The 57503-nt window shown below is 61.7% G+C and carries 43 protein-coding genes (1 of these 43 only partly in view); 27 read left to right on the top strand and 16 right to left on the bottom strand.

The features are described 5' to 3' along the window. The 3 genes from AC09SL_RS24750 to AC09SL_RS24740 all read left to right on the top strand — a co-directional run. Positions 1-2425, top strand: a 2425-nt coding sequence (locus AC09SL_RS24750) for a thioesterase domain-containing protein (protein WP_479571961.1), incomplete at its 5' end; no start/stop codon positions are given. 78 nt (positions 2426-2503) lie between these two features. Then, complete coding sequence (macA, locus tag AC09SL_RS24745; RefSeq protein WP_058544860.1) at positions 2504-3655, top strand: macrolide transporter subunit MacA; 1152 nt, start codon at positions 2504-2506, stop codon at positions 3653-3655. A gap of 2 nt (positions 3656-3657) precedes the next feature. Next, positions 3658-5619 carry a MacB family efflux pump subunit gene (locus tag AC09SL_RS24740; protein ID WP_058544861.1) on the top strand — a complete coding sequence of 654 codons (1962 nt, stop codon included), beginning with the start codon at positions 3658-3660 and terminating at the stop codon, positions 5617-5619. 185 nt (positions 5620-5804) lie between these two features. Here AC09SL_RS24740 and AC09SL_RS24735 read toward each other — a convergent pair whose 3' ends face one another. Further along, positions 5805-7145: a diaminobutyrate--2-oxoglutarate transaminase family protein gene (locus AC09SL_RS24735; RefSeq protein WP_058544862.1), complete on the bottom strand. Its 1341-nt coding sequence runs from the start codon at positions 7143-7145 to the stop codon at positions 5805-5807. A gap of 293 nt (positions 7146-7438) precedes the next feature. Between AC09SL_RS24735 and AC09SL_RS24730 the strand changes: the two genes are divergently transcribed. From AC09SL_RS24730 to AC09SL_RS24720, 3 genes are read left to right on the top strand one after another with little or no spacing between them, the layout of a single operon-like run. Beyond that, the gene (locus tag AC09SL_RS24730) at positions 7439-8869 is read left to right on the top strand and encodes an efflux transporter outer membrane subunit (RefSeq protein WP_058544863.1); all 1431 of its coding nucleotides are present in this window, start codon (positions 7439-7441) and stop codon (positions 8867-8869) included. After that, positions 8866-9969 carry an efflux RND transporter periplasmic adaptor subunit gene (locus AC09SL_RS24725; RefSeq protein WP_058544864.1) on the top strand — a complete coding sequence of 368 codons (1104 nt, stop codon included), beginning with the start codon at positions 8866-8868 and terminating at the stop codon, positions 9967-9969. The genes AC09SL_RS24730 and AC09SL_RS24725 overlap by 4 nt, the downstream gene beginning before the upstream one ends. Further along, positions 9966-13040: an efflux RND transporter permease subunit gene (locus AC09SL_RS24720; protein WP_058544865.1), complete on the top strand. Its 3075-nt coding sequence runs from the start codon at positions 9966-9968 to the stop codon at positions 13038-13040. Before AC09SL_RS24725 ends, AC09SL_RS24720 begins: the two co-directional genes overlap by 4 nt. A gap of 68 nt (positions 13041-13108) precedes the next feature. On the opposite strand, the gene AC09SL_RS24715 is transcribed toward AC09SL_RS24720, so the two are convergent. Both AC09SL_RS24715 and AC09SL_RS24710 read right to left on the bottom strand, forming a co-directional pair. Next, entirely contained in the window at positions 13109-13975 is an 867-nt protein-coding gene (locus AC09SL_RS24715) for a helix-turn-helix transcriptional regulator (protein WP_058544866.1), read from the bottom strand. 29 nt (positions 13976-14004) lie between these two features. Beyond that, complete coding sequence (locus tag AC09SL_RS24710; protein WP_058544867.1) at positions 14005-14778, bottom strand: acyl-homoserine-lactone synthase; 774 nt, start codon at positions 14776-14778, stop codon at positions 14005-14007. A gap of 625 nt (positions 14779-15403) precedes the next feature. Between AC09SL_RS24710 and AC09SL_RS24705 the strand changes: the two genes are divergently transcribed. Beyond that, a complete protein-coding gene (locus tag AC09SL_RS24705; protein ID WP_058544868.1) occupies positions 15404-16003 on the top strand; it encodes a LysE family translocator in 600 nt (199 codons plus the stop codon). Positions 16004-16098: 95 nt separating this feature from the next. On the opposite strand, the gene AC09SL_RS24700 is transcribed toward AC09SL_RS24705, so the two are convergent. Both AC09SL_RS24700 and AC09SL_RS24695 read right to left on the bottom strand, forming a co-directional pair. Next, positions 16099-16827 carry a LuxR family transcriptional regulator gene (locus AC09SL_RS24700; protein WP_058544869.1) on the bottom strand — a complete coding sequence of 243 codons (729 nt, stop codon included), beginning with the start codon at positions 16825-16827 and terminating at the stop codon, positions 16099-16101. A 387-nt stretch (positions 16828-17214) separates the two neighbouring features. After that, the gene (locus AC09SL_RS24695) at positions 17215-19872 is read right to left on the bottom strand and encodes an excinuclease ABC subunit UvrA (RefSeq protein ID WP_058544870.1); all 2658 of its coding nucleotides are present in this window, start codon (positions 19870-19872) and stop codon (positions 17215-17217) included. A 562-nt stretch (positions 19873-20434) separates the two neighbouring features. Between AC09SL_RS24695 and nosR the strand changes: the two genes are divergently transcribed. The 8 genes from nosR to nahK all read left to right on the top strand — a co-directional run bounded on the left by nosR (position 20435) and on the right by nahK (position 32264). Then, positions 20435-22603, top strand: coding sequence for a transcriptional regulator NosR (nosR, locus tag AC09SL_RS24690; protein ID WP_231139269.1), 2169 nt, complete (start codon positions 20435-20437; stop codon positions 22601-22603). A 53-nt stretch (positions 22604-22656) separates the two neighbouring features. Then, on the top strand, positions 22657-24576 hold the full coding sequence (gene nosZ, locus AC09SL_RS24685) for a TAT-dependent nitrous-oxide reductase (RefSeq protein WP_058544872.1): 1920 nt from the start codon (positions 22657-22659) through the stop codon (positions 24574-24576). Between the two features lie 26 nt (positions 24577-24602). Beyond that, positions 24603-25922 carry a nitrous oxide reductase family maturation protein NosD gene (locus AC09SL_RS24680; RefSeq protein ID WP_058544873.1) on the top strand — a complete coding sequence of 440 codons (1320 nt, stop codon included), beginning with the start codon at positions 24603-24605 and terminating at the stop codon, positions 25920-25922. Continuing rightward, entirely contained in the window at positions 25919-26836 is a 918-nt protein-coding gene (locus AC09SL_RS24675; protein WP_058544874.1) for an ABC transporter ATP-binding protein, read from the top strand. Before AC09SL_RS24680 ends, AC09SL_RS24675 begins: the two co-directional genes overlap by 4 nt. Further along, positions 26833-27663 (top strand): ABC transporter permease, encoded by an 831-nt coding sequence (locus AC09SL_RS24670; RefSeq protein ID WP_046062341.1) that lies wholly within the window; start codon positions 26833-26835, stop codon positions 27661-27663. The genes AC09SL_RS24675 and AC09SL_RS24670 overlap by 4 nt, the downstream gene beginning before the upstream one ends. Before the next feature lie 30 nt (positions 27664-27693). Next, entirely contained in the window at positions 27694-28221 is a 528-nt protein-coding gene (locus tag AC09SL_RS24665; protein ID WP_058544875.1) for a nitrous oxide reductase accessory protein NosL, read from the top strand. A gap of 307 nt (positions 28222-28528) precedes the next feature. Further along, entirely contained in the window at positions 28529-29692 is a 1164-nt protein-coding gene (gene nosP / locus AC09SL_RS24660) for a nitric oxide-sensing protein NosP (RefSeq protein WP_058544876.1), read from the top strand. Then, a complete protein-coding gene (nahK, locus tag AC09SL_RS24655) occupies positions 29622-32264 on the top strand; it encodes a hybrid sensor histidine kinase/response regulator NahK/ErcS' (RefSeq protein ID WP_081264523.1) in 2643 nt (880 codons plus the stop codon). Before nosP ends, nahK begins: the two co-directional genes overlap by 71 nt. A 273-nt stretch (positions 32265-32537) precedes the next feature. Here nahK and AC09SL_RS24650 read toward each other — a convergent pair whose 3' ends face one another. From AC09SL_RS24650 to AC09SL_RS24625, 6 genes are all read right to left on the bottom strand, one after another. Beyond that, positions 32538-33203: a response regulator transcription factor gene (locus AC09SL_RS24650; RefSeq protein ID WP_053122521.1), complete on the bottom strand. Its 666-nt coding sequence runs from the start codon at positions 33201-33203 to the stop codon at positions 32538-32540. A 59-nt stretch (positions 33204-33262) separates the two neighbouring features. Further along, complete coding sequence (locus AC09SL_RS24645) at positions 33263-33796, bottom strand: PQQ-dependent catabolism-associated CXXCW motif protein (protein WP_058544878.1); 534 nt, start codon at positions 33794-33796, stop codon at positions 33263-33265. Positions 33797-34049: 253 nt separating this feature from the next. Further along, positions 34050-34844 carry an ABC transporter permease gene (locus AC09SL_RS24640; RefSeq protein WP_058544879.1) on the bottom strand — a complete coding sequence of 265 codons (795 nt, stop codon included), beginning with the start codon at positions 34842-34844 and terminating at the stop codon, positions 34050-34052. After that, positions 34841-35572 (bottom strand): ABC transporter ATP-binding protein, encoded by a 732-nt coding sequence (locus tag AC09SL_RS24635; RefSeq protein ID WP_058544880.1) that lies wholly within the window; start codon positions 35570-35572, stop codon positions 34841-34843. The genes AC09SL_RS24640 and AC09SL_RS24635 overlap by 4 nt, the downstream gene beginning before the upstream one ends. Then, positions 35569-36576, bottom strand: a complete 1008-nt coding sequence (locus tag AC09SL_RS24630; protein WP_058544881.1) for a YVTN family beta-propeller repeat protein — start codon at positions 36574-36576, stop codon at positions 35569-35571. The genes AC09SL_RS24635 and AC09SL_RS24630 overlap by 4 nt, the downstream gene beginning before the upstream one ends. Before the next feature lie 26 nt (positions 36577-36602). Beyond that, on the bottom strand, positions 36603-37769 hold the full coding sequence (locus AC09SL_RS24625) for an ABC transporter substrate-binding protein (protein WP_058544882.1): 1167 nt from the start codon (positions 37767-37769) through the stop codon (positions 36603-36605). 410 nt (positions 37770-38179) lie between these two features. On the opposite strand from AC09SL_RS24625, the gene AC09SL_RS24620 reads away from it, so the two are divergent. Continuing rightward, positions 38180-39433 carry a HAMP domain-containing sensor histidine kinase gene (locus AC09SL_RS24620; RefSeq protein ID WP_058543950.1) on the top strand — a complete coding sequence of 418 codons (1254 nt, stop codon included), beginning with the start codon at positions 38180-38182 and terminating at the stop codon, positions 39431-39433. Beyond that, the gene (locus AC09SL_RS24615) at positions 39433-40071 is read left to right on the top strand and encodes a response regulator (RefSeq protein WP_058543949.1); all 639 of its coding nucleotides are present in this window, start codon (positions 39433-39435) and stop codon (positions 40069-40071) included. Before AC09SL_RS24620 ends, AC09SL_RS24615 begins: the two co-directional genes overlap by 1 nt. 161 nt (positions 40072-40232) lie before the next feature. Here AC09SL_RS24615 and AC09SL_RS24610 read toward each other — a convergent pair whose 3' ends face one another. Together AC09SL_RS24610 and exaA are read right to left on the bottom strand one after the other, a co-directional pair. Next, positions 40233-40877: a pentapeptide repeat-containing protein gene (locus tag AC09SL_RS24610; RefSeq protein WP_058543948.1), complete on the bottom strand. Its 645-nt coding sequence runs from the start codon at positions 40875-40877 to the stop codon at positions 40233-40235. 135 nt (positions 40878-41012) lie between these two features. Then, positions 41013-42869, bottom strand: a complete 1857-nt coding sequence (gene exaA / locus AC09SL_RS24605; protein WP_064107085.1) for a quinoprotein ethanol dehydrogenase — start codon at positions 42867-42869, stop codon at positions 41013-41015. A gap of 254 nt (positions 42870-43123) precedes the next feature. On the opposite strand from exaA, the gene pedF reads away from it, so the two are divergent. From pedF to mqo, 10 genes are all read left to right on the top strand, one after another. Next, positions 43124-43585, top strand: a complete 462-nt coding sequence (pedF, locus tag AC09SL_RS24600) for a cytochrome c-550 PedF (protein WP_064107086.1) — start codon at positions 43124-43126, stop codon at positions 43583-43585. 5 nt (positions 43586-43590) lie between these two features. Continuing rightward, a complete protein-coding gene (locus tag AC09SL_RS24595) occupies positions 43591-44466 on the top strand; it encodes a substrate-binding periplasmic protein (protein WP_058546843.1) in 876 nt (291 codons plus the stop codon). Positions 44467-44476: 10 nt separating this feature from the next. Further along, the gene (locus AC09SL_RS24590; RefSeq protein WP_058546844.1) at positions 44477-45232 is read left to right on the top strand and encodes a quinoprotein dehydrogenase-associated SoxYZ-like carrier; all 756 of its coding nucleotides are present in this window, start codon (positions 44477-44479) and stop codon (positions 45230-45232) included. An 18-nt stretch (positions 45233-45250) separates the two neighbouring features. Then, positions 45251-46180 carry a quinoprotein relay system zinc metallohydrolase 1 gene (locus AC09SL_RS24585; RefSeq protein ID WP_058546845.1) on the top strand — a complete coding sequence of 310 codons (930 nt, stop codon included), beginning with the start codon at positions 45251-45253 and terminating at the stop codon, positions 46178-46180. Between the two features lie 313 nt (positions 46181-46493). Continuing rightward, the gene (locus AC09SL_RS24580) at positions 46494-48269 is read left to right on the top strand and encodes a PQQ-dependent methanol/ethanol family dehydrogenase (protein ID WP_058546846.1); all 1776 of its coding nucleotides are present in this window, start codon (positions 46494-46496) and stop codon (positions 48267-48269) included. A 284-nt stretch (positions 48270-48553) separates the two neighbouring features. After that, positions 48554-50074 carry an acetaldehyde dehydrogenase ExaC gene (exaC, locus tag AC09SL_RS24575; RefSeq protein ID WP_064107087.1) on the top strand — a complete coding sequence of 507 codons (1521 nt, stop codon included), beginning with the start codon at positions 48554-48556 and terminating at the stop codon, positions 50072-50074. A gap of 297 nt (positions 50075-50371) precedes the next feature. Further along, positions 50372-50443, top strand: a complete 72-nt coding sequence (gene pqqA, locus AC09SL_RS24570) for a pyrroloquinoline quinone precursor peptide PqqA (RefSeq protein WP_003243383.1) — start codon at positions 50372-50374, stop codon at positions 50441-50443. 132 nt (positions 50444-50575) lie between these two features. Continuing rightward, positions 50576-51733: an alcohol dehydrogenase-like regulatory protein ErcA gene (ercA, locus tag AC09SL_RS24565; protein WP_116643763.1), complete on the top strand. Its 1158-nt coding sequence runs from the start codon at positions 50576-50578 to the stop codon at positions 51731-51733. Continuing rightward, the gene (locus AC09SL_RS24560) at positions 51717-53087 is read left to right on the top strand and encodes a hybrid sensor histidine kinase/response regulator (RefSeq protein ID WP_058546848.1); all 1371 of its coding nucleotides are present in this window, start codon (positions 51717-51719) and stop codon (positions 53085-53087) included. Before ercA ends, AC09SL_RS24560 begins: the two co-directional genes overlap by 17 nt. A gap of 360 nt (positions 53088-53447) precedes the next feature. Then, a complete protein-coding gene (gene mqo / locus AC09SL_RS24555; protein WP_058546849.1) occupies positions 53448-55091 on the top strand; it encodes a malate dehydrogenase (quinone) in 1644 nt (547 codons plus the stop codon). A 243-nt stretch (positions 55092-55334) separates the two neighbouring features. Here mqo and AC09SL_RS24550 read toward each other — a convergent pair whose 3' ends face one another. The 3 genes in view from AC09SL_RS24550 to AC09SL_RS24540 are tightly spaced (at most 52 nt apart) and all read right to left on the bottom strand, a layout consistent with a single transcriptional unit that may run on beyond the window. After that, positions 55335-56642, bottom strand: a complete 1308-nt coding sequence (locus tag AC09SL_RS24550) for a CitMHS family transporter (protein WP_058546850.1) — start codon at positions 56640-56642, stop codon at positions 55335-55337. 52 nt (positions 56643-56694) lie between these two features. Beyond that, positions 56695-57018, bottom strand: a complete 324-nt coding sequence (locus tag AC09SL_RS24545; RefSeq protein WP_081264524.1) for an AtuA-related protein — start codon at positions 57016-57018, stop codon at positions 56695-56697. Then, positions 57018-57503 carry the final stretch of an acyclic terpene utilization AtuA family protein gene (locus AC09SL_RS24540; protein WP_064107088.1) on the bottom strand. Its footprint extends 864 nt past the window's final position, so 486 of the gene's 1350 nt are visible here — the last part of the coding sequence; its start codon lies off the right edge, out of view; its stop codon occupies positions 57018-57020. The genes AC09SL_RS24545 and AC09SL_RS24540 overlap by 1 nt, the downstream gene beginning before the upstream one ends.

The raw sequence follows: 57503 nt of genomic DNA, 5'->3' as shown, positions 1-57503 counted from the left end.
TGTTGCAGACCCGTTCAATGCCGATCCCGGTGCCTTGCTGTATCGCACCGGCGACCTGGCCCGCTGGCGCGCGGACGGCACGGTGGATTACCTGGGCCGCAACGACGACCAGGTGAAGATCCGCGGTTTCCGTATCGAACTGGGCGAGATCGAAGCCCGGCTCGGCCAGCATGACGCGGTCAAGGACGCCGTGGTGCTGGTGCGCGAAGACGTCCCGGGCGAGAAGCGCCTGGTGGCGTACTTCACGCCACGGGATCTGGACGTTGCGCCACACATCGAGACGCTGCGTACTCATTTGCAGGGGCAATTGCCGGATTACATGGTGCCGGCGGCCTACGTGCGGCTCGATGCCTTGCCGTTGACCGTCAACGGCAAGCTCGACCGCAAGGCCTTGCCAACACCGGACCAGGCCTCTGTCTTCAGCCGTGTCTACGAGGCTCCGCAAGGTGAGCTCGAAACCGTGCTCGCGCAGATCTGGCAAGACGTGCTGGGCCTGCAGCAGGTTGGTCGTCACGACAATTTCTTCGAATTGGGCGGGCATTCGTTGCTGGCGGTCCGTTTGCTGGGGTTGCTGGCCCAAGCCAACCTGACGGTGTCGCTGGCCGAGTTGTTCCAGCACGAAAGCGTCGCCTCCATGGCATTGTTGCTGCAGATCCGCAGCACCGAAGTCCAGGTGCAGGAGGCTTTTATACCGGTGCGCACCACCGGCCAGCAGAACCCGCTGTTCCTGGTGCATGAGTTCAGCGGCCTGGATCTTTACTTCCCGATGCTGGGCAAGCACATCGATCCGGATATTCCAGTCTATGGCCTGCCTGCCATCCCGTGGGGCGAACCGCAGTTGCTGACGATGGAGTGCCTGGCCTCACGGTTGGTGGGCGTCATCCGCTCGGTACAGCCACAGGGCCCTTATCGCTTGGCCGGCTGGTCGTTCGGCGGCGTGCTGGCCTACGAGATCGCCATCCAGCTCGTTGGCCTGGACGAAGAGGTCGAGTTCCTCGGCCTGATCGACAGCTACCTGCCACGGCTGGTGGACCAGGGCAGGGAACGCTGGTCACCGGCTGAAGCCCACGCACGGCATTTGCTGGACCGCTGCGAGGTGTTCTGGAACGCCGGTGTCCTGAAGGAGGCGGAGCTCGCCTTGGTGCTCGAAAAACTGGCCCGCCTGCAGACTCGACTGAACGACTTCGCGTTCGAAGGCCTGGTGCAACACTGTTACGACGAAGGCCTTCTCCCGCCTGAGCTGGCGGAGTACAGCGTGGCCCAGCTCTGGCAGTACCTGGATCGCGAGGTCGCCCACGGTCATGCGTTGGCCCATTACTCGGTCTATCCGATCTCCGTGCCGGTCCACCTGCTGATTGCCGAGGAGCGCAAAGACGACGCGCCTGAACATTCCGGCTACCTGGGTTGGGACGCGGTCCTGCCTAAGGCGCAGATGCACGGCGTCACGGTCCCGGGCAACCACCAGACGATGATGCAGGCGCCACAGGTCAAGGCACTGGGCCAAGCCATCAGTGATGCGCTGGGTAGCGTTGCGACACGTCCGGCACCTTCGCCAAAGAGCCGCTACCAACCGCTGCTGACAATCCAGGGCGGACGTGCCGACCGGGCGCCGATCTTCTGCGTGCCGGGGGCTGGCGACAGCGTGACCGGTTTTATCGGGCTGACCGACGCCTTCGGTCCGGAATGGCCTATCCATGGGTTGCAACACCGTGGACTGGACGGCAGCACCGAGCCTTTCAGTCTCGTGGAAACCGCCGCCCAGGCGTATCTCGACGCAATCGACAAGGTACAACCGGAGGGGGCGGTGCATCTGCTCGGCCATTCCTTCGGTGGTTGGATCGTGTTCGAGATGGCGGCCCGCCTGCATGCCCGGGGTCGCAAGGTGGCCTCGTTGACGCTGATCGACAGTGAGTCGCCGGGAGGCAACGGCGTGGTGGGCAAGCCCTATACCGCGACGGGGGTGCTGAATCGGCTGATCGAGGCGATGCAGTTGGCTTCCGGCAAGTCCTTGGGCATCGATGCCACGGTCTTCGGTACCCAGGACGATACCGCGCAGATGCGCTTGCTGCATGCCGGCATGGTTCGGGCCGGCATGCTGCCGCAACGCTCGGCGGTGGATGCCATGCGCGGTCCGGCGCGGGCCTTCGGTACGGCCCTGCGCACGGTCTATCAACCGCAACACCGCTACACCGGGCCGGTGCGGTTGGTGCTGGCCAATGACCCAACCCTGGACACGGCTGGCAACAAACGCGAACAGGAACAAATGATCGAAGGATGGCGCAAGCATATCCCTGACCTCAGTATCTGGTACGGTCCGGGCAACCACTTCACGATCCTCAAGGCCCCCCACGTACACAACCTGGCAGCCTGGTGGCAGGACGGCCTTCCCATGCTCGACGAGGAGGCCGCCAGTGATTGCGTATGACTGTCCTTCCTTGACACGCATCCATGGAACCCGGTGCCACGCTGGCCGGGTCTGAAATCAACGCACTCATGGTTATTTATGGAAAAGTCGAAGTTTCGCAAAATCGCTATCGTGCTCGTACTGGTCGTGGTGGCCGGTCTGATTTTCTACAGCGCGCAATCGCCGGGCAAACCGCCGGAGTACCTGACCGCCATGGTCGAGCGCACGGACATCGAGAACGCGGTGCTGGCGTCCGGCACGCTCCAGGGCGTCAAGCAGGTCGACGTCGGTGCCCAGGTGTCGGGCCAATTGAAATCGCTCAAGGTCAAACTGGGCGACAAGGTCAAGAAGGGCCAGTGGCTGGCGGAAATCGACCCGATGCTGGCGCAGAATTCCTTGCGCCAGGCCCTGGTCAACGAAGAGAACCTGATGGCCAAGCGGCAGGCCACGGCGGCGCAACTCAAGGACGCCAAGGCCACCTATGATCGTTACAAGAAACTGCAGCCGGACGATGCGATTTCCAAGCAGGAGTACGAGACCGCGGAGTCCAACTACAGGGTGGAAGAGGCGAACCTGCTCTCCCTCAATGCGCAAATCAAGGACGCCCGCATCCAAGTGGAAACGGCGCGGGTCAACCTGGCGTATACCCACATCGTCGCGCCGATCGATGGTTATGTGGTGGGGATCGTCACGCAGGAAGGCCAGACCGTGATTGCCGAGCAATTGGCGCCGGTCCTGCTCAAGCTCGCCGACCTTGACACCATGACGGTCAAGGCGCAGGTGTCGGAAGCCGACGTGATCCACATCGTGCCTGGCCAAGAGGTGTATTTCACCATCCTGGGGGAATCGGAAAAGCGTTATTACGCCAAGCTGCGCGGCACTGAGCCTGCGCCGCAGAATTTCCTCGAGACCCAGAACGCCGGGGCGTCGAAGCAAAATACCGCGGTGTTCTACAACAGCCTCTTCGATGTGCCGAACCCTGACCATCGCCTGCGCATTTCCATGACGGCCCAGGTCCGTATCGTCCTGGACAAGGCCAATGACGTGTTGACGGTTCCCGTCGCTGCCCTGGGTGCGAAAAACCAGGACGGCAGCTATGTGGTCCGTGTGCTGGATGCCGAAGGCAAGGCCCAGCCGCGTAACGTGCGCATGGGCATCAACAATAACGTTCGGGCCGAGATCAAGGATGGCTTGGCCGAGGGTGACAAGGTCGTTATCGGCGAGCCGACCCCGGCCGTGGCGGGAGCCTGACCATGACCCAACCATTGCTGGAACTCAAGGGCATCACCCGTAGCTTCCTCGCCGGCGAGAAGGCCTTTATCGCTCTGAAGGACATCAACCTGACAATCAATGCCGGCGAGGTGGTTGCGATCACCGGGGCGTCCGGCTCCGGCAAGTCGACCTTGATGAACGTGCTTGGCTGCCTCGACCATCCGAGCGCCGGAAGCTACAAGGTGGACGGGCGCGAGACCGGTTCGATGAACGACCAGGAACTGGCGGTGTTGCGTCGGGATCACTTCGGTTTCATTTTCCAGCGCTACCATTTGCTGCCGCACCTGAGTGCCTTGCACAACGTCGAGATGCCGGCGATTTATGCCGGCGCGAGCGAAGCGCAACGGCACAGCCGTGCCGGGGAACTGTTGAAACGCCTGGGGTTGGTAGGGCACTTGAGCAATCGGCCCAGCCAGCTCTCGGGTGGTCAGCAGCAACGGGTGAGTATCGCCAGGGCCCTGATGAATGGCGGTGACATCATCCTCGCGGACGAACCCACCGGTGCGTTGGACACCACCAGTGGCAAGGAAGTGATGAAGATCCTGCTGGAACTCAACCGGGCGGGGCACACGGTCATCATCGTGACCCACGATGAAAAGGTGGCCGCTCATGCCCAGCGCATCATCGAGATCCGCGACGGCGAGATCGTCAGTGATCGGGCCAATCCTCAACAACCGCTGGAAGATCAGCCGCCGCAAGGCACACGTCCGCCCAAGGCCAAGCCGGCGAACGGCCTGCTCGCCAGCTTCGGGCTATTCAGCGAAGCGTTCAACATGGCCTGGGTGGCGCTGGTTTCCCATCGCATGCGGACCCTGCTGACCATGTTGGGCATCATCATCGGCATCACCTCGGTAGTCTCGATCGTAGCCATCGGCGAAGGGGTCAAGGAATATGTCCTCAAGGACATCCAGGCGATTGGCAGCAATACGATCGAGATCATGCCCGGGGCCGATTGGGGGGACAGTCGCTCGACCGCTATCGAAACCCTGGTGTTATCCGATGTGACGGCCCTGAGCGACCAGTACTACATCGACAGCGCGACCCCCAACGTTGGGCGCAATCTGTTATTGCGTTTTGAAAACATCGACGTCAATGCGACCGTCAACGGCGTCAGTGAGAGCTATTTCCAGGTCCGCGGGATCAAGATCGGTTCCGGCGTCGCGTTCAGCAAGGACGACGCCCGGCGGCAGTCACAGGTGGTGGTGATCGACCATAACACCCGTCAGCGATTGTTCGGCCCGAACACCGACCCACTGGGCAAGGTGATTCTCATCGACAACCTGCCTTGCACGGTCATTGGCGTGACCGACGAGCGCAAAAGCGTGTTCAATACCAACAAGAACCTGAACGTATGGATGCCCTATGAAACGGCGGCGGGACGGTTGCTCGGCCAGCGCTTCCTGGACAGCATCACGGTACGGATCAAGGACGGGCAACCGAGCAAAGTCGTGGAAGACAATGTCGTCAAGCTCCTGACTCAACGCCATGGCATCAAGGACTTCTTCACCTACAACCTCGACAGCGTGCTACAGACGGTGCAGAAGACCAGCCAGTCCCTGGCGCTGCTGCTCTCGTTGATTGCGATCATCTCACTGGTGGTCGGTGGCATCGGAGTGATGAACATCATGCTGGTCTCGGTGACCGAGCGTACCCGCGAGATCGGTATCCGCATGGCCGTTGGTGCACGCCAGTCCGACATTCGCCAGCAGTTCCTGGTGGAGGCGGTGATGGTCTGCCTGCTGGGTGGCACGATCGGCATCGCTTTGTCGTTTGGTATCGGCTACGTCTTTTCGATCTTCGTCAAGGAATGGCAGATGGTGTTCTCGATGGGATCGATCGTCACCGCGGTCGTCTGTTCGACCCTCATCGGAATCGTGTTCGGCTTCGTGCCCGCACGCAACGCCGCACGGCTTGATCCGATCAATGCATTGGCGCGGGACTGAGCCGGGCTCCATTACTTGAACCCAGACACAACCCCCTGTGGCGAGGGGATTTATCCCCGCTGGGCTGCGAAGCAGCCCCGGAAAAACTGAGTGCAATCACCCTAATACTTTGCGGTGACTGGTTTTGGGGCCGCTTCGCGACCCAGCGGGGATAAATCCCCTCGCCACAGGGGGGGGCTGGCGCCTTATACCGCTGCACGTGCCGCCTGCGGGCGCATCTCGCCGACCTTTCTCACCGCCTGCTCGAAGCGGTCGAGCACCATGCCGACCTCGGTCTCGGTGATGGTCAGGGGCGGCAGGAACCTGAGCACTGCGCCATGGCGCCCACCGGTTTCCATCATCAAGCCGTTGTCGAAACAGTTGAGCTTGATGGCGTGTGCCCGGGCGCCGTCAGCCTGGCCGGCGCGCTGGTTGTCGGCCGGCTTGGTGATTTCCACGCCGAGCATCAACCCGCGACCGCGGATGTCGCCGATGAAGGGAAAACGCTGTGCGATGTCCTGCAGGCCGCTCTCCAATCGTTCGCCCATCCGGGCGGCATGGGCGACGAGATGGTCTTTGCGGATTTGCTGCATTGTGGCCGCGCCAGCGACCATCGCCACTTGATTGCCGCGGAAGGTCCCCGCATGCATGCCAGGGCCCCAGGTATCCAAATGCTCGGCATACACGATCACCGCCAGTGGGTAGCCACCGCCGATGGCTTTGGACAGCACCAGGATGTCGGGAACGATGCCGGCGTGCTCGATGGCGAATGTGCTGCCGGTGCGACCCAGGCCGGTCTGGACTTCGTCGACGATCAGCAAGATGTCCTGCTCGAGGGTGATTTCCCGCAGGGCCCGTAGCCAGCTGGTCGAGGCCGGGATGCAACCGCCTTCGCCTTGCACCACCTCGACGATGACCGCCGCCGGTTTGGCGACGCCGCCTTCGGGATCCGAGAGGACGGTACGGATGTAGTCGATGGACAGCTGATCGGTGTGCTCGCCATTCGTGCCGAACGGGCATCGAAACCGATAGGGGAAGGGCAGAAAGTGTGTGCCTTGGGCGATCAGGCCATCGCCGGTCTTGGGCGACAGCTTGCCCATCGCCGAGAGGGCGCCAGCCGTCATCCCGTGGTAGCCACCGTGAAACGCCATCAATGGCGAGCGCTTGGTGTAGTGGCGGGCCAACTTGATCGCGGCCTCGACGGCATCCGAACCGCTGGGCCCGCAGAAGAGAATCTTGCTGGTGTCGCGCATTTTCGCCGGCAGCATCGAGAACAGCTCCTGCACGAATGCGTGCTTGGCCGGCGTCGCCAGGTCCAATGCCTGCTGCAAGTGATCGCTGTGGAGAAAGTGCATCACCGCATCCCGGACCTCGGGTGGGTTGTGCCCCAGGGCCAGTGTTCCGGCGTTCGACAGGCAATCGAGGAACTCCTGGCCGCTGGAATCCTTGATACGCATGCCCTTGCCGCTGACGAACAGTCGCTGGAAAGTCTGCGCATAGGTACGTGCGTTCGACTCGATGTTTTCGAGGTAAGTGAGTGCTTCCATATTCGATCATCCATTGGCGATGGAGCGTGAACCGAGCGGGGCCATTCATGCTCGACAGCAAGTGCAGCCGTTACTGGGCAGGTCGAGCTCATTTCAACAGGCCCCCGTCGTTATCGCGAGTTTTCCAGCCGGCAGCTGTCCCCAATTTCCACGCCAGACATCGGAACGGGCTCGGGGTTAAATACCTGCCACACGAGCCTCACCAAGCCATCGTTAATAATCTGCCATCTCCCTGAGTTGCGCCGGTGCCGGGTGCCTTGCTGTCTTCACCTTCGACACCTCTAGAGAACGCTATGCATGTCTTCAAGCCCCCAGAGAGCATATTGCTGGTGACACTGTGTGCGATGGCCTTGAGCGGCTGCGTGTTGGGCCCTGACTATCGGGTGCCAGACGTCCCGATCGCCGCCAAGTGGCAGGCACCGGTGCCCCATGGCGCGTCCGTGGTTGCGTTGGCCGACTGGTGGCGGCAATTCGATGACCCTGCATTGGCCGAACTGTTGCGCCTGGCCGAAGCCGACAGCCCGTCCATGGACCAGGCCTGGGCCAATATCTCGCTGGCCCGTGCGACTGCCGACAGTGACGCCGCCGATGCCTTGCCCAAGTTCGACGGCAGGCTGTCAGGCGGCCGAGGTGGGCAGCAGACCGGTTCGGAGCGCCTGGGGGGCTCTGGTTCCTCTGCAACGATGGATGCCGCCTGGGAACTCGACCTGTTTGGCAAGTTGCGCCGCAACAATGAAGCGGCCAGCTCTCGCGTCGAAGCTAGGGTCGATGACTGGCATGACGCGAGGGTGTCGCTGGCGGCCCAGGTCGGTGATTATTACGTGCAATACCGGGGATGCCAGAAGTTGGTGCTGGCCTACCGCGACCAGGCTCAGTCACAACAAGACACCGCGCGCATGACGCGCCAGTCGTTCGGGGCGGGCTTCACGTCCTCCGCCGACGCCGCGCTGGCCGATGCCAGTGCCGCCAGCAGCGCCGCGGCCCTGGTCCAGCAGCAGAGTGAATGCCAAGTGTTGCTCAAGAGCCTGGTGGCACTGACAGGCAGTGATGAAGGGCGTCTGCTGGATGTGCTCGGTCACACGCCGGCGCAACTGCCGCAGCCGGCCGAACTCAACGTGCAACAGATTCCGGCCGACTTGCTGCGCCAGCGTCCGGATATCGCCTCCCGCGAACGCGAGTTGTCAGCAGCGAATGCCGAGATCGGCGTGGCCCAGGCCGATCGCTTGCCGAGCCTGAGTCTGTCCGGGACGATTTCCGTGGGCACCATGGTGGGCCAGCGCAACCGTTCCTGGTCGCTGGGTCCGGTGTTGTCGATTCCGCTGTTCGACGGTGGCCAGCGTCGTGCGGCGGCGGAGGGGGCCAAGGCCTCGTATGACGCAGCCCTGGCGGTCTATCGCCAAACGCTGCGCACCGGTGTGATGGAAGTGGAGCAGGCCCTGGTGCGCCTCGACGCGGCCCGTCGCCGGGAGTCGGATGTGGAGCGCTCCACCGCGGGTTTCCGGGAGTCTTTCGAGGCCATCGACCGCAGTTGGCAGGCCGGCAACGTCAGCCTGCTGGACCGGGAAACCGCACGCCGCCAGGCGCTGACAGCCGAGATTGAATTGATCACCTTGCAGCAGAATCAAGTGCGCTACTGGATCGCCCTGTACAAGGCGTTGGGGGGCGGCTGGCATGCCGATCAGCCCCTGGCACGCAGTCGAGCATTGGGCGGAGACGGCGCGTGAGGTCGAGACCGGGCAAGTTCGCGTTGGCAATCGGGGTGTGCGCGATCGTGGTGGCGTTGATCTACTTTCGCCGGGGCGCTGAACCGGCCGAGGCCGCCCCCCAGGTCAGCAGCTTGAGCGTGGAAGTCGTCCAGGCGCAACGCCAGGTCTGGCCGCAGTTGCTGTTTGCCAATGGCGCGCTCGCCCCCTGGCAGGAAGCGGTCATCAATGCCGAGACCAGCAACCTGCGCATCGCCAGCATCGAGGCCGATGTGGGCAGCCGTGTCAAGAAGGGCCAATTACTGGCCACGCTGGCCAGCGAAACGGTGGTTGCCGAAGAGAACAAGCAGAAGGCGCTCGTCGCCCAGGCCAACGCCAACCTGGAGCAGGCCCGCTCCAATGATCGTCGGGCCCGGGTCGTCGGGCAGGGCGGGGCACTGTCGGAGCAACAACGTGAAGACTACCGAATCAAGGTCGCGCTCGCCGAGGCGGACCTCGCCAGCGCCCGTGCCGAACTGCAGAGCACTCGGATCAGGCTAGGCCAGACACGCATCGTCGCCGTGGACGACGGCATCATTTCGGCGCGCACGGCACTGCTCGGCAAGGTGCTCTCCGCCGGCGACGAATTGTTTCGCATGGTGCGCGATGGTCGCATCGAATGGCAGGCCGAGCTGGATGCCCGCCAACTGGCGCAGGTGCAGCCGGGCCAGGTCGCCCGCATGACGTTGCCCGGCGGCCAGAGCCTGGAAGGGCGCGTGCGGCTGGTATCGCCCACGTTGAATACCAAGACCAGCCGGGGATTGATCTATGTCTCCCTGCCCCCCGACAGCGCCGCCCAGGCCGGCATGTATGCCAGTGGCCAGATCGAGTTGGCGCCGCGCGAGGCCGTTACGGTGCCAGACACTGCCGTCATCCTGCGGGATGGGCGTTCCTATGTGTTCACGCTCAATGATGACATGCACGTTGTCCAGCGACCGGTGGTGGTCGGCCGACGCTTGCATCAGGCCGTGGAAATCCTCAGCGGTCTCGATGAGCCTGCCCGCATCGTGCGGGCTGGCGGTGCGTTCCTCAATGACGGTGCGAGTGTGACCCTCGTTCAATCCCAGGTCGCCCAGCCATGAACATTTCGGCCTTGTCGATCCGCCATCCGGTCCCGGCCGTCATGCTGTTCATTCTGCTGACGCTATTTGGCTTGTTGGGTTTTAAGAAGCTCGCGATCCAGGATTTTCCGGACATGGATTTGCCAGTGGTGGTGATCAGCGCCTCGCTGGAAGGTGCGGCCCCGGAGCAACTGGAAACCGAAGTGGCGCGCAAGATCGAGGACAAGCTGACGTCGCTGCGCCTGCTCAAGCACGTGACGACAAGCATCACCGACGGTGCCGTCAACATCAGCGTCAGCTTTGACATCGACAAGGATGGCAACGAGGCACTCAACGAAGTGCGCAACGCAGTGGACAGTGCCATGGCGCAACTGCCGGCGAGCCTGGACACACCGTCGGTTTCGCGGCTGACCACCAGTGCCTCGGCATTGCTCACCTATGTCATCGATTCCGACAACCTGGACGAAGAGGGCTTGTCCTGGTTCGTCGACAATGAGTTGAGCAAGCAACTGCTGGCGGTGCCCGGGGTAGCAATGATCTCGCGCATGGGCGGCGTGGACCGGGAAGTCCAGGTCAATCTCGACCCGGCGCTGATGGCGGGCCTGGGCATTCGTGTGACGGACGTCGCCAACCAGTTGCGGGCCATGCAGAAGGACAATTCCGGTGGCCAGGGCAATCTGGGCAGTGGCCAACAAGCCATGCGTACCTTGGGCGCCATTGACGATCCGGCGGAACTCGGTGCCATTGACATTCCCAGCGGCGATGGTCGCTTGCTTGTCTTGGGGCAGTTGGCCGACATTCGTGACACCCACGCCGAGCGCAGCACCCGGGCATTTCACGATGGCAGGCAGGTGATTGGCTTCCAGGTCACCCGTTCCCTGGGGTTCTCTGATGTCGGCGTCGCCAATGATGTGCGCAAGGCCATGGCCACCTTTGGCGAACAACATCCGAACGTGCAAATCGTTGAAGCCAGCGACACGGTCAAGGCCGTGCTCGCCAATTATCACGACTCGATGAATTTGCTGTACGAAGGCATGCTGTTGGCGGTACTGGTGGTCTGGTGGTTCCTGCGGGACTGGCGCGCCACGCTCATCGTCGCCACGGCGCTGCCGCTGTCGATCATTCCCACTTTTGGGGTGATGTACCTGGCCGGTTTTACCCTTAACTCCGTTTCCCTGCTCGCCCTGGCGCTGGTCATCGGTGTGCTGGTGGACGATGCCATCGTCGAGATCGAGAACATCGCGCGGCACCTGCGCATGGGCAAGACTCCGCTCCAGGCCGCCACCGAGGCTGCCGATGAAATCGGTCTGGCGGTGCTTGCCACGACCGTTACCCTGGTCGCGGTGTTCTTGCCCACGGCGTTCATGGGCGGCATCGCTGGGAAGCTGTTTCGCCAGTTCGGCGTGACGGCTTCGGTGGCGCTGTTGTTTTCACTGCTGGTGGCGCGGCTGCTGACGCCGATGATGGCGGCTTATTTGCTCAAGGCAAGGAACGAAACCGACCATGACGGGCCGTTGATGACCCGCTACCTGGGCTGGATCGACACCAGCCTGACTCGGCGCAAGACGACAATGGGCCTGGCCGGCCTGTGCTTCGTCGGCGCCCTGGGATTGGTTCCTTTGCTGCCCACCAGTTTCCTCCCCGCGCAGGACACCGGTCGCAGCAAAGTGACCTTGGAACTGCCGCCGGGAACGACATTGGCGCAAACCACCGCGGTGGCCTTGCAGGCCAGTGAGCGGTTGCGCGAGCTACCGGACGTCAAGCACGTGTTCAGTTCGGTGGGGACCGCCAGCAGTACGGGCGCCGGGCCTGCCGATATCACCGGCGCCGGCGATGCGGTCCTGACGGTGGAGCTTGCGCCCCGGGATGCTCGTGATCGCAAGCAGGTGGAGGTCGAAGCGCAGATGCGCCAGGTATTGCGCACCCTTCCGGGAGTACGCATCAACGTTGGTGGCGATGGCAGCGGAGAGAAGCTCAATATCGTGCTTGCCAGCGATGACGGCGATCTGCTGGAGCGCACGGCAAGCGCCCTTGAGCCCCAGCTACGTGAGCTGCGCGGGATCGGCAATGTCTCGTCCAGCAGCGCCTTGCAACGACCGGAAATCCAGATGCGGCCGGATGTTGCCCGGGCAGCGGAATTGGGCATCACCAGCCAGGACATCGCCGATACCTTGCGCATGGCGACTTATGGCGAATATTCCTCGCAACTGGGTAAGATCAATTTGTCCCAGCGGCAGGTGGACGTGCGGGTGCGCATGGATTCGCTGTTGCGCGACGATTTGCAGGCGATCAGCCAATTGCGGGTAACCGGGCGAGACGGCCAGGTCGCCCTGGCTTCGTTGGGGGAACTCAGCATGGGCAGTGGGCCGGCGCAAATCAGCCGACTGGACCGCCTGCGCAACGTCACCCTGTCTATCGAACTCAACGGTCGTAACCTGGGTGAGGTCATGGCCGAGGCCCGCCAACTGCCGGTGATGCGCAACTTGCCAGCCGAAGTCAAACTGGTGGAGCAGGGCGAACTGCAATTGATGACGGAGTTGTTCGCCAGCTTCGGCCTAGCCATGGCCATCGGTGTGTTTTGTATTTATTCAGTCCTGGTGTTGTTGTTTCACGACTTCTTGCAGCCGGCCACGATTCTGTCGGCACTGCCGCTCTCGCTGGGTGGCGCGTTGTTGGCTTTGTTGGTGTGCAACTTCAGTTTTTCCCTGCCATCGGTCATTGGCTTGTTGATGCTGATGGGCATCGTGACCAAGAACTCCATTCTCTTGGTGGAGTACGCCATCATGGCTCGCCGCGATTATGGCCTGGGTCGATATGATGCGCTGGTGGATGCCTGCCACAAACGTGCCCGCCCAATCCTGATGACCACCATTGCGATGGGGGCCGGGATGTTGCCGACGGCGATGGGAATGGGTGAGGACCCGAGTTTCAGGCAACCGATGGCGGTGGTGGTCATGGGTGGTTTGCTGACATCGACGCTGTTGAGCCTGCTGGTGGTGCCGGTGATTTTCACTTACGTCGACGATGCGTTGCAATGGCTGAAACGTCGCACCCGATCGCCCATGGAGGAAGGTACGGTGGAGGAGACCTGAGGGGGGAAGCAATATTCCCCCAACAAGTACTCGACCCGGTCAGTGAGCGAGCAATCGTTGGGGGTAGGTTATACGGCTTGTTGAATCGGGTTACTGCCATTCCATTCCATGTGAGCCGGTGCGGCATCCATTGAGTGCATCCAGCGGATCAGCGAACGACGCCCGCCAATCCCCATTTTTATGGCGGCGCGCTTGAGATAACTTTCGACTGTATTGACCTTCAGGTTCAGTTGCTCGGCAAGTTCGGGGGCGGTGCGCCCGGCCAGCAGACCTACGCACACTTCCGTTTCGCGAGAGGACAGACTCAATCCCGACAGTAGCAGTCGATCAGCGAACCTTTGGCGCAGCGCTTCCATGCCGTCATTTTCCGATGCGTCCAATGACAGGAAAGGGGCCTGTCGTGTCGACTCCGGCGGAACAAGGGCCGCCACGTGCTCCTCGACCATGGGCAATAAGAGACAGGAAAAATCTTTTAACAGTGCATGTTCTTGTGCGGTAAATCCCTTTGAAAGAGGCGAACGGTAGATGGACAGCACATAACGATGACCATTCTTACGGGTCGTCAGGTGTAATTGCGTCGTCGTGCTATAGCCGGGGACTTTGTCCGAACGCTCGCATTTAAGCAGGCACCGAGAAAAGTTAGGTATTTTCTGTGGCGCCGCGTCTTCAAAGAGAATGTCGTCGGCGAGGAAAAAGGGCTTGGCGGTGTGCGTGTCCACGAGCGCACCCACGCAAGCGTTGTCCATGCCGACGCAACCTATGCTGGAGGTGCTGGGTTCCGACATATTACTTGCACCGATCCGTTGCTCGGTAATATGTGTTGCGTCTACGGGTATTTCCGTAAGTATCAGGTCGTGCAACATGCGCGGGAAATGGCGGCTGCCTGTACTGGCAATGACTTTGCCAACGTGTGGGAATAATCGTTGTAGGTTCATCCTTTCTCCAAAATAATCCAATTATTTGATTAAAGCTGCAGTTCAGTGTGCAGGGCTCTCTTTGCGGGAATGTTTCGGCCGGGGAGTATCTTGGTCGTGTCCAGGGATTTATGGAGTGTATCTGATGAGCGGTCGGCCATTAGGGGTGGGGTAAGTATGGTTGCTCGGTCGATGGCGTTTTTGCTGAGGACCTCCTCATAAGTTTTCAAAGTGCATGGCAATGTGCCGTAAATTACATGTTCTCCCTTCGAGCCTGATGCTGTATTGAGTCTTTCAATCGCCCATCCAGAACGTTTCAGGATTTTTTCCATCAGGGTGTCAATGACGATTTCATAGGTGTGAATCTTTTGTTGTTGGGCGAACTTAATCATTGACAGGAAAAGTGCCGCCGTGCGAATGTCTACATTGGCTCGGGTGAGTTTTCCCGTGGAAGAACTATCAGTCGAAAGTGCAAACCTTGTGGCTTCCCAACAGTGATCCAAGTTCGGTCTGTTTTTTTCGGTTGGAAGGATAAAACTCAGGGCGCCACTCATCAGTGTGGGTTTGCTGGAGGGGCGTAGTCGAACACAGCCGGTAACGCGATCGTTTTCATGGGCGTAGATATACATCGCGTCGGGGTCGTCGTATTCATCCCACTCATAATCGCTACCTTGATAACTTTCAATGTCCCACTTCTTTCGATCGATGAAGGCGAGTTTGCGAATGGACAATATTTGCTCGAGGGTTCTGAGGGGGATTTTGGAGTAGCTTACGATGCGGGTGGATACGCCGGAAAATCCATAGGTGCATGGGGAGTAGTTCATGGATGCGACTTCTTGGCTACAGGTGAAGCTACTGTTGACTTTGCACTAATGTATTTCAACTGTCCTAAAGTACAGTCTTTGATTTGTAGAGTGTGCAGCCTAATTAGTGGGCGCGGGATTTGGGGTTGAATTATAACTACTGGGGAGCTCGTTAGTTCTGGAATGGTATCGCTGGGAATCCAAAAAAGTATAGGTTGGGCATGGTGGCAAACTGGTGCTGATCGAAGGGATTGAGGTGAGTTGATGTAGGAGTGATCTATTGTTTTTTTGACGATCCTAAAAAAACTCTTGTAAGCAACTGATCTTGTTTTGTTCAAGAAATTGACACCCTGAGAAATGGCGCCAGTACCTGTAAACAAAGGGTCATCTAGTTGTGGGCACGCTGACTTCTTTCGTAGGCAGACTTACGGGCAGTGAGTTGGAAGGATATCGCTTGGCGAACGGATTTAGGCAGGTGGCACATTGATGGTGGTCTAGTGTGATTGCTCTATTTAAGGCGGTTGTCCGACCTCGTATGACTGCAGTGGCTGACTTGATGCGACTCGGCTTGAAGTCATGTGGAAAGATGATGGATTGATCTGGCCCTGAAAATTAGCCGTACAGGCTGCTGATATGGATGGATGTTATGAATTATATTGCGCTTTCGTTGTTGACCGTGTTGTTGGTTCCGGGGCCGACGAATTCATTATTATTGCAAACGGGTGTAAGTAGAGGACTCAGTTCGCATTCGATGCGCTTCATCGTCGCCGAATGGCTGGCATACGTTGTTCAGATGACGATGTGGGGGGTATTCATTGACTTGCTGATGGCTGATCACTCGTGGGTGGTGATCGCTACCAAGATTTTTGCCGTGTGTTTTCTTTTTTATATTTCCTTGAAACTTTGGTTTTCGGTAAAGGATCACGCGCCTGGCGCCATGAAGGGTATTACTGTGCCGGATTTGTTTGTGGCAACACTGACAAACCCCAAAGGGTTGTTTTTTGTTTCCTTCGTTGCGCCGGCGGGAACATTCCTATCGCTGGATAATTGGCTGTCATTCATGCTGCTCTTTTCAGTCATAATTTTTCCGGTGGGGCTAGTGTGGATCGCGGGCGGCGCTTTTTGTGGTCGAAAATTTCACGCGATTGTATCCGGGCGATTTCTAAATCGAGCCATCTCTCTGGTGATTGGGTTGTTTGCTTGCGGCATGCTTTTCAATATCGCATCCCAAGTGAGTTTCACCTGAGTGTGTTCTGATATTGAACTTGGGTGGCGTCGAGCTCGAAAGAGGGGGCGGGATCTTGGTTGCCTGGGTAAGCAAATTTTGACACTAGGCATTATTTAGATGAAGTTCAACTGCGCAGCTTTGAACATGGCTTGCTTGACATTGGTGCACTCCATCTTTTCAGTCATTTTCTTGGCATGAAACTTCACTGTTCGTTCAGTGATATTCATGATCAAACCGATTTCTTTATAGTTTTTCCCAAGCGCAAGCCAACGCAAGAATTGAACTTCCCTGGGCGATAGCTTGAGCGTGCTCTCTGCACTGATTTCAACCGGACGGTGTTGGTTGGCGATAACGCTGAGTGTTTGGATGATGACCATGTTCTCCCGGACAATGGTAGGGAAGTCGGGGTCATTTTCTTCTGAGGATAAATGAATGGAGCCGAATGATCTGCCCGGCTCATGAATCGGAATGGTGAACCCTTGCTGGATGCCATAGGATGCGGACTGATCAAATATCTCCGGATTGTTGCCTATCTCTTGTGGGATTTCATCCCAGAAAAAGGGCGTGGCGGTAATGGCTGTGTTGGCCATGACAGGGTCTGATTTGTGAAGTGAGTTCTTACGGTAGGTGTCCACCCATTCGGCGGGATAATTGCTGTGGATGGAGACTTTTGAGTTGTCGAAGGGGGTGGATTCCAGATGAACATAAGCAAATCTTTCAAGCCCTAGTTTCGAGAACATCCAGCCTAGTATCTCGGTGTACTCGTCGTGGCTTTTTCCTGGAATGTTATGCTCCACCTCTTGAATTAAATTGAGCAGGTGGCTTGAGATGGGTTTGAGCATAGTGGCCGCGCTCGCAAAATATTAGTGTGAATACCTGTATTTAGCAGAGGTTTCACCTTGATATTCGCCAAGCGGAGGAGGACAGTTTTATAGCGTTAGCATCAACACCCGTTCGCCGTTTTTTGAGCGCCATCGGGGCTGCGAAGGAGGCTGGAGTATCGAATGGGTTTTTCCAGTTCATAGGGGTTCGTTTCAGGGCGCGATAATGACCCCTCATGCCGCCGTGTAATACTTGTTCTCTCAACTGGGGTGATGTCATTTTGCGTCCTTGCCTGTGCAGCCTCAGCCCTTTGCTCCTGAGGTTATAGTTATACGACTACTGAAACGATTAACTGGAGGGCAGTATAGACAGCTTTTAGCAACAGCGAGAAACATTAAAAAAAACCTTTAATTCTCCTGCTGCATAGCTTTTTTCAGGAACCCTGCCGTTCGACTCTCCCGGCATTTCGTCACGGTCTGCGGATCCCCGCACACGACCACCTTTCCACCTTGGGTGCCAGCCCCCGGGCCGATATCGATGACCCAGTCACTCTGCGCCACCACACGCATGTCATGCTCCACCACAACCACCGTATGACCTTCTTCCACCAGTCGATTCAACTGCACCAGCAAACGGTCCACGTCCTGGGGATGCAACCCATTGGTTGGCTCATCCAACACATATAACGTTGCGCCCCGGGCCTTGCGCTGCAGTTCCGTCGCCAGCTTGATCCGCTGGGCTTCGCCGCCGGACAGTTCCGTGGCTGGTTGGCCCAGGCGCAGGTAGCCCAACCCGATATCCTGCAGCACCTGTAATGAGCGCCTGGCTGCCGCTTGCTCGGCAAACACCTCAAGCGCCTGGTTCACGGTCAGTTGCAGCACCTGGGAAATGTCCAGGCCTTGCCAGCGAACCTCCAGCGTCTGCGGGTTGTAGCGTGCGCCATGGCAGGTGGGGCAGGGGGCGTACACGCTGGGCATGAACAACAATTCCACGCTGACAAAGCCTTCACCTTCGCAGGTCTCGCAACGGCCCTTGGCGACGTTGAAGGAAAACCGTCCGGCGTCGAATCCCAATTCTTGTGCCTGCGCCGTTGCGGCGAACAGTTTGCGCACGTGATCGAATAGCCCGGTGTAGGTGGCGAGGTTGGAGCGCGGGGTGCGGCCGATGGGTTTCTGGTCCACCTGCACCAGCCGCTTGACCGCGTCGAGCCCGGCGGTAACGCGCCCGCCGCTGGTTTGCACGGGTTCGTCTTCCAGGCTTTGCTCATCGGGTTCGGCGTTGGGGCTGGCCTGGCCGAGGTGCGCGCCGACCAGATCCAGCAAGGCCTGGCTGACGAGGCTGGATTTGCCTGAGCCGGAGATGCCGGTCACGGCGCTGAAGCAACCCAAGGGGAAGGCCGCGCTCAGGTTGTCGAGGTTGTTGCGGGTGATGCCTTCCAGGCGCAGCCAATCCTTGGGTGTTCTTGGGGTGCGTGTCGCGGCGTGTTCTGCACCAAAAAGATAGGCGCGGGTACGTGATTCAGGCACTTGTCCAAGGCCTGCCGGCGGACCGCTGTAGAGGACTTTTCCGCCTTGTTCGCCGGCGTCCGGGCCGACGTCGATGAGCCAGTCGGCGCGGCGCATGGTATCGAGGTCATGTTCGACCACAAACACCGAGTTGCCCGCTGCCTTGAGGCGTTGCAGGGCGCCAAACAGCGCTTCGCTGTCGGCCGGGTGCAGGCCGGCGGAGGGTTCGTCCAGCACGTAGATCACCCCGAACAGCTGCGAGTTGAGTTGGGTTGCCAGGCGCAGGCGTTGCAGTTCGCCGGACGAAAGTGTTGGCGTGCTGCGCTCCAGGGCAAGGTAACCCAGGCCGAGGTCGATCAGGGTGACGATCCGCTCCAGCAGCTCGGCGGCGATGCGTTGGGCGGCCAGGCGTTTTTCCAGGGAGAGGTTGGGGGTGTGGCGCGCGTCGGGCCCACCCGCGTGCGGGTTGTCGCCCCTGGCGGCGCGTTGCTCGCGGGCCTCTCGGGTTTGCTGGTGGCTGAGGACGTCCCCCGTTTCTTCGGCGTGTTCAAGATAGTCGGGCGCCAGGACGCGCTTGAGCACTTCGGCCAGCTCAAGCAACGGCAGGTGCGACAGCTCGGCAATGTCCAGGCCGGCAAAGGTCACGGTCAACGCCTGGCGTTTGAGGCGCTTGCCCTCGCACACCGGGCAGGGGCTGGCGCGCATGTATTGCGCCACGCGTTTGCGCATCTGTGCGCTTTGCGAATGCATGAAGGTATGCAGCAGGTAGCGCCGGGCGCCGCTGAACGTGCCTTGGTAACTCGGTTCGAGCTTGCGTTTGAGGGCGGCGCGGGTCTGGGCTGGGGTGAGCCCGGCGTATACGGGAACGGTGGGGGTTTCTTCGGTAAAGAGAATCCAGTCTCTTTGCTTTTTTGGCAGGTCGCGCCAGGGGATGTCGACGTCATAGCCCAGGGTCACCAGGATGTCTCGCAGGTTCTGGCCCTGCCAGGCCATGGGCCATGCAGCCACGGCGCGCTCGCGGATGGTCAGCGACGGGTCTGGCACCATGGACGCTTCGGTCACTTCATAGACGCGGCCCAGGCCATGGCATTGCTGGCAGGCCCCCTGTGGCGTGTTGGGCGAGAAGTCTTCGGCGTAGAGCATCGGTTGGTCGGCCGGGTAGCTGCCAGCACGGGAGTAGAGCATGCGAATCAAGCTCGACAGGGTGGTGACGCTGCCCACCGACGAACGTGCACTGGGGGTGCCGCGCTGTTGCTGCAAGGCGACTGCCGGCGGCAGGCCCTCGATGCTGTCGACGTCCGGCACGCCCACTTGGTCGATCAGCCGCCGCGCATAAGGCGCGACGGACTCGAAATAACGTCGCTGGGCTTCGGCATAGAGCGTGGAGAAGGCCAGCGACGACTTGCCGGACCCCGAGACCCCGGTAAACACCACCAGGGCATCGCGGGGGATGTCCACATCGACGTTCTTGAGGTTGTGTTCGCGAGCGCCACGCACCCGGACGAAACCGGTGCCTTGCGGCAAGTCAGCGGTTGAAGCAGGGGCGGAGCGTGGGGGCATCGGGCATTCCTTGTGACGTCGGGGCAACGCTTCATGGCGTTATGGCGTTGCATTATGGCGATGGCAGAGTGGACTGGATCACAGCGCTGACAATTATGCGACCGGGTTCAACCGTTCGCGTGCGATAAAAATTTACTCTGGGCGCATGAGATGAGAAACGCATCTGCAGATTTTCCCATGGATACGGCCCCCCGATAACTGACGAGGGCGCTTGCTCGCGCTGGGCTCTGTAGGAGCTGGCGAAGCCTGCGATCTTTTGATCTTGATCTTGATCTTGATCTTTCGCTTGAGATTCAAGTGTCTGGGGAGAGATCGCAGCCTCGTTGCACTCGACAGCTCCTACACAGCTCCTACACAGCTCCTACACAGCTCCTATGCAGCTCCTACGCAGCACCTACGCAGTTCCTACTGCTCCAGCGGGAGTGCGCTCGCCGCAAAAAAGGCTCGCGTCTGTACATGGATTCGGGTTTAAGTTTTTCCCAAGTTGATTTCAATCAAGGGCCGAAGAAGGGGCCGGCCCCTACCATGATCGCCAAGATCCTGTCTTTAAGCCCTGGCGTCCATGACCCCTCCCTTTGTGATGTTGCACCTATCCCGCTTCTGGCTCCGTGGGCTGTTCGTTTTCCTGCTGTTATTCATGGGCCTGGCCCAGGCCAAGGATTACGGTGACACCCCGCAACAGCGCATCCACCATGTCCTGAACCAGACCGACTCGATCTCCGAGCCCGAAGGGCGGTTCAAGGTGCGCACGCTGTCCGCTGCCGGCAAGGTCCTGGGCTATGTGTTCCAAAGCCTGGACGTGGTGGACATTCCCGCCTATTCCGGCAAACCGATCAATGTTCAGGTAATCCTCGATCCGGCCGGTGTGATTCTCGATGCCTATGTGCTCGAACACCATGAGCCGATTCTGCTGATCGGCATCGCCGAAGAAAAACTCCACGCGTTCAGCGCACGCTACAGCGGCATCAAGGTCAACCAGCGGGTGGTGGTGGGGCATTCCAGCGACCCGAATGCCGTGACCGTGGATGCCATCGCCGGGGCCACTGTGACGGCGATGGTGGTCAACGAGGTCATCATGCGTGCCGCCCACGATGTCGCGGTGTCCCTGGGCCTGGTCAAGGGCAATGCGGGGTTGGCGGTGGCGCCAGCACGTGTGCGTGAGGACATCTACGAGCCGGCCGACTGGAAGACCTTGACCGGCAACGGCGCAGTACGCCGCCTGCACCTGACTCGCGGTCAAGTAGACGCCACCTTCAAAGGCACCGACGCCGAACAGGTCGAAGTCGCCAACGCCGAGCAGGCCGACGACACGTTCATCGACCTGTACGTCACCCACCTCAACCCGCCCACCATCGGTCGTAACCTGCTGGGCGATGCGCAGTACCGCAGGCTGATGAGCGAACTCAAGCCCGGTGAGCAAGCCATTGCCGTGATGGGCAGTGGGCGCTACTCCTTCAAGGGCTCGGGTTATGTGCGTGGCGGCATTTTCGATCGGGTGCTGGTGCGCCAGTTCGGCGACGTCATCAGCTTCCGTGACATGGACTTCCAGCGCCTGGATGACGTGGCCGCCGAGGACATGCCTGAGTTCGACGAAATGGCGGTGTTCATCGTCCGCGCCTCCCACCGTTTCGACCCTGGTTCGCCCTGGAGCCTGGAACTGCTGATACGCCGTCAGACCGGGCCGGTCAGCGGTATTTTCAGCAGCTTCGAGCTGGCCTATCAGTTGCCGGAGCCCTACCTGGAGCGGCCATTGCCGACCGCCGAACAACTGGCGGCGGCCGAAGAAGCCAGCCGGCCGATGTGGCTGACGCTCTGGTACCAGAAAAGTGTCGAAATCAGCGTGCTTGGCGTAGCCCTGCTGGTGCTGACGGCGATCCTGTTTTTTCAGGATTCACTGGCCCGGCGGCCGACGCTGTTGCATTGGCTACGCCGCGGCTACCTGGTGTTCACCGTCGTGTTTCTGGGCGGCTATGCCTTGGCCCAGTTATCGGTGGTCAACGTGCTGACCTTCGTCCATGCCTTGTTCGAAGGCTTTCGCTGGGAGCTGTTCCTCACCGATCCACTGATCTTCATCCTCTGGGTGTTCACCGCCGGCAGCATTCTGCTGTGGGGGCGTGGGGTGTTCTGCGGCTGGCTGTGTCCGTTTGGCGCGTTGCAGGAGTTGATCAACGAACTGGCGCGCAAGCTCAAGGTGCCCCAATACGAGCTGCCGTTCGCCGTCCATGAGCGGCTCTGGGCGATCAAGTACATCATTTTGCTGGTGCTGTTCGGCGTTTCGCTGGAGTCGATGGCCACCGCCGAGCGGCTGGCTGAAGTGGAACCCTTCAAGACCGCCATCACCCTCAGGTTCGACCGCCAGTGGTGGTTCGTGGCCTACGCAGTGGGCCTGCTGGTGATCAACCTGTTTACCCGCAAGGTCTATTGCCGCTACGTCTGCCCGCTGGGCGCGGCCCTGGCGATGCCGACCCGGCTGCGGCTGTTCGACTGGCTCAAGCGCCGCAAGGAATGTGGCAACCCCTGCCAACTGTGCGCCAAGGAATGCGAGATCCAGGCGATTCATCCCGATGGCCGGATCAATGCCAACGAATGCCATTACTGCCTCGACTGCCAGATGACCTGGCACAACGAAAACAAATGCCCGCCGCTGATCAACAAGCGCAAGAAACGCGGCAAGGCGACCGTGACCGATGCGCAACTGATTCCCGTGGTGCAGGTGAACCCGGCGCCTTGAGGCACCCCAATGGCCTGTCCCTTGACCGTTTCATTCTTCATGGAGCACACAGCATGAGCGATAAAAAAAACCAGACCCCAGGCGCGGTGGAAGAACCCAGGGGGGTCAGCCGGCGCAGCTTTCTCGGCACCGGCGCGGTGACGGGGGCCGTACTGGCCGGCGCGACGGCGCTGGGGGCCGGGACGTTCACCCGTGAGTCCTGGGCTGCGGCGACCAAGGAGGCCAAGTCCAAGATCCACGTCGGGCCCGGGGAGCTGGATGAATATTACGGTTTCTGGAGCGGCGGCCACCAGGGCGAGGTGCGGGTGCTGGGCGTGCCATCGATGCGTGAGCTGATGCGCATCCCGGTGTTCAACGTCGACTCGGCCACCGGTTGGGGCCTGACCAACGAAAGCAAGCGCGTCCTGGGCGACAGCGCCAAGTACCAGAACGGCGATTGCCACCACCCGCACATCTCCATGACCGACGGCAAGTACGACGGCAAATACCTGTTCATCAACGACAAGGCCAACTCCCGGGTCGCGCGCATTCGCCTGGACATCATGAAGTGCGACAAGATCCTCACCGTGCCCAACGTGCAAGCCATCCACGGCCTGCGCCTGCAAAAGGTGCCATACACCAAGTACGTGTTCGCCAACGCTGAGTTCGTGATCCCGCACCCCAACGACGGCCATACCTTCGACCTGCAGGACAAAAACAGCTTCACGATGTTCAACGCCATCGACGCCGAGAAAATGGAAATGGCGTTCCAGGTGATCGTCGACGGCAACCTGGACAACTCCGACGCTGACTACACCGGCAAATACGCCGCCAGCACCTGCTACAACTCCGAGAAGGCCTACGACCTGGGCGGCATGATGCGCAACGAGCGCGACTGGGTGGTGGTGTTCAACATCCCGCGTATCGAGGCGGCGATCAAGGCCGGCAAGTTCATCCACCTGGACGGCTCCAAGGTGCCGGTGGTCGATGGCCGCAAGACCGATGGCAAGGACTCCGAATTCACCCGCTACATTCCCGTGCCCAAGAACCCCCACGGGCTCAATACCTCGCCGGACGGCAAATATTTCATCGCCAACGGCAAGCTGTCGCCCACGGTCTCGATGATCGCCATCGACCGTCTGGATGACTTGTTCAACGACCGTTACAAGGATCCACGCGAAGTGATCGTCGCTGAGCCGGAACTGGGGCTCGGGCCACTGCACACCACGTTCGACGGACGCGGCAATGCCTACACGACCCTGTTCATCGACAGCCAGGTGGTGAAGTGGAACATGGAAGATGCCATCCGCGCCTACAAGGGCGAGAAGGTCAATTACATCAAGCAGAAGCTCGACGTCCAGTATCAGCCCGGCCACAACCATGCGTCCCTCACCGAAACCAGCGAGGCGGACGGCAAATGGCTGGTGGTGTTGTGCAAATTCTCCAAGGACCGCTTCCTGCCCACTGGCCCATTGCACCCGGAGAACGATCAACTGATCGACATTTCCGGTGAAGAAATGAAACTGGTGCACGACGGCCCGGCCTTCGCCGAGCCCCATGACTGCATTCTCGCGCGGCGCGACCAGATCAAGACCCAGAAAATCTGGAACCGTAACGATCCATTCTTCGCCGGCACCGTGGAACTGGCAAAGAAGGACGGCATCAACCTGGAAACCGACAACAAGGTCATTCGCGACGGCAACAAGGTGCGGGTGTACATGACCTCGATGGCGCCTGCCTATGGCCTGACGGAGTTCACCGTCAAGCAAGGCAACGAGGTGACGGTGACCATCACCAACATCGACCAGATCGAAGACGTGTCCCACGGCTTTGTCATGACCAACCACGGCGCCAGCATGGAGATCAGCCCGCAACAGACCTCATCCATCACGTTCACCGCCGACAAGGCTGGCTTGCACTGGTACTACTGCAGCTGGTTCTGTCACGCCCTGCACATGGAAATGGTCGGGCGCATGCTGGTTGAAAAAGCCTGAAACGGCTCGTCAAGGAGACAGGTGCAATGACCGGGAAAACGCCGCAACCTGCGGGCCATGCTCGCCAACCGGTCATTGCGCTGGTGCTTTGCCTGTTATCGGGAGGCGCGTTCGGCGCGCCGCAGCCGATCACCGATTTGCCTTTGCAGGCTGAGGGCGACCAGCAATGGCGCCTGCCTGCGGGCCAGTACCGGGGCTCGTTCAGCATCGACCAGCCCATGACCCTCACCTGTGCGCCGCAGGCGATATTCCAGGGCCAGGGCGAGGGCAATGGCGTGATCATTCGCGCCCCGAACGTACGGATCCAGGGGTGTACGTTCCTGGACTGGGGCCACGACCTGACGGCCATGAACGCGGCCGTGTTCATCCAACCGCTCGCCCAAGGGGCCGTGATTCGTGACAACCGGATGCAGGGCCAGGGCTTCGGTATCTGGGTCGATGGCACGCGGGACGTCAGCCTGATCGACAACCGCATCCAGGGCGACCCCAGCCTGCGCTCCCAAGACCGTGGCAATGGCATCCATTTGTATGCCGTACACGGCGCCCGGGTCATCGGTAACCAGGTGCGCGAAACCCGCGATGGCATCTACATCGACACTTCCAATGGCAATCTGCTCCAGGGCAATGTCCTGGAGGACCTGCGCTACGGCGTGCACTACATGTTCGCCAACGATAACCGCCTGCTGGACAACGTCACCCGGCGTACCCGCACCGGCTACGCCTTGATGCAAAGCCGCCAGCTGACGGTCGTCGGCAATCGCTCCGAACAGGATCAGAACTACGGGATCCTGATGAACTACATCACCTATTCCACACTGCGCGACAACTTCGTCACCGATGTGCGCGACGGGTCCACCGGCGACACCATGATCACCGGCGCCGAGGGCAAGGCCCTGTTCATTTACAACTCGTTGTTCAACCGCATCGAAGGCAATCATTTCGAGCGCAGCGCCGTGGGTATCCACCTGACCGCCGGCTCGGAGGATAACCGCATCGCCGGCAATGCCTTCGTCCACAACCAGCGTCAGGTCAAATACGTTGCCACGCGGCTGCAGGAATGGTCGGCGGATGGCCGCGGCAATTACTGGAGCGACTACCTGGGCTGGGATCGCAACGGCGACGGCCTGGGCGATGTGGCCTATGAACCCAACGACAACGTCGATCGCCTGCTGTGGCTGTATCCCCAGGTGCGGTTGTTGATGAACAGCCCGGGGATCGAACTGCTGCGTTGGGTGCAGCGAGCCTTCCCGGTGATGAAATCCCCCGGGGTGATGGACAGTCATCCGCTGATGCAAACGCCTGTCCAACCCCCGCCACGCAACAGTGCCCAGGAGGATGCGTCTTGAACGTCGTCGAGATCGAAGGGGTCAGTCAGTACTATGGTGATGTCGCCGTGCTGCGCGGGCTGGACTTGAACCTGGCCCAGGGCGAAGTGCTCGGCCTGTTCGGGCATAACGGTGCGGGCAAGACCACCACCATGAAGCTGATCCTCGGTTTGCTGCGGGCCAGCGAGGGCCAGGTACGTGTTTTCGGCCGCGCGCCCAGCGACCCGAGCGTGCGGCAGATGCTCGGTTATCTGCCCGAGAACGTGATGTTCTATCCGCAGTTGAGCGGGCTGGAAACCTTGCGCCATTTTGCCCGGCTCAAAGGTGCGGCACCGCAGCAGGTGCAGCGTTTGCTGGATGAGGTCGGGCTGGCGGGGGCCGCGACACGGCGCGTGAAGACGTATTCCAAGGGCATGCGCCAGCGCCTCGGCCTGGCCCAGGCGCTGCTCGGCCAACCGCGTCTGTTATTGCTGGATGAACCGACCGTGGGCCTGGACCCCATCGCCACCCAGGACCTCTATCAGTTGCTCGACCGCCTGCGTTGGCAGGGCACCAGCATCATTCTCTGTTCCCACGTCTTGCCTGGCGTGGAAGCTCACATCAACCGCGCCGCGATTCTCACCCGAGGGCGCCTGTTGGCCCTGGGCAGCCTGGCCCGGCTGCGGGAGGACGCGGGGTTGCCGACGTTGATCCGCGCCTCGGGCCTGTCGCGGGCCGACTGGCTTCGCCAGCATTGGCACAGTGAAGGACACGTCACCCAAGGCTGGGGCGCCGAAGGGGTGCAGGTGTCCGCGCCGGATGGCAGCAAGCTTAGGTTGCTGCGCCAGTTACTGGCCCAGGATGACCCGTCGGATGTCGAGATCAAGCCGCCGTCACTGGAAGATTTGTACCGTCATTACATGGTCCGTGCCGCGGCCGAGGAGACCCGCCTATGAATCCGGTCTGGAACATGGCCCGCAAGGAATTCAGCGATGGCCTGCGCAATCGCTGGTTATTGGCGATCAGCCTGTTGTTCGCGGTGCTGGCGATCGGCATCGCCTGGCTCGGCGCGGCGGCATCCGGTCAACTGGGGTTCACCTCGGTGCCGGCCACGGTGGCGAGCCTGTCCAGCCTGGCGACCTTCCTGATGCCGCTGATTGCCTTGCTGCTGGCCTATGACGCGATTGTCGGCGAGGACGAGAGCGGCACCTTGCTGCTGTTGCTGACCTACCCGTTGGGCCGCGGCCAATTGCTGCTGGGCAAGTTTGTGGGGCATGGCCTGATCCTGGCCCTGGCCACCTTCATCGGTTTTGGCTGCGCGATGCTGGCTATCGCCCTGTGGGTGGACGATGTCCAGTTGAGCCTGCTGCTCTGGGCCTTCGGTCGCTTCATGGTGTCCAGCACGCTGCTGGGCTGGGTGTTCCTCGGGTTGGCGTATGTGCTGAGCAGCCTGTCGGCAGAGAAATCCACCGCCGCCGGATTGGCGCTGGGGGTGTGGTTTTTCTTCGTGCTGGTGTTCGACCTGGCGTTGCTGGCCTTGCTGGTGCTGAGCGAAGGGCGCTTCAGCCCTGAACTGTTGCCATGGCTGTTGCTGTTCAACCCTACGGACGTGTATCGGCTGATCAACCTGTCCGGGTTCGATGCGGCGTCCAGCGGCGCCGCGGTGCTGACCTTGGGCAGCGACCTGCCGGTGTCGGCGCCGTTGCTCTGGCTGTGCCTGGGCCTGTGGATGGCGGTGCCGTTATGGCTGGCCTATCGGTTGTTCAATCGCCGATGCCCGTGAATTTCAATCTTGATAAGGGAGCATGCAACGATGAACAAGGTGTACCTCAAGGGAGGCCGCCTCCTGGCCGGGGTGTTGATGTGCCTGGCGCTGACGGCCTGCGGCAAGGCCGAGCCACCTGCGGCCAGCGAGGCGGCGCTGGCGTTTCATCCCAGTGACGAGTGCCATGTGTGCGGCATGGTCATCACTGACTTCCCCGGGCCCAAGGGCGCGGCGGTCGGGGCAGGGGGCGTGAAGAAATTCTGCTCGCCGGCGGAGATGCTGGGCTGGTGGTTGCAGCCGGAAAACCATCGGGCCGACGTCAAGCTGTATGTCCACGACATGGGCCGCAGCCATTGGGACACGCCGGATGACGCCCACCTGATCGACGCCCGCACTGCCTACTTCGTTATCGGCAGCGGGCTCAAAGGCGCCATGGGCGTGGTACTGGCCTCGTTCTCCGATCCCCAGGCGGCACAAAAACTCGCCAGCGATACCGGCGGCCGGGTGCTGCGTCTGGATGACATCGACCAGAAACAGCTGGGGCAGGCGAGCGCCATGTCGTCGATGAGTCACTGATATAGCCTGGGCACTGAACCGCTCTTTGTGGCGAAAGAACTTGCTCCTGCTGAGGTCTGTAGGAGCTGTGAGCTGTCGAGTGCAACGAGGCTGCGATCTTTCCCCAGCCACTTGAGTCTCAAGCGAAAGATCAAAAGATCGCAGGCTTCGCCAGCTCCTACAGACTCCGGCGGGAACAAGTTCCCTCGCTGCGTTGTGCATCAATCTCATCCCATGGAAGCGTCCACCCGCTACCCAAGTAGCATTCGTCGACTCGACGCGGCTTCGTACACTCAGGGCTCCTATCACGCACCCGTCGGAGGCGAAGATGCAGCAGGCCCAGAGCGAAGGTGTGGTGAGCGCCATGTCCCAGGCGACGGACGTCCAGCAGGTGGCCCAGGCGTTGGCGCGGCAGTTGCTGCACCCGCACCTGGGCTTCGTGCTGTTTTTCTGTTCCGCCGAATATGATTTGCCGGCCCTGGGCCAGGCGCTGTCCCGGAGTTTCGGCGGGATTCGCCTGGTGGGCTGTACCAGCGCCGGTGAAATCACCACCCAAGGTTATGGTCGCAACTGCGTGACGGCGGTGGGGTTCGATCATCGGCATTTTTCCATTGCCGCCGAGCTGATCGGTGAAATGGAGCACTTCAGCCTGATCGACGCCCAGCAAATGGTCGAGCGCCTGGCCAGCGGCTGTCGCAGCAACGCCCTGGCACCGATCAAGGGCCACAGTTTCGCCTTGACCCTGCTCGATGGCCTGTCCAGTCGCGAGGAAATGGTACTGGCGGCCTTGAGCGCCGCGCTGGGGGACATCCCGCATTTCGGCGGCTCGGCCGGCGATGACAACTACCTGACCCACACCCATGTGTACTTCGAAGGCCAGTTCCACAGTGGCGCGGCGGTGGTGGTGCTGATCAATACCTGGCTGGAATTCGAAGTCTTCACCACCCATCACATCCTGCCCCGACAGGAAAAACTGGTGGTGACCGGCGCCGACAGCGCCTCGCGACGGGTCTACGAGCTCAACGCCGAACCGGCCGCCGAAGAATACGCCCGGCACATCGGCGTGCCGGTGAGCGCCCTCGACTACCGGGTCTTCGCCGCCCATCCCTTGGCGGTGCGCATCAATGACCAGTACTACGTGCGAGCCATCCAGCAGGTGCACCCGGACCTGAGCCTGAGTTTCTACTGTGCGGTGGAGAACGGCATCGTCCTCACTGCGATGACCCCCGGTCCTTTGCTGCAGAACCTGCAAACGCTGTTCGACGGTTTGCAGGCGCGCCTCGGCGACTTGCTGCTGACTATCGGTTGCGATTGCTTCCTCCGGCGCCTGGAGCTGGAAGACCGCGGCGGGCTGGAGCAGATCGGCCAGTTCTTGCGCGAACAACGGGTGATGGGGTTCAACACCTATGGAGAACAGTTCAATGGCATGCACATCAACCAGACGTTCACCGGAGTTGCCATTGCCCGACATCGCGTCCCTGGCCATCGCTGAGCTGCAGGCCCAGCTCGCTGCCCTGCAGCATGAGAATCGCAAGTTGCGGCGCATCAACGAGGCGCTGATCGAACGGGTGGAGTCCGGCGTAACCCGGGGCAATGACCCGTATGCGGCGTTCCAGCACTCGGTGGTGCTCGCCGAGCAGGTTCGCGAGCGCACCGATGCGCTGAACCAGGCCATGGCTGAACTCAAGGCCGGCAATCACTTGCTGGGCGAGGCGCGGCTGCGGGCAGAAACGGCCCACCGGCACCTGATCGATGCCATCGAAAGCATCTCCGATGCGTTTGTGCTGTTCGACGAGCAGCAACGCATCGTCCTGTTCAACAGCCGCTTCAAGGCATTCTGGGCCAACAGCCGGGTGCGCATCATCGCCGGCATGCGCCTTTCCGAGGTCAAGCGCTTGATGACCGCCAACGGGCTGTTCAGCGAAGAACCCCGGGGCCAGGCCGACGAGCACGTGCTGTATCGCTTGCAGAACGGGCGTTGGCTGCAAGTCAGTGAGCGGCCGACCCAGGAGGGCGGGCGGGTCATCCTGTTTACCGACATCACCGACGTCAAGCTCAGCGAAACCGTGCGCCGCGAGCAAGCCATCGCGCAGAAATCCCACCTGTTGCAGCGGGCGGTGGACAACCTGTCCCAGGGCGTGGCGATGGTCAACGCCCAGGGCGTGCTGGAGCTGTGGAACCGGCGCTTCCTCGAACTCAGCGGCCTGGCACCGGTAGCGGCCCACCGGCCGTTCAACGAAGTGATTGCCGACAGTGAGTTGCAACTGCTGACCCCGGCCAGTCGCGACAGCAACGGTCGGTTGATCCACGAATCCGAGCAACGCCTGTCCGATGGCCGGGTCCTGGAGATCCGCACGCATCCCTTGCCCACCGGTGGCTACGTCAACACCTTCACCGACATCACCGAACGCTACCAGCACGCCGAGGCGCTGAGCGAAAGCGAGCGTTGGATCCGCCTGATCACCGACCATGTGCCAGCGCTGATCGCCTACCTCAACGCCGACCTGGTCTACGAATTCACCAACAAGGTCTACGAGCAATGGTATTGCTGGCCCCGTGGCGTGATGCTCGGCCAGAGCCTGCGCGAAGCCCACAGCGAGCAGCATTACCAGCGCCTGGAAGCCTACGTGGCGCGGGCGCTGGCGGGTGAGAGCGTGACGTTCGAGTTCGCCGAGACCAACATCAACAACCAGGAGCGCTACATGCTGCGCTCCTATGTACCCAACCGCCTGGCCAACGGCGAAGTGGTGGGGATTTTCGTGCTGATCCGCGACATCACCGAACGCCGGCGCACCGCTGAAGCGCTGCACCAGGCCTACCAGAACCTGGAACAGCGGGTCCAGGAACGCACGGCCGAACTGACCACCCTCAACGACCAGTTGCTGCGCGAAATCGACGAGCGCAGCCGGGTGGAACTGCGCCTGCGGGAGGCCAAGCGCGAGGCCGAGCAGGCGAACCTGTCGAAGACCAAGTTTCTCGCGGCGGTCAGCCATGACCTGCTGCAACCGCTCAACGCCGCCCGGCTGTTCACCAGCGCCTTGCTTGAGCGCCGCGAGCCGGTCGCCAACGCGCAACTGGTGCGCAACGTCAGCAATTCGTTGCAGGACGTCGAGAACCTGTTGGGCACCCTGGTGGACATCTCCAAGCTGGACGCCGGGGTGATCAAGGCCGATGTCGCGCCGTTCGGCCTCAGTGAGCTGCTCGACAACCTGGCTGCCGAATACGCCCAGATCGCCCGCAGCGAAGGGCTGGAGTTGCATTTTGTCGGCTGTTCGGTGCTGGTGCGCAGCGACATGCAATTGCTGGCGCGGATCCTGCGCAATCTGCTGAGCAACGCCATTCGCTACACCCCCAGCGGTCGGGTGGTACTGGGTTGCCGGCGCCACCGTCAGTGCGTGTCGATCCAGGTCTGGGACAGCGGCATCGGCATTGCCGATAACCGCTTGGAGGAAATATTCCAGGAGTTCAAGCGCGGCGACGTGCAGCGCCCGAACCAGGACCGAGGCTTGGGCCTGGGCCTGGCGATTGTCGAGAAAATTGCAGGGATCCTCGGGCACCGGATCCAGGTGCGCTCCTGGCCGGGCAAGGGCTCGATGTTCTCTATCGACGTGCCGCTGAGTGCCACCGCACCCAAGCCGCTGCCGTGCCTGGACATGAGCGAGCCGATGCTCGAACGCCTGCGTGGGGCTCGGGTCTGGGTGTTGGATAACGACGCGGCGATCTGTGCCGGCATGCGGACTTTGCTGGAGGGTTGGGGTTGCCAGGTAGTGACCGCGTTGTCGGAACAGGACCTGGCCCGCCAGGTGGACAACTACCACGCCGAGGTCGATTTACTGATCGCCGATTATCACCTGGACCACGATCAGAACGGCGTCGATGCCGTGGCCCGGATCAACGCCCGCCGGGCCTCACCGATCCCGGCCATGATGATCACCGCCAACTACAGCAACGAACTCAAGCAGCAGATCCGCGAGCAGGGGCACACCCTGATGCACAAACCGGTGCGGCCGATGAAGCTCAAGATTGCGATGAGTCATCTGTTGGGCCAGACCCAGAGCCATTAAGTCGAACGCTGTTGCGGCAAGGAGCTTGCTCCCGCCGTTCCTGTAGGCGCTGCGCAGGCGCTGCGTAGGAACTGTATTGGAGCTGTGTAGGAGCTGTGTAGGAGCTGTCGAGTGCAACGAGGCTGCGATCTTTCCAAAGACACTTGAATCTCAAGCGAAAGATCAAAAGATCAAAAGATCAAAAGATCAAAAGATCAAAAGATCAAAAGATCGCAGGCTTCGCCAGCTCCTACAGGCCCAGCGGGAGCAAGCTCCTTGCCACAGGGATGTGTGTCAACGCCGCAAATAAGCCCCGAAATCAATATCCCCGGCACTGAGGATCGCCTGCACCCGGTTGTGCACATTGAGCTTGCGCAGGATCGCCGAGACGTGGGCCTTGACCGTGGTTTCGGCGATGTCCAGGGTGTAGGCGATCTGTTTGTTCGATTCGCCCTTGGTCATGCGTTCGAGCACCAGCAATTGCTTGCGGGTCAGGGCCTGGAGCAGTTCCGGCGGGAACGCCGGGGTTTCGTTCAGGCGCCGGCCCATCGGGCTTTTTTGCGTGCGAATGATGTCGGGCGGCAGGTACACGTTGCCGTTGAGGATCTGCTCGATGGCGTCGGTCATCTGCGAGCGTGGCGAGGATTTGGTGATGAAACCCACCGCACCATACGTGATGGCCTGCAGCACCACTTGCTTGTCCTGCTCGGCGGAGACAATCACCACGGGGATGGTCGGGGCCTCGTTGCGCAGGTTGATCAGGCCATTGAGCCCGTGCATGCCGGGCATGTTCAGGTCCAGCAGGATCAGGTCCAGGTCGTCGTGCTCGGCAGTCAAGGCCAGGGCACTGTCCAGGTCGGCGGTCTCCATGACCTCGCTGCCCGGAAAACCGTCACTGATGACGTTGTGGATGGCTTCGCGAAACAGTGGGTGATCGTCGGCTATCAGGATTTTATACATGGCCATTCACCTCGTTATTGTCGTGTGGGGCAGGGCAGTTGCACGCACTTCTTGCAAGATCAGGGAAAGGGTTCGGGCCGGGCGGCTTGCAGGGGCAGGTTGGCCGCCTCCCACGCATCGAGGCCATCGCGATACCAGTACACATGGTTATAGCCCATGGCAGCGGCGCGTTTTACCGCGTTCCAGCTCAGCCAGCAATCGGCGCGGCAATAAAAGACCAACGGCGAATCCAACCGCCCGCCGGTGGCCGTGCGCAGGTGATGGCTGAAGTAGTCCTGCCAGGTCGGATCGAGGTCGCCGTCGCCGGTATTGGCCAGCCACAGGCTGCCGGGAAGGTTGGCGTGGGGTTCGTTGTCGATGAAGCGCCCTTGGAGCCACGGCCGACGATAAACGTCGATCAGCACCGGAGGCTGGGCTTGACTGAGCAGGCGTTGCAGGGCCTGGGTGTCGAGGGTCTGGGCGCCGTCGACGGTGGCGGGCGTCGGGCTGCGGTATTGGGCGATGCGATAGCCCTGCGCTGAAAACAACGCGGTATCGGCCTGCGCGACATTCAGCACCAGGCCCAGCAGGAGGATCGCCAGCAAACGGGGCATAGGATTTATCCTTTTTGTTATGCGCCCATTACATGCCAGGGTCGAGGTCTTGTGAATGCGACCATAGACAGGAAAACCGGTACTAAAGTAGTAATTTTAGTGCTAAAGACCGGCGCGACATGGAGAACATGCACCGAACCCTGTGGGAGCAAAGCTTGCTCGCGATAACGGTGTGCCAGTCAGCATCAATTCTGGATGAGCCGCCGCCATCGCGAGCAAGCTTTGCCCCCACAGGGTTCGGTGCAATGAGGCGTTAGCTGCCGGCCTTGCGCAACGCCGCATGCTGCGGATTGAACGTCCACACCGCCAACAGTGCGAACAGCAGGGTCAACCCCGCGCACACCGCCATCGCCAGCAGGTTGAATTGCTCATACAGCGCAAAACGCACCAACTCCACGCCATGGGTAAACGGGCTGACCGCGCAAAGCCAGTACAGCCAAGGACTGGCTTCCTGCATTTTCCACAGTGGGTACAGCGCTGAAGACAGGAAGAACATCGGGAATATCACGAAATTCATCACCCCGGCGAAGTTCTCCAGTTGCCGGATGGCATTGGACAGCAGCAAGCCCAGGGCGCTGAGCATCAGGGCCACCAGCAACAGGGCCGGGAGGGCCAGTAGCAGGCCCATGGTCGGTGGCTGGATGCCGTACAGCCAGGCGATGGCGAGAAAGGCATAGACCTGCAACAGCGAGATCAGCGAGGTCGCCAACAACTTGCTCGCCAGCAGGAAAGCCCGCGGCAGGGGGCTGGTGAGCAGCACGCGCATGCTGCCCATTTCCCGGTCGTAGACCATCGACAGCGAGCCCTGCATGCCGTTGAACAACAGGCTCATGCAGGCCAGCCCGGGCACGATGTACACCTCATAGGGGATGTAGGTGTCGTAGGGCGCGATGATGGCGATGCCCAGTGCCGCGCGAAAGCCGGCGGCGAACACCAGCAGCCACAGCAGGGGCCGTACCAGGGCGCTGAGCAGCCGGGTGCGTTGCAGCACGAAACGCAGCCATTCGCGCGTTACGATGCCGCTGAAACATTGCCAGTAAGCATTCATGGCCGGACTCCCGAGGCGGTCAAGCGGGTGAAGGCCGAACCGAGGGTGCCGCCGTGTTCCAGGCTCACCGCGTCGGCCTGCCCGCTGGCGACCAGGCGGCCCTGGTGCACGATCAACAGGTCGTCGCTGGGCTGCACTTCGTCCAGCAGGTGAGTGGTCCAGAGCACGCTGATGCCTTGCTCGCTGCACAGTTGCCGGATGTGCAGGCCCAGGGCGAGGCGACTGGCCGGATCAAGGCCGACGCTGGGTTCGTCGAGCAGCAACAGGCGCGGTTCGTGGAGCAGGGCGCGGGCGATTTCCACCCGGCGCCGATGACCACCGTTGAGGTCGCGTACCCGCTCGTGGCGGCGCTCGGTCAGTTGCTGGCGACTCAGTTCAGCGTCGATACGGGCACTGCCCTGGCGCCGCGAAAAACCGTGCAGCGCCAGGTGATAACGCAGGTTCTGTTCAATGCTCAAGTCCAGGTCCAGGGTGCTCTGTTGGAACACCACGCCCAACTGGCGCAAGGCCGGACGCGGAGATTTTTGCAGGGAATGACCTGCGACGCGGATGTCGCCGCGTTGCAGGTCGTACAGGCGCGTGAGCAGGGCGATCAGCGTCGACTTGCCGGCGCCATTGGGCCCCAGCAGCGCGGCGAAGTGTCCGGCGGGCAGGCAGAAATTCATCTGCTTGAGGGCTTCGCGCGCGCCATAGGCAAAGCTCAGGTCGCTGACCTCCAGGGCGTTCATGGCGTGACCACCACGCCCCAAGGGTAACGCCCGACTTTCACTGACTTCAGGACTTTGCGGCTCTCCACGTCGATCACCGAGACATCGCCGCTCACGCCATTGGTCGCCAGCAGTTGCTTCTGGTCCGGGGTAAATGCCAGTTGCCAGACGCGCCGACCGACCAGCAGGTAATCCAGCACTTCGAAGGTCTTGGCGTCGATCACCGCCACATGGTTGGCTGGGCCCAGGGCGACGAACGCCAGCTTGCCGTCGGCACTGAGCTTGACGCCCACCGGCTGGACCTTGTCCGGGTGCACGCCCTTGATCTGGAACGTCAGCGTCTTGAGCACCTGGCGCGTGGCAACGTCGAGGATGGTCAACGTCCCGCCGATCTCCGCCGAGGCCCAGAGCTGCGTACCGTCGCGATTGAATTCGACGAAACGTGGCCGCTGGTCCACCAGGGTGTTATCGGCCAGGGTCTGGGTGCTGGTGTCGATCCAGTGCAGCATGTTCGTGGTTTCACTGGTGTTGACCGCCCACTTGCCGTCAGGGCTGACGGCCATGCCTTCGGGCTCGACACCCACGCCGATCTGGCCGAGCACTTCGGAGGTCTGGGTGTCGATCACGGTGACCAGGGCATCGTCTTCGTTGGAGACATACAGCCAGCGGTCGTTGGGGTGCAGGGCGAACTGCTCCGGGTCCTTGCCGGAGGGCAGTTCCTTGATGATCTTGCGGGTGGCGACGTCCATCACCTGGACCCGGTCCGAGTCGCTGGCGCAGATGTACAGCAGGCGACTGTCGTGGGACAGCAATAGGCCTCGGGGGCGTTGGCCCACCGGCAGGGTCTCGATGACCTCCAGGCTCTGCATGTCGATCAGGCTCAGGCTGTTGTCTTTCTCGTTGGAGACCCAGGCGATGCTGGCGGCGGCGCTCGGGCCGGCGGCAAGCAACGCTGCGCCCAGGGCGAGGGCTTTGCACAGTCGGGTCGGGCAGAGCCGGGCCGGGTAAATCAGGGAGCGGCGCATGGCGGTTTCCTTATTGTTGTTATCGATCAGGGGTAACGGCAGCTCACTTCGGGCTGGTCGTAACCCAGGCTGTCCATTTCATTGGAGGGGTGCAGAAAACCGTCCTGGGGCGAGGTGCTGACCAATGCCCGGGGTTGGACCAAGGGAATCGGTTGGCGCAACTGGCCGTTCCAGGGCCGGTAGCTGAGCTTGCGACCCTTGAAACCGTCCAGCGGTAACTGGTCGCTTAAGGCCAGTTGGCGGATGGCGAGGGGGGCATCCTGACGCAACTTGCTCACGGCGCTGGCGATGCTGCGCACGGCGATCCAAGCGGCGAAATCGCGGTCGTTCATCCAGCGTCCGGCCAGGGCTTCGAAGCGTTTTTGCAACTGTGCCGCGCCGTAGGTTTCCACGGTCTTGTGCCAACCGGTGGGCTTCAGCCCTTGGGTGCCGGCCACCGGGCGTGGGTACCAGGTCTGGTAGGGCAGGTATTCGCCGAAGTCGCCGCGCTCATCGGCCACCAGCACCACGTCGTACTCGGCAGTCTGGGTGAACAGCGGCATGTCGGCCTGGGCGCTGCGGCGCTGGTCGTTGTCGAACTGCCAGGCCTTCTCGGCGACGACCTTCATGCCGAAGCGTTTCATGGCTCGACGCAATGCGGCGGCATAGGCCTGGTCCTCGGGCGTCTGGCCGACGATCAGCAAGGCCCGCTGCCATTTGCGCACGACGCTGAACTGCACCAGGGCGTCGGCGAGCATGGCGCGGTCGGGCAGGCTGTGCAGCACGTTGCCCAGGCAGTCGGTGGTGCGCAGGCTGTCGTCGGGGCTGCCGGCGTTGAACAGCAGGCTGTCGGGCAGGGCGGCGCTGAGCTGGCGCAGGCTGGCGGACGGCGCGTTGACCACGAACAGCCGCAGGCCCTGGTCGTGTTGGGCTCGGGCGGCTTGGAGCAGCGCTTCGGGATTGTCGACGCTGGCGCTTTCCAGGCGGTAGTCGTGCTTGAGAAAACGCCCGGTGCTGTTGCTGTCGACGATCGCCAGTTCAGCACCACGCAACCCGGCATCGGTCGGTTCGGCAATGACGTTGGACAGCAACGGGCCTGGGTCGGGGCGATAACCCAGGTAGCCGATGCGCACTTGCAGCGGCGTGGCATCGCCCGCGTGAGCGGTTGCCGCTGCCAGCAGAGAAACCAAGGCGTAACTGACGAGCCGGCGCATGACATCCTCCATTGCAGGTAGCGCCAGCATAGGAAGCCTGCGGCCATGGGGAAATATGCAGAAAGTACCGCCGGTGCAGTACCAAGGTAGTAACTCAGCTTGGATGCGGGGGTTTTAGGATGCAAGGCAATCGTCATTGACAGGAGCGGACGGACCATGCGGATTCTCAAAGCGCTGCTGTTGCCGTTTCTGCTGATCTTGAGTTTGATCGGGGTTGATCGGTTGTCTGGCAAGCACAAAACCATCAAGCACCCACAACCCCCTGTGGGAGCGAGCTTGCTCGCGAAGGCGACAGCACTGTCGATACCTATGCCAGCTGACCCACCGCTTTCGCGAGCAAGCCCGCTCCCACAAGGGAACTGTGGTGTGCACATAGATTGCGAGTTCCTTCCGCAAATGGGCCGCTAACCATGTCCGCCCTCTTGCGCATCAACCTCTGGGTTTGCACCTTTTTCGCGCTGGTCACCCTGGCTTGCGCGGTCCTGCTGTTGCACCAGGCCATGGCCGATGTGAAGCGAGAGCTGCAATCGGCCGAGTCGGTGGTGCATTACCTGCGCGAAACCGCCGAGCGCGATCCGGCCAGTCTCCAGCCGCGGTTGACCGGCAGCCTGCGTCATGTACGGGTCCGTTGGCTGGCCCCTGGGGAACTGTTCCCGGCGGATGAAGACGGGATGAAGGCCTGGCTCGGCCGTCGTCTATTGGACGACGGCCCGGCGGCCCAGGTGGTGGACTTGCCTGACGGTCGGCGGGCCTGGATTGCCGTCGATCCGCGCGATGAAATCGACGAGATTTTCGATTCCTTGGTGCAACTGTTGTACGTCTGCGCCCTGGCGCTGTCGCTCAGCCTGTTGGTCATTCGCTGGGCGGTACGCCGGGGCATGCGTCTGCTCGATGAGTTGTTGCACGCATTGCGTCAGGTGTCTGCCGGGAACCTGCAGGTGCGCCTGGGCACGGAAGGTGTCCCGGAGGCGCAGCATCTGGCGGGGCATTTCAACCGCATGACCGCCGCCCTCGCCGAGGCCCAGGCCGATAACGCCCGGCTTACCCAGGCCTTGCTGGCCGTGCAGGAACAGGAGCGCACCCGGTTGGCCCAGACCCTGCACGACGACCTGGGCCAATACGTGGCTGGCATTCGTGCCCGCGCCTGCCTGCTGCGGCTGGTGATGGACCAGCCACCGGCGCTGGAGCAGACCGTCAGCCAACTCGAGGAGCATTGCGAGCATTTGCAACGGGGGTTCCGGTCGCTGGTGCATGACTTGTACCCGGTGGTGTTGCAGCACCTGCCGCTGTGCGAGGCCATCGGGCTGTTGGCCGGGCAATGGCAGGCCAACCAGGGCATCGCCTGTCAGTTGCGGATCGACGAAGCGCTGCCGCCCTTGTCCGGGGCGGACAAGACCCACCTGTATCGCCTGTTGCAGGAAGCGCTGACCAACGTGGCCCGGCATGCCGGCGCCACAGAGGTGCGGATTCGCCTGCAACACCGCGCCGGGCGCCTGCGGTTGCTGGTGCGCGACAACGGTTGCGGAGCGACGCAACCCCCGCGTGCCGGTGTTGGCTTGCACTCGATGTGCGAGCGGGCGCGCAGCCTCGGTGGTGAGCTGCGCATCATCAGCCAGCCTGGCGCCGGTTGGGCGCTGGCCTTGAATATTGCCCTGGAGGCGTGATGAACATTTTGTTGGTGGACGACCATGCGGTGGTTCGGCAGGGCTATGCCAGCCTGTTGCGGGTGTTGATGCCGGACTTGCAAGTGCGCGAAGCAGCCACCGGTGAAGAGGCGTTGAGCCTGGTGCAGGAGCAGGTGCCCCACCTGGTGATCATGGACTTCGGCCTGCCCGGTATCAGTGGCTTGGAAACCACCCGGCGGCTACGCCAGCGCCTGCCCCAACTGCGAGTGTTGTTCTTCAGCATGCACGATGAATTGCCCTTGGTGCGCCAGGCATTGGACGCTGGCGCAGCAGGCTACCTGACCAAGAATTCGGCACCCCAGGTGCTGATGGAAGCGGTACGCCGGGTGCTGGCCGGGCATGCCTACATCGAACAATCCCTGGCCACGCAACTGGCCTGCACCCGCTCGCGCCAGGATGCCGACCCGCGCCTGCAATCCATGACCCAACGGGAGTTGGAGATTTTCGTCATGCTCGCCAAGGGCACACCCGCCCGCACCATCGCCGAACAGCTGTGCATCAGCGCCAAGACCGTGTCCAACCACCTGACGTTGCTCAAAAGCAAGTTGCAGGTCAGTTCCCATGCCGAGCTGGTGCATTTGGGGATCGACATGGGGGTGGTGCGGGTGGCGGGTTGAAACCGCGAGGGAGCTTGCTCCTGGTTGGAGGCACCCGTAGGAGCTGTCGAGCGAAGCGAGGCTGCGATCTTTGCGCTGTCGATTGAGTCTGGAGCGAAAAATCAAAAGATCGCAGGCTTCGCCAGCGCCTACACAGCCCTGCGGTCCCTAGCCACAAATCTTCACTGATCCCACGACATCGGGCACCCCGTACAGCCTTGCATGTTCGCATCCTGGAAATTTCCGTAATGCTGGCGAGAACCGCTCAGGTTGGCCTGTTCCAAGTTGCTTTCGCCGAGCTTGGCTTCCTGCAGGTTGGCGTCGCGCAGGTCGGCGCCCTTGAGGTCGGCCTTGCTCAGCCAGGCCATCTCCAGGTCCGCGGCCTGCAGGTTGGCCTCGTGCAAGCGGGCGCCGGACAAGCGGGCGAATTGCAGGTAGGCCGCTGTCAGGTCGGCACGCTGGAATTGCGCGCCCTGGGCGAACAGGCCCCAACCCTGGATCGCCTTGAGTGTGGCGCCGCTGAAGTCCGCCAGGCGCAGGTTGCTTTGTTGCAGGCTGGCACGGGTCAGGTTGGCGCCCTGTAGCTGGGCTTTCTCAAGGTTGGCCAGGTCCAGCCGCGCGTGCCGCAGGTCGGCGTCGCGCAGGTCGGCACCGCTGAGGTTCATTTTGCGCAGGTCCTGGTTCGCCAGTTTCGCACCGCGCAGGTTGGCGCCGGGGCATTGGCTGGACTCGGCGATGAGGCAGCCGTTGATTGTCAGGGGGGTGTCAGAGTCGTCGGCACTAGCGTTCGCGGCAATCAGTAGCAATACAAGGGGTAGATAGTTCATAGCGAGGGAACCCGGAAGGCTGATGTGGGAGCGAGCTTGCTCGCGATGGCGGTGGTTCAGCCGGCATTCATGTTGACTGACACTGCGCTATCGCGAGCAAGCTCGCTCCCACAGGGGATGGGGTACAGGTCTGGGTTATTTCTGCGCCGTCGCCTTATCCCAACTCGGAATCTTGAACACCCAGAACGACCCACCCTGGGCCACGGGCTTGGTCAGCTCGGCCATGTCGCCGCCCCACAATGGCACGGCGCCGCCGTAGCCAACGGTCACGCCGATGTACTGTTCGCCGTCCTGCTCCCAGGTGATGGGCGGGGAGACGATGCCGCTGCCGGTCTGGAATTTCCACAGCTCCTTGCCGGTCTTGGCGTCGAAGGCCTTGAAGAAGCCGTCGCCGGTGCCGGTGAACACCAGGTTGCCCTTGGTCGCCAGCACGCCGGCCCACAGCGGCAGCGGTTCCTTGTGCTCCCAGACCACCTTGCCGGTGGTGGGGTTCATCGCCCGCAGGCTGCCGACGTGATCGTCATACATGCGCTTGATGCGAAAGCCCATGCCCAGGTAGGCCGAGCCCTTCTTGTAGTTCACTTGCTCGGTCCAGTATTCCTCTTTCCACTGGTTGCCGGGGACGTAGAACAGGCCGGTGTCCTGGCTGTAGGCCATGGGGTTCCAGTTCTTGCCCCCGAGGAAGGGCGGCGAGACCTCCACCGGCTTGCCCTTGGTTTCACCGGGCAATGGCTTGGCCGGCCGCTGGCCGGGGTTCTCCACCGGGCGACCGGTCTTGAGGTCGATGTGGCTGGCCCAGGTGATGTTGTCGACAAAGGGGAATGCGTTCTGCAGCTTGCCGTTGTTGCGGTCCACCACGTAGAAGAAACCGTTGCGGTCGGCGTGGGCGGTGGCCTTGACCACCTTGCCGTCCTTGTCCTTGTAGTCGAACAGCACCAGCTCGTTGTTGCCGGAGAAGTCCCAGGCGTCGTTGGGCGTGTGTTGGTAGAACCATTTCACTTCGCCAGTGCTTGGGTCGACCCCGACCTGGCCGGAGGTGTAGAGGCTGTCGTAGTCGTGTGGGTTGCCATCCTTGGACGTGCGCGCCCAAGTGTTCCACGGGCCGGGGTTGCCCGCGCCAACGATGATGGTGTTGGTCTCGGCGTCGAAACTGGCGCTCTGCCAAGGTGCGCCGCCGCCGTGGCTCCAGGCTTCGACCTTGCCGGTTTCAGTAGTCTTGTCGTCGGGCCAGGAGGGCGCCTTGACGTCGCCGGTCGGTGTGCTGTCCTTGCCGTTGAGGCGGCCCATGTGGCCTTCGACGAACGGGCGCATCCAGACTTCTTCGCCGGTGTCCGGATCGCGAGCGAACAGTTGCCCGACCACACCGAACTCGTCGCCGGAACTGCCATGGATCAGCAGGACCTTGCCACTGGTCTTGTCCTTGATCAGCACCGGGGCACCGGTCATGGTGTAGCCGCCGGCGTGGTCGCCGAACTTTTTGTTCCACACCACTTTGCCGGTGTTTTTGTTCAGGGCGACGACGCGGGCGTCCAGGGTGCCGAAGTAGATCTTGTCGCCATAGATGGCCGCGCCGCGGTTGACCACGTCGCAGCACGGGCGAATGTTGTCCGGCAGCCGGTGGTTGTAGGTCCACAGGCGCTTGCCGGTCTTGGCGTCGAGGGCGAACACCCGCGAGTACGAGCCGGTGACGTACACCACGCCGTCGCTGACGATGGCCTGGGATTCCTGGCCGCGCTGCTTCTCGTCGCCGAATGAGTAGGACCAGGCCGGGCTCAGCTTGAACACGTTCTTGTCGTTGACCTGGGCCAGCGGGCTCCAGCGCTGGGCGTTGGTGCCCATGCCGTACTGCAGCACGTCCTTGGTGGTCAGGTGGTCGTTGGCGATGTCTTCCCAGGTGACGGCAGCGCTCGCCGAAGGACTCGACGACAGACTGCCGGCCAGCAGCAAGGCAACGGTCAGGGAGGAAAGGGCGGGTAGCGTTTTTATTCTCATGGTGGCAGTTCCCAGTGAAAGGTTTTGGCCTGACTAGGGTGTGTCGCACCACGACTTTGCCGATACGGAAAAAGTCCCGCCCTTGCCGGGAAGACTTCCCGAGCCGCCTGTCTTTACGACCTGCGTCGGATGGCCTGCTACCAAGGAACTAGACCCCGACCACTAAAGCAGCATTCGGCTGGCGGCAGGGGGTTCCTAAGATGACGGCACGGCTTCTTCACAGAGGTCTTGCGTGCAATCTAGAGGGCATAACAATGACAACAAAACGCAACGCCATCATCGCTACCGCACTGCTGATGGGGCTGGCCGGCGCAGGCTCCGTATGGGCCCATGGCAACGTAGTGCCCCAGGCAGTGGAAACCAAGGGCCTGACCCCGATCAAGGACACCGGTGTCGCACTGGACGGTGACGGCTGGGCCACGGTGAACCCTTATCGCGCCTCACCCGAACACGACCGGGCGCTGGAGATCGGCTCATCGGCCTATAACCAGAACTGCGCGGCCTGCCACGGCCTGGAAGCCAAGTCGGGCGGGATCGCCCCGGACTTGCGCCTGCTCGACGCCGCCGACGCCGGCGATGAGTGGTTTGTCGAGCGCGTACGTCACGGTGCGGTGCGCGACGGCCGGGTCTACATGCCGAAAATGGCCGACTACCTGAGCCAGGAAGCCTTGTGGGCGGTGCGCACCTATCTCGACAGCGTGCACGTCGAGGAGTGATCGCCATGCGCCTGTTCGCGTGGGTAATGTGCTGCCTGCTGCTGTGTGGCCAGGCGGTACAGGCGCAGGTGCGCAGCTACGACCAGATGATCGCCGCCGGTGAGTTGAAGGTCGCGGTCTACAAGGACTTCGCGCCCTACAGTTTCGAAGATCACGGCCAACCCAGGGGCGTGGACGTTGAGCTGGCCCAGGCATTGGCCAAGGCCATGGGCGTGCGTCTGAAACTGATGTGGGCGCCGCCCGGCGAGAAGCTCGATGACGACCTGCGCGACTACATCTGGCGCAGCAGTCCGTTGCACGAGCGGCAATTGGCCGACCTGATGATGCGCGTGCCCTACGATCACGACTATGCGCAAAGGCGCAACGACATCGGCGAACTGGCAAACGCCCAGGTGGTGATGTTCGGCCCTTATCAGCAGGAGTGCTGGCAGGTGGCGTATGACCGGCGACGTTTGGATTCGGTGGGCAGTGTCGCGGTGTTCCAGCAGCACCCCATTGGCGTCGAAGTCGACAGCGTTCCATCGTTCTACCTGACGTCGGTGTTCAACGGCATGCTCAGAGCCAAGACTCACCACTATCCCGGTGTCAGCCAGGCCTTCAAGGCCATGCAGGCCGGGGAGGTGGACGCCGTCATGGCCATGCGTGGGGAAGTCGATTGGCAAGTGCACGAGGCCGCCGATCCGCAACTGGCGCTGGCGGAAAATGCCTACCCGAACATGGGTAAGCAACGCTGGGAAATCGGCATGGCGGTGCATGAAAGCAACCGTCAGTTGGCCTATGCGGTGGAAGAGGCACTGGAAGGTTTGATCCGCGACGGCAGCCTCAAAGCGGTGTATGCCCGCTATGGCCTGCGCTACGAAGTACCCGAAATGTACCAATAGGAGCGCAGGGATGAACTGGCGAGCGTATGGCCTGCTGTTGTGGTGCCTGCCGTGGCTGGCGATGGCAGTCGAACCAGGAAAGGACCCGGTGCCGTCGGTGATGTGGGCCTTTTATCACAAGCAATTGCTGGGGGACGCGCCGTTCGTGTTCGACGATCGGGTGCGGCTGCTGGCGCCCCCCTTTGCCGAAGACGCACGCCAGGTGCCACTGGAAATCGACGCCCGGGCCTTCACCGGTGACGTCGTGCGGGTGCTGGCCTGGGCCGAACTGAACCCGTTGCCGAAAATCGTCGACTTCCAACCGGGGGAGCGAGTGCTGCCCTGGCTGTCGATCCGCATTCGCATCGAACAAGCCACGCCGTTGCGCGCCGCCGTGCAGACCCGCGATGGCCTGTGGCACGTCGGCTCGACCCTGATCGACGCGGCCGGTGGTGGCTGCACCGCGCCCAGCGTGGTGCGCACCCAGCCGGGTTGGGAGGAACACCTGGGCGAGGTGTTGGGGGCCCGCTATCCCCGAGGCGAGTCGAGCCGCCTGCGCCTGCAGGTGGCTCATCCGATGGATAACGGCCTGGTGAGCGGCATCCCGGAGTTTTTCCTCAACCAGGCGCAACTGCTGGACGCCGACGGCCAGGTGCTGGCGCGCCTGGAGCTGTTCCCGGCGGTCAGCGAAAACCCCAACCTGGGCTTCGACATCCGAGGCTCGGGCCAGACCCGCCTGGTGCTGCGCGACAACAGTGGCAACGAGTTCGAGGCGGCCATTCCCTGACCACAAAAGGAGCGCATCATGCGCTGGCTGTTACTGATCTGTCTTGGCCTCTGCCTGCCGGCATGGTCCGCCACCGATTACTCACTCAAGCCCCGGCAGATCGCCGAAGGCACCTGGCTGCTGGAAGGCAGCACCGAGAATTTTGCCAAGTCCAACGGTGGCAACATCGTCAACACCGCGTTCATCGTCACCGATGCCGGCGTGGTGGTGATCGACACCGGGCCGTCGAAGCGCTACGGCGAGGCGTTGCGCCAGGCCATTGCCGCGACCACCGATAAACCGGTGATCCAGGTCCTGCTGACCCATCATCACCCCGACCACGTATTGGGCAACCAGGCCTTCAGCGACGTGCCCATTTCCGCCTTGGCGGGCACCACCGACCTGCTGCGGCAACAGGGCGATGCATTGGCGGAGAACATGTACCGGCTGGTGGGCGACTGGATGCGCGGCACCGAGGTGGTGTTGCCGACCCAGGTGCTGAGCCCCGGTACGTTGAAGGTGGGCGATCACTCGCTGCGCCTGTTGCAACTGGCCGGGCACACCGGGGCTGACCTGGCGATCCTCGACGAAACCACCGGCGTCCTGTTCGCCGGCGACCTGGTCTTTTACGAACGCGCCCTGACCACTCCCAACAGCCCAGGCCTGGAGGTCTGGCTCAGGGACTTGGACACCTTGCAGGCCTTGCCCTGGAAGCAGGTCGTGCCTGGCCACGGCCCGGTCGCGAGCGACGCCCGGCCCTTTGCGCAGATGCGCGACTACCTGGGCTGGCTCGACCAACTGATGCGCGACGGCGCGGCCCGGGGCGACGACATGGCCGAGATGATCCGCAGCCCCATCCCCGAGCGCTTCGCCGGGATCAGCCTGAGCCGCTATGAGTTGATTCGCAGCGTCAGTCATCTCTATCCGCGTTACGAGCGGGCGGGGATGAAACGGGTGGAGACCCACTGATCCTGTAGGAGCTGCCGAAGGCTGCGAGCTTTTGATCTTTTGATCTTTCGCTTGAGATTCAAGTGTATTGGGAAAGATCGCAGCCTCGCTGCGCTCGACAGCTCCTACACAGCTCCTACACAGCTCCTTGCTGCTTTATTCCAGCGGGAATAGATATCCTCGCCACAATGAGCCCTGTCTCGTCTCTCGTATGTACCAAGGAACTAGAAAACTCAACACTGCGGGCAATTGTTGGCAACGGCTCCGAGCCCAAGAATCTGTGGCAGACCGGGAAAAATTCCCGGGTATAACAATAACCGCAGAGGTAGCCGTCATGAGTCATCCCGCACGTCGCCAACCCTTCGCCGTGAGCCTGCTGCTCAGTGCCATGCTGCTGTCCGGTTCGGCCCTTGCAGCCGTGACCGATCAGGAAATTCTCCAGGACCCGAAAAACCCGCAACAGATCGTGACCAACGGCCTGGGGGTCCAGGGCCAGCGCTACAGCCCGCTCGATACCCTCAATGTCAATAACGTGAAGGACCTGCGACCGGTCTGGGCGTTCTCCTTCGGCGGCGAAAAGCAGCGCGGCCAGCAGGCCCAGCCGATGATCAAGGACGGGGTGATGTACCTCACCGGTTCCTATTCGCGGGTATTCGCAGTGGATGCGCGCACCGGCAAGAAGCTGTGGCAATACGATGCGCGCCTGCCCGATGACATCCGTCCTTGCTGCGACGTGATCAACCGCGGCGTGGCGTTGTATGGCGACCTGGTGTTCTTCGGCACCCTCGACGCCAAGCTCGTGGCCCTGAACAAGGACACCGGCAAAGTGGTGTGGAGCAAGAAGGTGGCTGACCACAAGGCAGGTTATTCCATCAGTGCCGCGCCGCTGGTCATCAACGGCAAGCTGATCACCGGTGTGGCCGGAGGCGAGTTCGGCGTGGTGGGCCAGATCAGTGCCTACGACCCGAAGAACGGTGACCTGCTGTGGACTCGCCCAACCGTCGAAGGCCACATGGGCTACGTCTACAAGGACGGTAAAGCCATCGAGAATGGGATTTCCGGCGGCGAGGCCGGCAAGACCTGGCCGGGCGACCTCTGGAAAACCGGCGGCGCCGCGCCTTGGCTGGGTGGCTACTACGATCCGGAAACCAACCTGTTGCTGTTCGGGACCGGCAACCCGGCCCCCTGGAACTCCCACCTGCGTCCTGGCGACAACCTCTATTCGTCGTCGCGCCTGGCCCTGAACCCGGACGACGGCACCATCAAGTGGCACTTCCAGAGCACGCCTCACGACGGCTGGGACTATGACGGCGTCAATGAACTGATCTCGTTCAACTACAAGGAAGGCGGCAAGGACATCAAGGCGGCGGCGACCGCTGACCGTAACGGCTTCTTCTACGTGCTCGACCGCACCAACGGCAAGTTCATCCGCGGCTTCCCGTTTGTCGACAAGATCACCTGGGCCACTGGCCTGGACAAGGACGGGCGGCCGATCTACAACGAGGCCAGCCGTCCGGGCGCGCCGGGCAGCGAAGCCAAGGGCAGTTCGGTGTTCGTCGCACCGGCTTTCCTCGGCGCGAAAAACTGGATGCCGATGGCCTACAACCAGGACACCGGGTTGTTCTACGTACCGTCCAACGAGTGGGGCATGGACATCTGGAACGAAGGCATCGCCTACAAGAAAGGCGCCGCGTTCCTCGGGGCCGGTTTCACCATCAAGCCGCTGAACGAGGATTACATCGGCGTGCTGCGGGCCATCGACCCCAAGACCGGCAAGGAAGTCTGGCGCCACAAGAACTACGCGCCGCTGTGGGGCGGGGTCCTGACCACCAAGGGCAACCTGGTGTTCACCGGCACGCCTGAAGGGTTCCTGCAGGCGTTCAACGCCAAGACCGGGGAAAAGGTCTGGGAATTCCAGACGGGCTCCGGCGTGCTCGGCTCACCCATCACCTGGGAAATGGACGGCGAGCAATACGTCTCCGTGGTCTCCGGCTGGGGCGGCGCGGTGCCGCTGTGGGGCGGCGAGGTGGCCAAGCGCGTGAAGGACTTCAACCAGGGCGGCATGCTCTGGACCTTCAAGTTGCCGAAAGACTTGGTGGCCAAGCGCTGAGTAAATATTGAGCCGGGCGTTGCCCTTGTGGCGACTGCCCTGTGGGAGCAAAGCTTACTCGCGATGCAGCCGCCTCGGTTCCTTGGAAGACCGCGTCGCCTTCATCGCGGGCAAGCCTTGCTCCCACAGACGTTTCGCCAAATATCCTCGCCCCAGTGCTTGAAATCTACGACCAAATAACGAGAGCCCCCCTGCCAACGACGCATTCGTCCGGCAGGCGGGGCTCTCTACCATCGGCCTATCGCCTGTCCTGTGACAGGCATCGACCAGGCAGAGGCCCCATCATGATCTATGCACAACCCGGAACCCCAGGCGCCGTCGTTTCCTTCAAACCGCGCTATGGCAATTTCATCGGCGGCGAATTCGTCGCGCCGGTCAACGGCGAATACTTCACCAACACGTCCCCGGTCAATGGCGAAGTCATTGCCGAATTCCCGCGTTCCAACGCCGCCGACATCGACAAGGCACTGGATGCCGCCCACGCCGCGGCCGATGCCTGGGGCAAGACCTCGGTGCAGGACCGTTCCCTGGTACTGTTGAAAATTGCCGACCGCATCGAGCAGAACCTGGAAATCCTCGCCGTCAGCGAAACCTGGGACAACGGCAAGGCCGTACGCGAAACCCTCAATGCCGACGTGCCGCTGGCGGCCGACCATTTTCGTTATTTCGCTGGCTGCATCCGCGCCCAAGAGGGTGGGGCGGCCGAGATCAACGAGCTGACCACGGCCTATCATTTCCACGAGCCGCTGGGCGTGGTCGGGCAGATCATCCCGTGGAACTTCCCGTTGCTGATGGCCGCCTGGAAACTCGCCCCGGCCCTGGCTGCCGGTAACTGCATCGTGCTCAAGCCGGCCGAACAGACGCCGCTGTCGATCATGGTCTTCATCGAGCTGGTTGCCGACCTGCTGCCGCCTGGAGTGTTGAACATCGTCCATGGTTTCGGTCGCGAAGCCGGTGAAGCCCTGGCCACCAGCAAGCGCATCGCCAAGATCGCCTTCACCGGTTCTACCCCGGTGGGCTCGCACATCATGAAATGCGCCGCCGAGAACATCATCCCGTCTACCGTGGAACTGGGCGGCAAGTCGCCGAACATCTTCTTCGAAGACATCATGCAGGCCGAGCCGGCCTTCATCGAGAAAGCCGCCGAAGGCCTGGTGCTGGCGTTCTTCAACCAGGGTGAAGTCTGCACCTGCCCATCCCGCGCCCTGGTGCAGGAGTCGATCTACGCGCCGTTCATGGCCGAGGTGATGAAAAAGATCGCCAAGATCAAGCGTGGCAACCCGCTGGACACCGAGACCATGGTCGGCGCACAGGCGTCCGAGCAGCAATTCGACAAGATCCTGTCGTACCTTGAAATTGCCCAGCAAGAGGGCGCCGAATTGCTCACCGGCGGTGCGGCCGAGCGACTCGAGGGGGATTTGTCGAGCGGCTATTACATCCAGCCAACCCTGCTCAAGGGCCACAACAAAATGCGTGTGTTCCAGGAAGAGATCTTCGGCCCGGTAGTGGGTGTGACCACCTTCAAGGACGAAGCCGAAGCCCTGGCGATCGCCAACGACACCGAGTTCGGCCTCGGCGCCGGCCTGTGGACCCGCGACATCAACCGTGCCTACCGCATGGGCCGGGCGATCAAGGCCGGTCGTGTGTGGACCAACTGCTACCACCTGTACCCGGCCCACGCCGCGTTCGGTGGCTACAAGAAGTCCGGCGTGGGGCGTGAAACCCACAAGATGATGCTCGACCACTACCAGCAGACCAAGAACCTGCTGGTGAGCTACGACATCAATCCGTTGGGGTTCTTCTAACCCAGGGCCCTGTAGGAGCTGGCGAAGCCTGCGATCTTTTGATCTTGATCTTGATCTTTCGCTTGAGATTCAAGTGTCTGGGGAAAGATCGCAGCCTCGTTGCACTCGACAGCTCCTACACGGCTCCTACACAGCTACAGAGCTCGGCGCGAGCAAGTTTCCCTCGCCATAGGTGCTCGCTTCTCCAGTAGTACCAACGCACCCCACCCACCGCTTCGAAAGTAGCATTCGAGCCCCAGTCGTGGCGTGCATTAATGACCTTGCCGGAATCGCCCGGTACAAGAAGAGGAAAGACCCATGTGGACTAAACCCGCGTACACCGACCTGCGTATTGGCTTTGAAGTGACGATGTACTTCGCTAACCGATGAGAGCCGGCCCGGCCTGACGCGTTCAGGCCGGGCTACCCAATGGTCTGATTGCAATCACGGTGGGATGCTTTAGGCTCAAGGTATCCCAAGACAATAACAACAGGCTTACCGATGAGCCACGTACCTGAAAAGATGAGCCTCAGCCCGCTGCGCAAGTTCGTTTCCCCTGAAATCATGTTCGGTGCCGGTTGTCGGCACAATGTCGGCAATTACGCCAAGACCTTCGGTGCACGCAAGGTGCTGATCGTCACCGATCCCGGGGTCATCGCCGCCGGTTGGGTGGCTGACGTCGAAGCCAGCCTGCAGGCCCAAGGCATCGAATACTGTGTCTATAGTGCGGTCTCGCCCAATCCTCGGGTCGAGGAAGTGATGCTCGGTGCCGACCTTTACCGGGAAAACCATTGCGATGTCATCGTCGCGGTGGGCGGTGGCAGCCCCATGGATTGCGGCAAAGGCATCGGCATTGTCGTGGCCCACGGCCGCAACATCCTCGAGTTCGAAGGCGTCGACACCCTGCACGTACCCAGCCCGCCGCTGATCCTGATTCCCACCACGGCGGGGACGTCGGCTGACGTGTCGCAATTCGTGATCATTTCCAACCAGCAAGAGCGGATGAAATTTTCCATTGTCAGCAAGGCGGCGGTGCCGGACGTATCGTTGATCGATCCGGAAACCACCCTGAGCATGGACCCGTTCCTGTCCGCCTGTACCGGCATCGACGCCCTGGTGCATGCCATCGAGGCATTCGTGTCCACCGGCCATGGCCCGTTGACCGACCCTCATGCGCTGGAAGCGATGCGCCTGATCAACGGCAACCTGGTGCAGATGATCGCCAACCCGGCGGACGTCGCCCTGCGGGAAAAAATCATGCTGGGCAGCATGCAGGCCGGGCTGGCGTTCTCCAACGCAATCCTGGGTGCCGTGCATGCGATGTCCCACAGCCTGGGCGGTTTCCTCGATTTGCCCCATGGCTTGTGCAACGCGGTATTGGTGGAGCACGTGGTGGCGTTCAACTACAACTCGGCGCCGGACCGTTTCAAAGTGATTGCCGAGACACTGGGCATCGACTGTCGGGGGCTCAACCACCGGCAGATCCGCACCCGGCTGGTGGAACACCTGATTGCCCTCAAGCGCACCATCGGTTTCCACGAGACCCTGGGCCTGCATGGCGTGAGCACCTCGGACATTCCGTTCCTGTCGCAGCATGCGATGCACGACCCGTGCATCCTTACCAATCCTCGGGAGTCGAGCCAGCGGGATGTCGAGGTTGTCTATGGCGAAGCCCTCTGACGAGCAGCAAAAGGCCTTGGCCGGGCTGCTGGGGCTGGGCAATCACTCGACGCGCAAGAGTCACTACCCGGAACTGGCGGCGCGCCTCGATGAGCTGGAACAGGCCCGGCAGCACCTGCAACAGCTCAATGATCGACTGGAGCAGCGAGTGGCCGAGCGCACCGACGCATTACTGGAGGCCAACCACAACCTGCAGCAGCAGATTGTCCAGCGCGAACTGATCGAGCAACAGTTGCGCGATGCCCGGGACGCCGCCCAAGCCGCCAACCGCAGCAAGGACAAATACCTGGCCGCCGCGAGCCATGACCTGTTGCAGCCGCTCAACGCCGCCCGCCTGCTGATCGCCACGTTGCGTGAGCGCCAGTTGCCTACCGCCGAGCATGTGCTGGTCGAACGGACCCACCAGGCACTCGAGGGGGCCGAAGACCTGCTCACCGACCTGCTGGATATTTCCCGGCTGGACCAGGCCGCCGTCAAGCCCGACCTGGCGCCGTATCGGCTGGATGAGTTGTTGGGGCCGCTGGTTTCAGAGTTTCAATCGGTGGCCGGCGCCGCAGGGTTGGAGCTGCGGGTGCGGTTTGGCGACGAAGCCGTGCTGACCGACCTGCGATTGATCAGCCGTATCCTGCGCAACCTGCTGAGCAATGCCTGTCGCTACACCGATCAGGGCGGCATTCTCCTGGTGGCCCGGCGCCGGGGTGGACACTTGAGCGTTGAGGTCTGGGACACGGGGCGTGGCATTGCGGCCGATTGCCTGGAGTCGATTTTCCTGGAATTCAACCAGCTCGACGTCGGTCGGGCGGCGGATCGCAAAGGCGTGGGCCTGGGGTTGGCGATTGTCGAACGCATCGCCCACATCCTCGGTTATCGGGTGCAGGTGCGTTCTCGGCCGGGACGGGGCTCGGTGTTCAGCATCGAGGTGCCGCTGTCCAGCGAAAAACCCCTGCCGGTGTCGCAGGTTCCGGCACAGGCGGTCGCCGGCAACCCACTGCCAGGGCGGCGTTTGTTGGTGATCGACAATGAGTTGAGCATCTTGCAAAGCATGGCGGCGCTGTTGGGGCAGTGGGGCTGCGAAGTCCTGGCCGCCACCGACGAAGCGGGCGCCCTTGATGTGCTGCAAGGGCGGGCGCCGGAGTTGATCCTGGCGGATTTCCACCTGGATCACGGGGTCGTGGGGTGTGAAGTGGTCAAGCATCTGCGCGAGCATTTCCACCAGGCGATCCCGGCGGTGATCATCACCGCCGACCGCAGCGATCAGTGCCGCCGCGCCTTGCGCAAGCTGGATGCGCCACTGCTCAACAAGCCGGTCAAGCCTGGCAAGTTGCGGGCGGTGTTGAGCCAGATGCTTGGGTAGGTCAATCGGCCCCGAGAGCCAGCAAAATGCCGTCATTTGGTCGGCGTTTTCGCCCGTCGTGTAAAAAGACGCTTCGGTCTGTTTATTTCCTTATGTAAACTCCCCCCGCTGCGACAATCGGGCACGGCCATGCCAGGCCCGATGAATACGTTTGCAGCATCCCTCACCCAGCTGAAGCCAAGACCTACAAGAAGTCAGCGCCGGAGAGATATAAACGAGAGGCCGACGTATTGCTCGGCCCTGTAGGTCCATCCTCCTGTCCGTCTCGATACCCCTCCTGCTGGCGTTGCCGGCTGTGGATGTGGTCCATCCTTGACCAGGACAGGTGGACGGAATGGCGTTCATCCTAGGGATACACACATGTTGAAGAAAACACACACGGCGCTACTGGGCCTGGCGATGGCGATGGGTCTTGCGACCACGCACGCCGCCGAGCCGAAAAAAGTTGATGTCTTGCTCATTGGTGGGGGCATCATGAGCTCGACACTCGGCGTCTGGCTCAACGAGCTGGAGCCGGGCTGGACCATGGAAATGGTCGAGCGTCTGGACGGTGTTGCCCAAGAGAGTTCCAACGGTTGGAACAATGCCGGTACCGGTCACTCTGCGCTGGCCGAGCTGAACTACACGCCGGAAGACAAGAACGGCAAGGTCGAGATCGCCAAGGCCATCGAAATCAACGAAGCCTTCCAGATCTCCCGTCAGTTCTGGTCCTGGCAGGTCAAGAGCGGTGTGCTGAAGGATCCGCGTTCGTTCATCAACTCCACACCGCACATGAGCTTCGTATGGGGTGATGACAACATCGCGTTCCTGAAGAAGCGCTACGAAGCCCTCCAGGCCAGCCCGTTGTTCGCCGGCATGCAGTATTCCGAAGATCGCGAGCAGATCAGCAAGTGGGTCCCACTGATGATGCAAGGGCGTGACCCGAGCCAGAAAGTCGCGGCCACCTGGAGTCCACTGGGCACCGACGTGAACTTCGGCGAAATCACGCGCCAATTTGCGGCTTACCTGCAGACCAAGCCGAATTTCTCCCTCAAGCTGTCCAGCGAAGTGGAAGAGATCACCCGCAACGAAGACGGCACCTGGCGCGTTTCGTACAAGAACCTGAAAGACGGTACCGAAACCGAGACCGACGCCAAGTTTGTGTTCATCGGCGCCGGCGGTGGTGCCTTGCACCTGCTGCAGAAGTCTGACATCCCGCAGGCACGTGAATACGCAGGTTTCCCGGTGGGTGGTTCGTTCCTGGTCACTGAAAACCCGACTGTCGCCCAGATGCACCTGGCCAAGGCCTACGGCAAGGCTTCGGTGGGCGCACCGCCAATGTCGGTTCCGCACCTGGACACCCGTGTGCTCGATGGCAAGCGCGTGATCCTGTTTGGCCCGTTCGCAACCTTCTCCACCAAGTTCCTGAAGAACGGTTCGTACTTCGACTTGCTGACCAGCACCACGACCCACAACGTGTGGCCGATGACCAAGGTCGGTATCGAACAGTACCCACTGGTCGAGTACCTGGCCGGTCAACTGATGCTGTCGGATGAAGATCGCTTCAACGCCCTGAAAGAGTACTTCCCGGACGCCAAGCAGGAAGACTGGCGCCTGTGGCAGGCTGGTCAGCGCGTGCAGATCATCAAGCGTGATGAAGAGAAGGGCGGCGTGCTCAAACTCGGCACCGAAGTGGTCGCGTCCGAGGACGGCAGCATCGCCGGCCTGCTGGGTGCCTCGCCAGGCGCCTCGACCGCTGCACCGATCATGTTGAGCGTGCTTGAGAAGGTCTTCAAGGACAAGGTCGCCAGTCCAGCCTGGCAGGAAAAACTGCACCAGATCGTGCCGAGCTATGGCACCAAGCTCAACGAAAGCCCTGAGCGCGTTGCGCAAGAGTGGGCTTACACCAGCGAAGTCCTGCAACTGGCACCGCCACCGGCAATCGGCAAGCCAGGCGCCACCGCGGCGCCGGCCACGCCTGCCGCTGCCCCTGAGGCCAACCCAGCGGCTGACATGGCGCTGTAAACCGGACGCTGTCTGGTGAGGTACAAGAACGCTGCGCATTGAGCGTAATGCTGTTCACTTAAGGATACGGCGCTTTTTCCGAGGGAGGGGAAGGCGCCGTTTTCTTTGGTGTTGGGGTTGGATTGGATTGGATTGGGTACATATCCTTTGCTGCGGTAACGGCCACTTAGGACCCCAAACGTTTGAGGCAGCAATGCCTGGGCCTCATCAAACGCATCCATCAGCACCGCATTCACCGCGCGCTCACACCTGTACCGCTCCAGTCATCACGGCAAAGGCGAGCATCGCCAGGCTGACACCCCAGGCCCAGAAGAACGTATAGGCGATGTGCTTGCGCAGCTCTACGCCGGACAACGCCAGCGCCAGGTACACGCTGGGCACCACCGGGCTGATGGAGAATCCGGCGTTTTCACCGATCAACATGGCCCGGGCCACGGCTTCGAGGGGGACTCCCGCGGCGGCGGCCACGTCCCTGATCACCGGCAGCAGGGCGAAATAGTAGGCGTCGGGTGAGAAGATCATTCCCAGGGGGACGCCGAAGAAGCCGACGATCACATGCAGATATTGGGCAGAACCGGCGGGCATGATATCGATCAGTGCCAATGCCATGCCGTCGGACATCTTCGCGCCGGAGAGCACGCCCAGCAGGACGGCGGCGGCCATCATCACCAGGACCATTTGCAGCGCATCGGCCGCATGGGCCTTGAGGCGTTCGGCCTGGGCGTCCAGGGACGGGAAGTTCAAGGGCAGGGCGATGCCCAGTCCCACCATGAAACAGGCATACAAGGGAAAAATGCCGGTGAACAGGCACACCAGGATCCCACCGGTCAGCGCCACGTTCAGCCAGTAGCGCAGCTCCCGGGGCGAGAGGGCGAATTCACGGTCTTGGGGGTGCAGGCTGTCCAGTTCAACCGTTGCAGCCGCCCCCAGCGACATCGGTTGGCGACGCTGGGCGCGCAAGCCCAACACTGTCGCGACAACGAGCATGCACGCCAGGCCCACCATCTGCACCGGCAGCAAGCCTAGCCACAGTTGGGTGGCATCCAGCCCCGACACCGCGGCGGCGCGTGCGGTCGTTCCGCCCCAAGGGACCATATTGATCACGCCGGCCGTGGTGCCAACCAGGCACAACAGCATCGCCGGGCTCATGTTCAGGCGTTTATACAAGGGCAGCAGTGCCGGGATGGTCAGTAGGAACGTGGCGGCGCCGACACCGTCGAGATGAACCGCCGATGTCACCAACACTGTTACCCACGCCACGGCCAGCGGCCTGCCGCCCGTGCTGCGGATCAGCAGGTTGACCAAAGGATCGAACAACCCCCGGTCACGCATGATGCCGAAGAACAGGATGGCAAACAGAAACAGGGCTGCGGTCGGGGCCACGGTAATCAGGCCAGCCTTGATGAATTCGCCGATCTGTCCGGGATTGAATCCGGCCATCAGGCAAGCGACCACGGGAAGGGTGGTGAACGCCACCACCGGGCTGATCCTGCGCAGCAATATCAATCCGATGATGGCGAGCATCATCAGTAAACCCAGGGTTGTAATCATGTTGCAGCCTCTCTTTTTTATTGTTGTCGAAGGTTCGCGGGCGGTGAGTCGATCAGCCTTGCGGGCCGGGCAGGCGCAAGGCCAGAAGCAGGTAACTCAGGCTCTTGCCGTGGCGATCAAGACCACAGCTGCGGTTCACGCCACCCTCCAGGGCGTCCTCGAGCACGAAATTCAGCGCATTGAGGTTCGGCAGTTCATAGCGATGCACCTTGGAGGGCTGTCGCGTTGCGAATTGCTCGGCCACTCGGGCGCAGGTCAATTCCCGAAGCAGCCACCGATAGTGGGCCGGATCGCGGGGAAACAGGGCGATGCTGAGAATGTTGCCTTTATCGCCCGCACGGGCATGGGCGTAGTCGGCGAGGGTGACCAGGTTCATCAGTACCACTCCAGGGTTGTATGGATTTCATCTCGCGGCAGCAGGAAACTGCGGGTGGTGACGGTCTCGACGAGGTGTCGCCGCACGCCACCGCCGCCCGCCGGTCCGTTGGTGTAGAGCGACTCGACCTCCGACAGCAGCGCCTCCACCAACAGTCGGTCGGTGTGGGTCAGGCCGATCCGCACACGTACATCCTCCAGGGCGGGCGCCTGGCCCAGTTGTTGTTGCAGATAACGACCGCCCTGGTCGTTGAAAAGACTGGCGACCCCCGACAGATCGATCCAGGGCTGTACCCCAGGTGCCAACTGGTCAAAACGTTGCAGCAGGATCTCCCGCGCCAGCGCGGCACGCGCCACGGCGCCGGGGCCTGCGTAGGATATCTCTGCCTCGCCGAACCAGAGGCCGCGTACACCCGTCAAGCCCTTGAGCGTACCGGGACGCGGATGACCCAGCAGGCCACTGATTTCAACACGGTCATCGCCCAA

Source organism: Pseudomonas sp. PF05 (assembly GCF_056521845.1).
This window is presented reverse-complemented; position numbering and strand designations above follow the sequence as displayed.

What these genes read in the sequence shown, in the direction of transcription:
- macA (WP_058544860.1), top strand. Translation starts at nt 2,504, where the DNA reads ATGGAAAAGTCGAAGTTTCGCAAAATCGCTATCGTGCTCGTACTGGTC.
- AC09SL_RS24740 (WP_058544861.1), top strand. Translation starts at nt 3,658, where the DNA reads ATGACCCAACCATTGCTGGAACTCAAGGGCATCACCCGTAGCTTCCTC.
- AC09SL_RS24735 (WP_058544862.1), bottom strand. Translation starts at nt 7,145, where the DNA reads ATGGAAGCACTCACTTACCTCGAAAACATCGAGTCGAACGCACGTACC.
- AC09SL_RS24730 (WP_058544863.1), top strand. Translation starts at nt 7,439, where the DNA reads ATGCATGTCTTCAAGCCCCCAGAGAGCATATTGCTGGTGACACTGTGT.
- AC09SL_RS24720 (WP_058544865.1), top strand. Translation starts at nt 9,966, where the DNA reads ATGAACATTTCGGCCTTGTCGATCCGCCATCCGGTCCCGGCCGTCATG.
- AC09SL_RS24715 (WP_058544866.1), bottom strand. Translation starts at nt 13,975, where the DNA reads ATGAACCTACAACGATTATTCCCACACGTTGGCAAAGTCATTGCCAGT.
- AC09SL_RS24710 (WP_058544867.1), bottom strand. Translation starts at nt 14,778, where the DNA reads ATGAACTACTCCCCATGCACCTATGGATTTTCCGGCGTATCCACCCGC.
- AC09SL_RS24705 (WP_058544868.1), top strand. Translation starts at nt 15,404, where the DNA reads ATGAATTATATTGCGCTTTCGTTGTTGACCGTGTTGTTGGTTCCGGGG.
- AC09SL_RS24700 (WP_058544869.1), bottom strand. Translation starts at nt 16,827, where the DNA reads ATGCTCAAACCCATCTCAAGCCACCTGCTCAATTTAATTCAAGAGGTG.
- AC09SL_RS24695 (WP_058544870.1), bottom strand. Translation starts at nt 19,872, where the DNA reads ATGCCCCCACGCTCCGCCCCTGCTTCAACCGCTGACTTGCCGCAAGGC.
- nosR (WP_231139269.1), top strand. Translation starts at nt 20,435, where the DNA reads ATGACCCCTCCCTTTGTGATGTTGCACCTATCCCGCTTCTGGCTCCGT.
- nosZ (WP_058544872.1), top strand. Translation starts at nt 22,657, where the DNA reads ATGAGCGATAAAAAAAACCAGACCCCAGGCGCGGTGGAAGAACCCAGG.
- AC09SL_RS24680 (WP_058544873.1), top strand. Translation starts at nt 24,603, where the DNA reads ATGACCGGGAAAACGCCGCAACCTGCGGGCCATGCTCGCCAACCGGTC.
- AC09SL_RS24670 (WP_046062341.1), top strand. Translation starts at nt 26,833, where the DNA reads ATGAATCCGGTCTGGAACATGGCCCGCAAGGAATTCAGCGATGGCCTG.
- AC09SL_RS24665 (WP_058544875.1), top strand. Translation starts at nt 27,694, where the DNA reads ATGAACAAGGTGTACCTCAAGGGAGGCCGCCTCCTGGCCGGGGTGTTG.
- nosP (WP_058544876.1), top strand. Translation starts at nt 28,529, where the DNA reads ATGCAGCAGGCCCAGAGCGAAGGTGTGGTGAGCGCCATGTCCCAGGCG.
- nahK (WP_081264523.1), top strand. Translation starts at nt 29,622, where the DNA reads ATGGCATGCACATCAACCAGACGTTCACCGGAGTTGCCATTGCCCGAC.
- AC09SL_RS24650 (WP_053122521.1), bottom strand. Translation starts at nt 33,203, where the DNA reads ATGTATAAAATCCTGATAGCCGACGATCACCCACTGTTTCGCGAAGCC.
- AC09SL_RS24645 (WP_058544878.1), bottom strand. Translation starts at nt 33,796, where the DNA reads ATGCCCCGTTTGCTGGCGATCCTCCTGCTGGGCCTGGTGCTGAATGTC.
- AC09SL_RS24640 (WP_058544879.1), bottom strand. Translation starts at nt 34,844, where the DNA reads ATGAATGCTTACTGGCAATGTTTCAGCGGCATCGTAACGCGCGAATGG.
- AC09SL_RS24635 (WP_058544880.1), bottom strand. Translation starts at nt 35,572, where the DNA reads ATGAACGCCCTGGAGGTCAGCGACCTGAGCTTTGCCTATGGCGCGCGC.
- AC09SL_RS24630 (WP_058544881.1), bottom strand. Translation starts at nt 36,576, where the DNA reads ATGCGCCGCTCCCTGATTTACCCGGCCCGGCTCTGCCCGACCCGACTG.
- AC09SL_RS24625 (WP_058544882.1), bottom strand. Translation starts at nt 37,769, where the DNA reads ATGCGCCGGCTCGTCAGTTACGCCTTGGTTTCTCTGCTGGCAGCGGCA.
- AC09SL_RS24620 (WP_058543950.1), top strand. Translation starts at nt 38,180, where the DNA reads ATGTCCGCCCTCTTGCGCATCAACCTCTGGGTTTGCACCTTTTTCGCG.
- AC09SL_RS24615 (WP_058543949.1), top strand. Translation starts at nt 39,433, where the DNA reads ATGAACATTTTGTTGGTGGACGACCATGCGGTGGTTCGGCAGGGCTAT.
- AC09SL_RS24610 (WP_058543948.1), bottom strand. Translation starts at nt 40,877, where the DNA reads ATGAACTATCTACCCCTTGTATTGCTACTGATTGCCGCGAACGCTAGT.
- exaA (WP_064107085.1), bottom strand. Translation starts at nt 42,869, where the DNA reads ATGAGAATAAAAACGCTACCCGCCCTTTCCTCCCTGACCGTTGCCTTG.
- pedF (WP_064107086.1), top strand. Translation starts at nt 43,124, where the DNA reads ATGACAACAAAACGCAACGCCATCATCGCTACCGCACTGCTGATGGGG.
- AC09SL_RS24595 (WP_058546843.1), top strand. Translation starts at nt 43,591, where the DNA reads ATGCGCCTGTTCGCGTGGGTAATGTGCTGCCTGCTGCTGTGTGGCCAG.
- AC09SL_RS24590 (WP_058546844.1), top strand. Translation starts at nt 44,477, where the DNA reads ATGAACTGGCGAGCGTATGGCCTGCTGTTGTGGTGCCTGCCGTGGCTG.
- AC09SL_RS24585 (WP_058546845.1), top strand. Translation starts at nt 45,251, where the DNA reads ATGCGCTGGCTGTTACTGATCTGTCTTGGCCTCTGCCTGCCGGCATGG.
- AC09SL_RS24580 (WP_058546846.1), top strand. Translation starts at nt 46,494, where the DNA reads ATGAGTCATCCCGCACGTCGCCAACCCTTCGCCGTGAGCCTGCTGCTC.
- exaC (WP_064107087.1), top strand. Translation starts at nt 48,554, where the DNA reads ATGATCTATGCACAACCCGGAACCCCAGGCGCCGTCGTTTCCTTCAAA.
- ercA (WP_116643763.1), top strand. Translation starts at nt 50,576, where the DNA reads ATGAGCCTCAGCCCGCTGCGCAAGTTCGTTTCCCCTGAAATCATGTTC.
- AC09SL_RS24560 (WP_058546848.1), top strand. Translation starts at nt 51,717, where the DNA reads ATGGCGAAGCCCTCTGACGAGCAGCAAAAGGCCTTGGCCGGGCTGCTG.
- mqo (WP_058546849.1), top strand. Translation starts at nt 53,448, where the DNA reads ATGTTGAAGAAAACACACACGGCGCTACTGGGCCTGGCGATGGCGATG.
- AC09SL_RS24550 (WP_058546850.1), bottom strand. Translation starts at nt 56,642, where the DNA reads ATGATTACAACCCTGGGTTTACTGATGATGCTCGCCATCATCGGATTG.
- AC09SL_RS24545 (WP_081264524.1), bottom strand. Translation starts at nt 57,018, where the DNA reads ATGAACCTGGTCACCCTCGCCGACTACGCCCATGCCCGTGCGGGCGAT.